Raw genomic sequence first — 57,671 nt, 5'->3', positions numbered from 1 at the left:
AATTCGGAAGCTGGCCGAACACGCTGTTTCGATTCGCCGTCGAATTATTAGCGTCATAGAAGGGTTGAGCGTTACCGAATATGAAGACGCATATACAGACGCAGACGGTCATCCGTTTCAATTCGAAACGTATTTGAAGGATTTCATCTGGCATGACCGTCATCATATGGATCAAATCAAGCGACTGATCCATTTCAAGCTCGAGGAGATGAGCCTTAACGGCTGGCCGGCGCTTCAGACGACGGTATACGATGGCTGGCTTATACGCACGGCTGACGGATATACGAAGCGGTCGAATTCGGTCCAGCCGTTATATGGGCATACGCTTCCGCTTGAGTTGAAAATCCGTCATTGTGAGACGCTATACAATGAGCTGAAGTCGCCGACTGTTTTTAAAATAACGCCATTCGCCAAACCCGTTGAACTGGACGGTGCGTTAGCCGATATGGGCTATGAATTGATTGACCGCACATGCGTGAAGACGGTCGCTCTTGAAGATGTTGATCTTCCGTCAGGTCCGGATTCGGACATTTCCCTCGAGCCTGTGCTCTCTGAGCTGTGGCTGGATGCGGTAGCCGTATTCAATCGCTTAACGGAGGGGCAGAAATCCGCGACTAGAAACATGCTGACGTCTTCATCGATTAAGAAATGTTATGGACTGCTCTACGATAACGGCATTCCAGTCGCCTGCGGTTTCGCAACGCTTGAGCAAGGCTGGGTCGGCTTGTATGACATCGTTACGGATTCGCAGTTCCGCAACAAAGGTTACGGCGAGAAGCTTATTCGGCAATTGCTCGGTTGGGCTAAGAAGGAAGGCGCAACGCACGGTTATTTGCTTGTCGTCAAAGCGAATGAACCTGCCAACCGATTATATGACAAGATCGGCTACATACAAGCTTATGAGTATTGGTACAGAGTGAAGGCTTGTCCGTCATAGGTTCTGCAGTCCACTCGCATATTTAACAACTTAGAGCTTTATTCAACAGGAGAGAAGGACTTAATCGTGAAAAGTTTTCAATCAGGACAATCTTTGCCGAATGCGCACGGGGTATCGTCTTCCACCATTAACGGCACCTCGTTATTAATCGCAGGCATACTAATCATGGCCCTTAATTTGCGCGCTCCAATTACGGCTGTCGGCCCGATCGTATCGAATATTCAGCAAACTTTCGGTTTGTCCAGCACGATGACCGGTTTGCTGACAACGCTGCCGCTGTTTGCTTTTGCCCTGATATCTCCGCTCGCGCCGCGTTTGGCTAGCCGGATTGGCATAAAAAACAGCCTTTTTCTATCTATGCTGTTGCTGTTCGGGGCTGTCCTCATCCGTTCGCTCCCAAGCTTGGCAGCGCTTCTTTCCGGAACGATGCTGCTCGGCATGGCGATTGCGATTGCCAATGTACTGTTGCCTAGTCTGATCAAGCGAGATTTCCCAGGCTCGGTAGGCGTGATGACAGGGCTGTATTCCGTCGTCATGAATCTTGGCGCCGGCCTCGCATCAGGCTTCAGCATTCCAATGGCCGAAAGTCTTGAGCTCGGCTGGGAAGGCATGCTCGCTTCGTGGTCGCTGCTCGCGCTTATTGCCGCAGCTGCATGGCTGCCTCAAGTACGCGGACGGCTCAACAAGCTGAAACATTTCTTCCAAAGCGAAGGTAGCGGCAGGAAATCAGCAAGCGTCAACAAGACTGGCAACAAGCTGACACGATCGGCGCTGGCTTGGCAAGTTACTCTGTTCATGGGGCTGCAATCATTCACGTTTTACGTTAATATTTCATGGCTTCCGGAGATATTGCATGATCGCGGCATGAGCCATAGCGGAGCAGGCTGGATGCTGTTCATGCTCCAGATCGTCAGCCTTCCAGCGACGTTCATTGTTCCTATTCTCGCAGCGAAGAGGCGCAGTCAGCGGCCGCTCGCCTTATCCTCGGCTATTCTGCTAATCATCTCCTATGTGGGGTTGTTAGCCGGACCCTCATCCTGGATTCCGCTATGGATTATGCTCTTAGGTATCTCTGGTGGCGCAGGCTTCAGCCTGGCGGTCATGTTCTTCGCACTGCGAACGTCCAATGCGGAGCAATCGGCACAGCTATCGGGCATGGCGCAATCGATTGGCTATTTGCTGGCAGCGACCGGGCCGTTGCTATTCGGCTTGCTGCATGACGCGACGCATGGATGGTCGTCATCGTTATGGATGATATTGGCCGTTACGATCTTGTTCGGGGTTGCTGGGTGGTATGCGGCTGCCGACAAAACCGTAAACTCGCAATAATTGGGATATTTCGGCAACTTTATTTAAAGCGAATCCGTTTAGTAGATTGCAGTCTAACTTTACAATGCGGAGGGATAAGCTATGCTCTACCTATTCGGATGCGCCTTTATCGTGATAGGATTTGCGTTCGCAGCCAAAGCGGCATCTGTCAACTCGCCTTGGTCGAAGACGTTGTTTCTTGCGGTTCTCTTAAGCCTAATCGCGAATGTTGCCTTGGTTTCCACAATTGCCGCCAACTCGAATCCAGCAGCAAACGAAGGCTTTAGTGTTCCAAATCGGATTGCTTATTGGATTATTGGCGAGGATGGATGGAGTATGGGGCTGTTCCAACGATTATTTGATCAGTCAATGTGGTGTACCTTGTGGCTTGCGCTTATACTCGCTGTTGTTTCGATAAGTGAGGCATTCGGTCGCAAGATGAGGAGAGCTGGCAGCGCATGATCGGAAAAAGTTATGTGTACGCGTTGGCCGCGGCATTTATGTCCTTGACCATTGGCGCTTGTTATATCGGCGATCTGTTTTTCGACTACAGCTTTCTTGGCATGGAAATGGGATCGGAGCGGGAGACCGTGCACCTATGGGGCTTTGTATCGATCGGACTTGGCGCTGTATTGCTCTCAATTGTTATGGTAACCATGGACAGCAATCGGCAAATGTTGAAGCAATGGATGGTTATCACTCTTTTCTTGCTGTGCTTTATTCAGCTTGCTCCGCTTTTCTTGTGGACGTTCGTCGTTCTTATAGGCGAATGGAATGCGGTATGGGTACTGCTAATCCATTTATTATTGTTGGTTATCCTTATCGGAAGCGTTAGGTATATGAGACGGACGCTTGTCGGATCTTGACACAGAGCATAACGATCTTTATAATCGAAAATAACTATTTTCATCCATAGAAGCGTTGAAGAGGAGCAGTAATTTCGCAAAGCAAGGCCTAGAGAGCCGGTGTAAGGGTGTAAGCCGGACCTGCTGCGGAACGAATCTCGCCTTGGAGCTGTGCGTTATCCATACGCGCCGTCTGGCCTGCGATAAAGGCGACAAGTGAGCACAGGCAAAGCATGCCCGTCGCTAACTAGGGTGGTACCACGGGAGCTCAACTCTCGTCCCTAGCGTAATACGCTAGGGGCGGGAGTTTTTTTATTGCAATCTAAGCCTAGCCTTGGATTGAGCGCTTAATCGTGAGTAAGTTTAACTTTGTAGGAGGAATAGATGATGAGTCAGGAGCAGCAATTTCACGGCTACAACCMGCTTGTTGTAGAGCCGAAGTGGCAGCAATATTGGGATAAGAACAAGACGTTCCAAACGAAGGAAGAGCAAGGCAAACCTAAATTTTACGCACTCGACATGTTCCCGTATCCATCTGGAGCAGGCTTGCATGTAGGCCATCCGGAAGGTTATACCGCAACAGATATCGTATCCCGCTACAAGCGCATGCAGGGCTATAATGTCCTTCATCCGATGGGCTGGGACGCTTTCGGCTTGCCGGCCGAGCAGCACGCGCTCGATACAGGCCAGCATCCAAGAGACATTACGTTCAAAAATATCGACAACTTCCGCCGTCAAATCAAATCGCTAGGTTTCTCCTACGATTGGGATCGCGAGTTCAGCACGACGGACCCGGATTATTATAAATGGACGCAGTGGATTTTCATCCAATTGTACAACCGCGGACTTGCTTATGTAGCAGAGGTTCCGGTTAACTGGTGTCCGGCGCTTGGCACCGTTCTTGCTAATGAGGAAGTCATCGACGGCCTAAGCGAACGCGGCGGCCATCCGGTTATTCGCAAGCCGATGCGTCAATGGATTCTGAGAATTACCGAGTACGCGGAGCGTTTGCTTGAAGATCTGGAAGAGCTGGATTGGACGGAAAGCATTAAAGATATGCAGCGCAACTGGATCGGCAAGTCGACGGGCGCGGAAGTGACGTTCGCAATTGACGGCCATAACGATTCGCTAGTTGTGTTCACAACCCGTCCCGACACGCTGTTCGGCGCTACGTATTGCGTGCTTGCACCTGAGCATGAGCTGGTAGCTTCCATTACGACAGCCGATCAGAAGGCTGCTGTTGAAGCTTATCAAGACGCTGCTGCTCGCAAGAGCGATTTGGAACGTACAGATTTGGCGAAGGACAAGACAGGCGTATTCACTGGCGCTTATGCGATCAACCCGGTGAATGGAGCTAAGACGCCGATCTGGATTGCCGATTACGTGCTTGCAGGCTACGGCACGGGAGCAATTATGGCCGTACCTGGTCATGACGTACGCGACTGGGAGTTTGCGAAGCAGTTCGGGTTGCCGATTATCGAGGTTGTTGAAGGCGGAGACGTAACGAAAGAAGCTTTTGCTGGAGACGGCCCGCATGTTAACTCCGATTTCATTAACGGTCTGAACAATGAAGAGGCAATTGCCGCAATGATTAAGCATTTGCAAGAGACTGGCAAGGGCCAAGGAAAAGTGACTTATCGCTTGCGCGACTGGCTGTTCAGCCGTCAACGCTACTGGGGCGAGCCGATTCCGATTCTCCACTTGGAGGATGGAACGATGAAGCCTGTCCCTGAGGATCAGCTGCCGCTGCTGCTGCCTGATGTCGATGCGATCAAGCCGTCCGGAACGGGCGAATCACCGCTGGCGAACGTCACTGAATGGGTCAATACAATCGATCCGGAGACGGGGATGAATGCTCGCCGCGAGACGAACACGATGCCGCAATGGGCAGGCAGCTGCTGGTATTACTTGCGCTTCATCGATCCGAAGAACGAGAATGAGATTTGTTCCAAGGAGAAGCAAAAGGAATGGCTGCCGGTCGATCTTTATATCGGCGGCGCGGAGCATGCGGTGCTTCACTTGCTGTATGCGCGCTTCTGGCATAAAGTGCTGTACGATATTGGCGTTGTCGATACGAAGGAGCCGTTCCACAAGCTCGTTAACCAAGGGATGATTCTTGGTACGAACAACGAGAAGATGTCCAAATCACGCGGCAATGTCATCAACCCGGACGACATCGTAGGCGAGTTCGGCGCAGATACGCTTCGCATGTACGAAATGTTCATGGGTCCGCTTGAAGCGACGAAGCCGTGGAATACGAACGGGGTTGAAGGCACTTACCGTTTCTTGAGCCGCGTATGGCGCTTGTTCATTAACGAGGACGGCAGCTTGAGCGCGAAAATAACGGATGGCGATACTAGCGATGCGTTCAAGCGCACATGGCATCGTTCGATTAAGAAGGTAACCGAGGATTACGAAAACCTTCGTTTCAATACGGTCATTAGCCAGTTGATGATCTTCGTTAACGAAGCCTACAAGACGGAAGTGCTTCCGCGTGAGGCGATGGCGCAGTTCTTGCAAATGCTGTCCCCGATCGCTCCGCATATTACGGAAGAGTTGTGGGAAAAGCTTGGACGAGCGGAGACGATTACGTATTCCGAGTGGCCGAAGTACGAGGAAGCTTGGACGGTCGATCAAGAGGTAGAGATTGTCGTTCAAGTGAACGGCAAGATCGTAGAACGCGTCTCGATCGCTGCCGATACAGAAACGGACGAGATGGAACGCCTGGCGAAGGAGCTCGAGAAGGTTCAAGAGCTTATCGCGGGCAAAACCGTTCGCAAAGTGGTTGCCGTAAAAGGCAAGCTTGTTAACATCGTAGCCAACTAATACGAATACAGCCGCAAAACTTCGAAGAGGTGAGCGGGCTTTAGCTGAAGCACAGCTATTGCCCGTTCACCTCTTCGCTCATAAATGAGGCAGAAACCTTGATTAAATCGTCCTTATACTTATTATGCGTCGTACGAATAAGCTGATTGAACATGCCGCCTGTCTCACGCTTCAAGTATTCCAGTGCTTGCGCCGTTATTCCGCCTGGTACGGCGACCTTCTCCTGCACGTCGGCAGGCGTTAATCCGCCCTCCGTCAGCAGCAATCCGGTTCCGAGCATCATCGCGCTTGCGACCTTGCGCGCTTCTTCGCGCGCGATCCCTGTTTCTTCGACTGCAGCTTCGATGAATTGCTCCAGCAGAAACGTAAAGAAGGCTGGACCGCAGCTCGATAAATCGGACACGATTCGCGTATGGGATTCTTGAATGCGAAGCGGTTCGCTAATGTAGGCGAGGAGTTGTTCAAGCTTCGTTTTATCCGCCTCGTTCATTCGTTTGCCATAGATGCATAACGTGGCGCCGCTCGATACTTGGTTCGTAATGCTTGGAATGACTTTTGCGATTTTGCAGTCCAGTTCGTCTTCGAGCTGGGCGATCAGCACGGGACTCGTGATGGACACGATGATTTGACTGGGATGGACGATGTGCTTCAAATCGTCGACCGCTTTCTTGAACTCATGAGGCTTGATGCACAAAAAAACAATTTCGCTGCCGCAAGCAACCGCAGCATTCGTCGTCTCTGCTGTCATGCCGGAGTAACGGTCAGCCAAAGCTTGCGCCTTTGCAAAGGTGCGGTTGCTAATAACAATTTGTGCAGGCGAAAGCGCGCCCGATGCGATAAAAGCCTCAATCAGCAGGCTTCCCATCGTTCCCGTCCCGATAAATCCGACATTCATGCGGAGCCCCCCTAAGCATAAGCCGCGTTTTGCGTACTCTCTTACCATATTCTGCATGACTTGTTCCATATGCACGCAATTAAGATAACAGACACTTCTAGCTAATATATGAAAATAAAGAGGAGCTGTTGCGTAATGCAAAAAAAGTATGCTCGTGTGGAGATGAAGTTATGGCTGCCGGCGGCGGTTTGTCTAGCAGCGGCAGCGGTTTTGCTCGTCGCAGCATTCACTCAGCCTAAGCAGGATAACCGTGAACAATGGACTGCATTGAATGACGAGGTGGAGCTTGCTTTGAAGGAGCTGGAGCCGGATGCTTCAACGCGCGGTGAGGAGGCGGCTGGTTCAAAGAACGAGGCAGGCGATGCTCATGAGGGTGAGGAGAGGCGCGCTGTGAACGACGAAGCAGGGAAGACGGGTAGCGCAGCTGATGCTGATGATGCTCAAGCGGACAGCGAGCTAATGATTGAAGATGACCAGACGGGCAAGCTTGATATTAACCGAGCGACCGCAGAAGAACTGGATGCGTTGAAAGGAATCGGCCCCGCTAAGGCGCAGGCTATTGTCGATGATAGGGAGAAGAATGGTCCTTTTGCCACGGTAAATGATCTGCTCAGAGTGCGAGGAATAGGCGAAAAGCTGCTTGCGGGCATGAAAGAGGGCATTGTGGCTCGTCCATGATTGTGAGATAATGGAAGGAATCGGTTGCAGCAGGAGTCTGAAGCTGACGAGGCAGGTATCCTGCTTTGACCGCAGTGCCATTATCATTTACTTTTATAGGAGGCGTTCAATTAAGATGTCTGAACAACGCAAGCTCTCACTTGATACGGTAGCCGTCCACGGAGGCCAACAAATCGATCCAACGACAATGTCGCGCGCAGTACCGATCTACCAAACGACGTCGTACGGATTTAGAGATACAGATCACGCAGCAAGCTTATTCTCTTTGCAGGAATTCGGCAACATTTATACGCGCCTAATGAACCCGACATCGGACGTATTCGAGAAGCGCGTAGCTGAGCTCGAAGGCGCACCGGCAGCGCTTGCGGTCGCATCCGGCCAGTCTGCTATTACTTATGCACTGCTGAACATTGCAGGCGCCGGTGACGAGATCGTCTCTGCGACAAGCCTGTATGGCGGTACATACAACCTGTTCTCCACGACGCTTCCGAAGCTTGGCATTACAGTCAAATTCGTAGATCCTTCGAATCCGGAGAACTTCCGCGCTGCGATTACAGAGCGCACGAAAGCCGTATATGCGGAGACGATCGGCAATCCGAAGGGCGATATTATCGACCTGGAAGCTGTTGCGGCGATCGCGCATGAGAACGGCATTCCGTTMATCGTGGACAATACGTTCCCAAGTCCTTACCTATGCCGTCCGATTGAACATGGAGTCGATATCGTTGTCCATTCCGCTACGAAGTTCATTGGCGGTCACGGCACATCGATAGGCGGCGTTATCGTCGACGGAGGCAAGTTCGATTGGAAGGCAAGCGGTAAGTTCCCTGGCCTTACCGAACCGGACCCAAGCTATCACGGCGTTGTATATACGGATGCGGTTGGTCCGATAGCTTATATTATTAAAGCTCGCGTACAGCTGCTTCGCGATATGGGCGCGGCTTTATCGCCGTTCAACTCGTTCCTGCTGCTGCAAGGACTTGAGACGCTGCATTTGCGTATGGAGCGCCATAGCTCGAATGCTCAGCAGGTGGCCGAGTTCCTGGAAGCTCATGAGTCGGTTGAATGGGTGAACTACCCGGGCCTTCCAAGCCATCCATCCTATGAGCTGGCGCAGAAGTATTTGCCGAAGGGCAAAGGCGCTATTCTTACATTCGGAATTAAAGGCGGCGTAGAAGCCGGCAAGAAAGTGATCAATTCCGTTAAGCTGTTCTCTCATCTCGCTAACGTCGGCGATTCGAAGTCGCTTATCATTCATCCGGCGAGTACGACGCACCAGCAGCTGTCGGCCGATGAGCAGGATGCGGCAGGCGTTGCGCCAGGCATGATTCGCTTGTCGATCGGAACGGAAGGCATCGACGATATTTTGGCAGACCTGAGTCAGGCGCTTACGCTTAGCCAACAGGGTGCATAAGACGAAATCATAACATAACGGCACATAGTCAAGCTTACAGCATGAAGGATAGAAGCAGCATGAGCAAGAGAGAGGAAGAAGCTGAACAATGTTGAAGGAAACACAAGAGACTGCCCGTAAAGATTGGGATACGTATTTCATGGATATCGCCTACATGGTGTCAACGCGATCGCGCTGTCCAAGAAGACATGTCGGAGCCGTGCTCGTACAGGGCAAGAAGCTGCTCGGGACTGCTTATAACGGCGCGCCAATGGGCGTACACGATTGCCTGGAAGAGGGCTGTATGATCGCGGAAGAGATCGAGATGAAGCTCGTGGACGGCAAGGAGCAGGTTGTGAAGAAGCAGCGCTGCATTCGGACCATACATGCCGAGCAAAATCTCCTCCTGTTCACCGATCGCGCAGACCGCGAAGGGTCGGTCGTCTACGTGACGGATCAGCCGTGCTGGACGTGCGCGAATATGCTTGCCAATAGCGGTATCGTAGAGATCGTATATCATCGCAGCTATCCGAAGGACAGCGAGAAAGTCGCTGCGCTAATGGAACAGAAGGGAATTGTGTTTCGCAGCTTGGATCAGTTCGATCCGCCGGCTCAAGCTCAGATGGAAATTACATTGTAGTAAATCGTATTTCAATATTAAAGTGGCAGAGGAAGAACCTCCGCTTGCATCTTTTTTGATGCCGGCGGTGGTTCTTTTTGTTGTTTTGTTGCGATGTTGCAGGTAGAAAAGGGGGAGCGGGATGAACAGAAGGCCGCTTATTTGGTTTGTGCTATGTTATGTGTGCGGAAGCGCGGCTGCGGCGGGACTTAACGCGCAAGGCGTCGTATATGCCGGCGGGGCGGCCTTGTTCGGGGCCGCCGCCTGCGTGATGTTAGGGAAGGCGTCGCCGAGACTGGCGATCGCCTGCTTGCTCGCGGCGGGGCTTGCGGCAGGGGAGCGTCTATGGGCGGATGCCCATAACGTGACCGGGCTGCCGGAGCTGCTGGCCGCCGCCGAGGCGGAAGGGTCGCGAGCCGGATACGAGGCGGAGGCGGAGGGGGTTATCGTGTCGGTCGTAGAGGTCGACGGCGACCGGGTCAGCTTCCGCGTCAGGACGGAACGTCTGCGCGTGAAGGGGGATGCGAAGCCGCGAGCTGTACGCGAGCGGCTGATCGTTCAGGTGCGGCTGGCGGAGCAGCCGGAGCAAGCTGTTGCCGCGGGCTGGAAGCGCGGCGACAAGGTCGTGATTAGCGGCGAGCTAGCGCAGCCGGCCGCAGCAACGAATAGCGGCGGCTTCGATTACCGCCGCTATCTTCGCAGCCAGCGCATCCACTGGCTGCTCAAGGTCAAGGGCGCCGCCTACGTCAAAGCGTCGGCGGGCCCAGCCTGGACCGCGGCCGCTATGCTCGGCCGCATCGATGCCGTGCGCGACAGCCTCGGCGCACGGATGAACGCCATGTACCCGTCCGATCAGTCCGGGTACATGAAGGGTCTCGTCCTCGGCATCCGCGAGGACCTCGACCCGCAGCAGTTCCAGCAATTCTCGCGTCTTGGTTTGACGCATATATTGGCAATTTCAGGACTGCACGTCGCGGTGTTCCTCTACGCGCTTGGAGGACTGCTGCGGCTCGCAAGGCTGACGCGCGAGCGAACGCTTCTGCTGCTTATGATTGCCGTACCGCTATATGTCCTGCTCTCCGGCGCATCGCCATCCGTCGTGCGAGCCGGACTTATGGCGATACTCGGCCTGCTTGCAGCGCGGCTGGGCAAACTTAAGGACGGGCTGCATCTGCTGGCGGCAGCTGCTTTGGTTATGCTCATCTACGATCCCTATTTCCTCGAGAATGTAAGCTTCCAGTTGTCTTTCATTGTCACGATCGGGCTAATACTCGGCGTCAATCCAGTGCGCAAGGCAATGCCTGAGTGGCGCAGGGGCAAGGCGCTGCTTGACCTTGCGGCAGTGACGCTCGTCGCGCAGCTTGTATCGTTTCCGATATCGATCTATTACTTTAACCAATTTCATCTATTGTCGCTTCCGGCCAATTTTATTCTCGTCCCGTTTATTAGCTTTGTCGTCATGCCGATAGGTGCTGGAGCGCTCATTATCAGCCTGTTATGGGAGGGCGGCGGTAAGACGCTCTCTTATGTATCCCATTATGCCAACGACTGGACGTTCGCTCTTGTCGAGAAGTTAGCTGCGGTCGATAGTCTTCGAACGATCTGGGCGAGCCCGCCCTTATGGTGGGTTGTTGCTTGGCTGGCAGCACTGTGCTTGACGTTTCATTGGCTTAATCAGCGCGTTCGTCCTCAGCTTAATGAAAACAATCMTATAGATCAGATAACAGATCGTTTGGTTGTACCCACGATTCCGCTTCCTGTTGGCACTTCGAACGATGTCGTGCTTCCCGACCCGTTAATCGAGTTACGACAACGCCTTAACCTGTCAACGATAAGGGAGGAGCACTCAGTGGGTGAAGTACTTCGCAAAGTGTACAAGCCTCTTGTAATGATAATGATTATAGGAACACTCTTATTTTTGGCATACGATCCCGATCGATGGGATAACAAGGCGAAGATCAGCGTCATCGATGTCGGACAAGGGGATGCCATCCATATTAGAACGCCAGAAGGCAAGCATATGCTTATCGACGGGGGCGGTACTTTATCTTTCGTGAAGCCAGGCGAAGAATGGCGTGCGAGAAGCGATCCTTTCGAGGTAGGACGCAAGCTTCTAGTACCGCTTTTAATGAAGCGAGGCGCGCAGGAGATTGACGTTCTTGTGATTACTCATCTTGACAGCGATCATATAAGGGGACTGCAGGCAGTGATTGAATCGATTCCCGTCAAAAGTATTTGGTGGAATGGATCGGTCAAGCAAGCTGAKGACGCAGAGAAGCTTATCCAGACTGCGCTTGACAAGTCTATCCCCATGTACGGAGTTTATGCGGGGATGGAGATGAATGTTGATGACAGTACGGATGTTCAAGTGTTATGGCCGCCGCAACAATCGAATGACGTTATTGAAGTACAGCAGGAGCAGAATGAGCTAAGCGTCGTCTTGTCCCTTCGAATCTACGGGCAATTATTCGTTATGTCCGGCGATATCAATGCGTCTACGGAGCACGCGATTATCGACCTGATGCGCCAAACCAACCATGCCATTGACCCAATCGACCGTGCAGCTGTATTAAAGATCGCTCATCATGGCAGCAGGTTCTCGACAAGCGATGAATGGCTTCATTATTGGCGGCCAATGGGTGCGGCAGCTTCGGTTGGAGCAACGAACAGCTACGGTCACCCTCATCCGGACGTTCTTGCCAAACTTGCTGCGGCTGGAGCTCGGCTATGGCGAACCGACCTGGACGGAGAGATCCAATTCTCCATATCGGAGAAAGGACTATTTGTTGGAAATTAGAGTTGATGATGACTCAAAAGCATAGCTGCTAAAAGTCATTATATTAGCCCCGCTCATCGAGCAGAGGGCTTATTGACGTTTGTAAATGCAAGCGGATCATCGCATTTCTATATACGKGCAACTGAATATTTGGTATCCTTTAATGTGGAGTTGTCTGTCATGAAACTTTTCTAATAATTCTTAGTATATAAATTAGCGTATACAGCTGCGATCGAACTCTGACTGTGTGGGCTTAACTGCCGCAGTGTATTGGCGATTAGAAGCTAATTAAAGGCGAACTTCATATTTCTTAATATTTCTTAAGAATTCTTAAAAAAAATTGCAACTTTTAATGCAACCGCCTCGTCAGAGAGGTTGCAAGAGAGGGGGATCCTTCGTGGTGGAGCCGGACCTCATACGAGCCGCTCAGTCGGGAGATCGCGACGCTTTAATAACTCTATTGCGTGAGATTGAAACCCATGTTTATCGGACAGCCTATTATATATTGAATAACGAGCAGGACGCTATGGATGCGGCCCAGGAGGCGCTTATACGCATCTATACGAAGATCAGCTCTTATGAAGAGAAGGCTCAATTCAAGACATGGATTCAACGAATCGTGACCAACATATGTATCGATAAATTTCGAAGGAATAAGCCGACGGTATCGATTGACGAGCATGAGATGGTTTTTCGCGAGAAGCAGAATGTAGAGGACGAGGTTATGTCCGCGTATGCGGTACAAGACATTCGGTCCGCGATCGAGAAGCTTCCCGAGCATCATCGGGCTGTCGTCGTGCTTCGTTATTTGCAGGATTTCTCGTACAACGAAATTGCCGATTCACTCGATTTGCCGCTCAATACGGTGAAGTCTTATTTGTTTAGAGCTAGACAGCAACTGCAAACTTTACTCCATGATTATCAGAAAGGTGGTGTCCGGGGATGAATTGTCAAGAGGTGATGGATTTAATGCACAGGCAGCTAGATGGCGATCTCGACGAGAGCGAGTACAGCGTCTTGATAGATCATACTAGACATTGTCCGGACTGTGCAGCAATGTATGATAGACTTCAGTTGCTGTCCGCCGAACTTACTAGTTTGCCTAAGGTTGTTCCGAGCTATAGCTTAGTCGATGCGATATTGCCGGAGCTACAGCGTTTGGATCTGGAAGAGCGAAGCGATTCGATGCATGTCGTTCATAAGGATGAAGTTGAACAGGAGCAGGGTAAGCTTGCAGCTCGCCGGTTGGCACGCAACCGACGTCTTCCATCGCTTCGGTATGTGGGCGGGATCATAGCGGCAGGCGTCGTCGCCGGCTTGTTCATTATTGGCTATAACGCAGGAATCGGCCCGGGCTTTGACAACGACAGTGCGAATTCGATGACTGCTCAAGAATCGGCTTCCAATGACACGATGGACATTGTTCAGCGAAGCGACGTATATAGCTTGAAATCGGACCAAAAAATAGAGCAGGACGCGTCTGCCGCCGAAGAGGACATCGAATCGTCAGGTGATTCAGATGGCGGTGCTCAGCCTAGTGTTCGCACGCAAGGAAATGAAGGATCACCTGCAGCAGGAGCTCCAGACCAGTTAGACGAAGCAACGAGCTCGGGAGAAGTCGGCAAACAACCGATACCTGAATCCGAACCGGAGATGGAGACGTCTAATACCTTGGAAAGCGGAGCGTTAAGCGGCGATGGAATGAGCAATAAGTCCGGAACCGACACCTTTACGTCTACGCCGGGCACTCAAGGGATTATGAGCGAAGTGCCGGTTGCGATTACTGCCATTTCACCTAATGGAGAATGGCAAGCGGTCGCGGAAGGCTTTAAGGTGAAGATATTTAAGGCTGCGGATCAATCGCTTCTGTTCGAGACGGACCGAAAGAACGGCAAGCTTGCCGGGCTCGTCTGGTCAGACGACAATACCGTGCTGAACTATGAAGTACAGTTGGAACAAGGCGCTAGTGAGAAATACGTTATAGACGTAAAGGCGGGAAGCGACACGAAGGCGCAACATTAATTTGCGGGTATTCGCACACTATCCTGAAGCTTTGCGTATAGTATAAGCAACGAGCAACCATTGCAAGCTGGCGAGAGCGTGACGAACGTATGACCAACCGTAGGGCGGTACCATGGACCTGCCTGCGGCTGTTTATATAGATGTTCGGCAAGCTGGGTCGGGCTGACTGTTAACGGAGTAGGGCATCCGGATAATAGTCAGAACCGGGTCATGTTGAGGGATAAGCGTTGTTTGTTTCATGAATCAGCTCTTATCTTTGGACAAAGGGATGTAGCCTTCTGAAGGCACATCCCTTTGTTGCCGTCTATTCTAAGTCATCGTGTGCGAAGCTGAGATTAAGGACATCATTGGGAAGGCGGTGAATACGATTGGATCCGAAGGAAGCATTAAAGGAAATTAAGGGAGGCCGTTTCAGACCGATCTATGTATTGTACGGTAAGGATCGTTACCGCGTTCAGCATTTTATTGATACGTTATCGGACAAGCTGTTTACGTCCGATGAGAGGGAGCTCGGCATCGTTAAATTCGATACCGCCGAGACATCGATCGAGGAAGCCGTATTGGAAGCGGAGACGCTGCCATTCTTTGTACCGCGCAAGCTCGTGTTAATTCGAGATATGAATGTGTTTGCCGCTGGCGGCAAAGAAGGCGGCAAGATCGAGCATAAGCCCGAGAAGTTGTTGCAGTACATAGAAAATCCTTCCGAAACGTCGGTTATTGTGGTAAGCGTGCATGCGGAGAAGCTGGATGAACGCCGTAAGCTGGTGAAGACACTTAAGGATCGCCATTCGCTAATCGCTTTTCCAGAGCTGGACGCGGCGCAATTGAAGCAATGGATGATCAAGCGTGCAGCAGAACAGCAGAGAACTCTCGAGTCAGAAGCAGCCGATCTTCTCTTCATGCGGACAGGCGCCAATATGCAGCAGCTGGCGCAAGAGGTAGACAAGCTTTGTCTGCATGCTGGAGCAGGGGGAACGATTACGGCTGAAGAAGCGTCGATGCTTACTGCCGCAACGGCCGAAGAGGATGTATTCGCGCTTATCGAAGCTATCGCTGAGCTGCGTATCGACCGTGCGCTCCGTATGTATCGCGAGCTGCTCATCAGGCGGGAAGAGCCGATTAAGATTGCTGCGCTCATCGCAAGGCAGTTGCGTATCATGCTGCAGATTAAGGAGCTTGAGCAGCATCAGTATTCGCCGCAGCAGATGGCGGGGCAGCTCGGCCTTCATCCTTATGCGGTGAAGCTGTCAGCGGAGAAGAGCCGCAAGTTCCAAACAGCAAGACTTGGGCAGCTGCTCGCGTCGTTAGCCGACCTGGATTACAAAATGAAGACAGGCGCCATTGACAAGACATTAGGACTTGAATTGTACTTGCTATCATTAGGACTTGAGCAGAGAGCGTAGCCGCGATATTGCGGCAGCGCTGCTGCTCTTTTTTAACTCAAACTGGAATTCCCACTATCCATATAACACAAAAAACGGCTTCACCGTTCGCTAAGCGATCGATGAAGCCGTTTCAACTTGGCTGTTATTAAGCTTGTGCCGACAAGGCATTCAGCTTTTTAGCAAGGCGCGATTTTTTGCGGGAAGCCGCATTTTTATGAATCAGGCCTTTCGTAGCTGCTTTGTCCAATTTTTTGGTAGCAGCGATCAATGCAGCTTTAGCTGCGTTAACGTCAGTGCCAGCAATTGCTTGGTCAGCAGATTTAACGGCCGAACGAAGTGCGGATTTTTGGGATGCGTTCAAAGCACGGCGTTTTTCGCTTGTTTTGACGCGTTTAATTGCGGATTTAATGTTTGGCATGGAATTCACCTCCTAAACTGTTCACAACGGTAAATATCTAGATAACACAACTTAAAATATATTATCATGCAGGTTGCCAAAAAGCAATAGTAACCAATGCGAGGTCTAGACGTCAATAGGATGCAGCCAAAGAAATCAAAGTATGAAAATGATCTCCTTGCAAACAATAACGAAAGTACATACGTACGCAAGAAGGGAGCACCGAACAATGAGTGAGCTTGATCTGCAGCAATATAATATTCGAACCGACTTGGCGCTGGAAGCGAAAGAACTGGCGGAAACGCCGGGCGGCGGTCCGATACCCGGCATTGTCTCCGAGGTGACGGAGGATAAAGGCATTACGATTACGCAGCTGCATGTGCAGAATGAGCTGGGCTCGCAGGCTATCGGCAAAATGCAAGGCCAATACGTAACAATCGAGGTACCGGAGCTGCGCAATCAGGATACGGAGCTTCAAGACCGGGTGGCAACGGCGTTCGCCAAACATTTCGAGAAGTTTCTAGAGCGGCTCGGCATTAACAAAATGGCCAAAGTATTGATCGTCGGCTTGGGCAACTGGAATGTTACTCCCGACGCGCTTGGACCGCTAGTCGTCGAGAACGTTATGGTTACTCGGCATTACTTTGAATTAATGCCCGATCAAGTCGCGCCGGGCTATCGTCCCGTTAGCGCGATCGCGCCAGGCGTACTCGGCATTACAGGCATCGAGTCAAGCGAGATCGTACAAGGGATCGTGGAGCGCTCGAAGCCTGATCTTGTTATTGCAATCGACGCTTTGGCGTCTAAAGCGATTGAACGGGTGAATACGACGATTCAAATTGCGGACACAGGCATTCATCCCGGCTCGGGTATAGGCAATAAGCGCAAAGGATTGACGAAAGAAATATTGGGCGTGCCTGTCATCGCGATCGGCGTGCCGACCGTCGTGTACGCTTCGACCATTGTCAACAATACGCTCGAGATGATGAGATCCCATATCGAGAAGCAGAAGGGCGATTCGAATCATATTTTCGGAGTCATGAACCAGTTGCCCGAACAAGAGCGGCTTCAGCTTGTAAAGGAAGTTCTGAGTCCGCTTGGCCATGATCTGCTCGTTACCCCGAAGGAGATAGACCAGTTTATTGAGGATATTGCCAACATTATCGCTAGCGGACTTAACGCTTCGCTTCATGATGCGGTGGATACCGATAATGTGGCTGCCTATACGCATTAAAAATCACATGTGACGTCCCGGTCTTTGGCTGGGACGTTCTTTTTTGCATTCCTACCTTTTCACATAAAACGATCCTCTCCCAATCCAAATCTATGAGATTGTAACCAACAAACTGCTCTCTAGTGGTTCTATGAACTCGGCGGCGATCATAGATTAATAGTAGCTAACGGACATTTAAGGCGGGAGGAATACAAGTGATGAAACGAACGATGATGCTGCTGGATTTCGGGAAAGAAAGCAGGCGGATACGAAATTTGCTGGTGACGGGGCGCACGTTTGCGCTTCTTTCATTTAGCTCGACCTTATTTTTTATTTTGATAGGATTAGCGGGCATGGCTCATCAGCAATCGACGGCCGATCCGGTCAATTCAATGAAAGGCTTCGCTGCATCGGTATCTAGCGGCTTCTTTGGGGACATGCTAGAGATGGAGATGCCTGCATTCCAGAGCAGCGGCGAATCGGGTTCACTTTCCAGCAAGCAAATCAGCAAATTTCTCATTCGTGCGTTAACCGATATTAATCCGAATGATCCGAAAAGTCTTCTTGCGGGGGAATTGCCGGGTATGAGCGCGAACGACGCATTCCTAATTCGGCAGGGCATTGGAACGGACACCGCAATTGGACCGGAAGACAATACGCCAATCATATCCGAGCCTAATACGGGCACAGGTATTGGTTCTGAAGGCTCTGAGGGCTCTGAAGGCTCTGAAGGCTCTGAAGGCGCAACCGATCCTGGAGCTGCACCAACAACGCCGGCGACCGATGCTCCATCGCAAGGTGATGGAGACGAACCGTCAGAGCCAACGACAGGTGGCGAGGACGTTGTCTTCATCTATCATTCGCATAATCGCGAATCCTGGTTCCCTGAATTGACGGAGAAGATGAAGGATCCGAACTCCACGACGACTAACATCACTTTGGTCGGCAAAAGACTCGCGGATAAATTGGAGGAAGAAGGCGTCGGCGCGCTGCACAGCAAGACTGACTACCCGACCGCGATTAAGGATTACCGCTGGGAGCTGTCCTACAAATATTCGATGAAGACCGTGAAGGAAGCGATTGCGAGCAGCAAGAAGCTTAAGTTTTTTTTCGATCTGCATCGCGATTCGCAGAAGCGTAAATATACGACGATTGATATTAAGGGCAAAAGTTATGCTCAGGTGTATTTTATAATCGGCCACAAAAATCCGAACTGGAAAGAAAACGAAGAGTTCGCTACGCAAATCCATGAAGAGCTGGAGAAAAAGTATCCTGGCATATCGCGCGGCATTTGGGGCAAGACAGCTGCTACAGGTAATGGGGAATATAATCAATCGCTCGCTTCGGACAGCGTGCTAATCGAGATCGGCGGTGTAGATAACACGCTTGAGGAATCTTACCGTACGGCAGATGCGCTTGCGGAAGTCATTGGCGAGATCTACTGGGAAGATGCGAAGGTAACAGCTCCTAATACAAAGAAGCCATTATGAACGAGTGGAAGGGAAGAATGAGCGATGAAGAAGGGTGCGCTTAAGTGGACGCTGCTGGGAGGCGCGATTGTGTTTATTGTCTTATACGGAATCGAGATGTCTTCATCCGGCATTGAGCGCATTAACGGTTCCTTCGAGGAAACGGAATCGGGCAGCGGCTACTATGACGAATACGAAAGTGACGGAACTGAGGAAAATATAGAGCAGCAGGATGAGAACTTGGTCTATGCGCGTAAGATTGAGCAATTGGAGCGGGAGCTTGAGGAGACGAAGCGTCTGCTGACCAAAGCTGGCAAAGCAGATGCCGGAGCAGACGAGAATGCGGTTGTCGATGAGAACGAGCGGCTGCCTGGTATTCCGCTTCAAGAGAACGAGCCCGCCGTCGACAAGCTGGCGGAATCCGCTTCAGGAATGCTGCAGTCTGTATCGAGCGGAGGCATCCGTTTCGTCGTCTCGATCTTCGACGGATTGACGAAGTAAGAATGAACATTGCCCACATGCCCCTTAAGCTGATATACTAGAAAGAATGAGTAGAATTATTGGAAATTGTGGGGGTTAGGCATGACAGACGTTCGTGACCGACAAAAGAAAATTAGAAATTTTTCTATTATTGCGCATATAGACCATGGCAAATCAACTTTAGCCGACCGGATACTGGAGTATACCGGCGCACTTACTTCCCGCGAGATGCAATCGCAGGTTCTTGATCAGATGGATCTGGAGCGGGAACGCGGCATTACCATTAAACTTCAAGCTGTTAGATTAGGATACCGCGCCGACGACGGCGAAGAGTACATTCTGAACTTGATCGATACGCCGGGACACGTCGACTTTACATACGAGGTATCTCGAAGCATGGCGGCCTGCGAAGGAGCACTGCTTGTTGTTGACGCGGCGCAGGGTATCGAGGCGCAGACGCTTGCCAACGTTTACTTGGCATTGGACAACAGCCTGGAGATCTTGCCTGTCATTAATAAGATCGATTTGCCTAGCGCCGAGCCTGAACGAGTGAAGCAGGAAATCGAGGATGTTATCGGCCTTGATGCAAGCGAAGCCGTTCTTGCATCAGCGAAAGCGGGTATCGGCATAAAGGAAATATTGGAGCAGGTCGTAGCCAAAGTTCCTGCACCGACCGGAGATCCGGATGAGCCGCTTAAGGCACTTATATTCGACTCACACTACGATCCCTACAAAGGCGTAATCGTATATGTGCGCGTCATGGACGGAAGCATCAAAGCCGGCAAGAAAATTCGCTTCATGGCAACAGGAGCGGAATTCGAAGTCATTGAGGTCGGCGCCTTCAAGCCGCGGATGACGATTGTCGACGAGCTGGCCGTAGGCGACGTAGGCTTCGTTGTAGCAGGCATCAAAAACGTGAAGGATACGCGTGTCGGCGATACGGTGACGGAAGCGAAGCGTCCGGCTCCAGAGCCGCTGCCAGGTTACCGTCGTATTAATCCGATGGTATTCTGCGGCTTGTATCCGATCGAGACGCAAGATTACAATGATTTGCGCGAAGCGCTTGAGAAGCTTGAGCTGAACGACGCATCGCTCAGATACGAGCCGGAATCTTCGACAGCACTTGGCTTCGGCTTCCGCTGCGGATTCTTGGGACTGCTGCATATGGAGATTATTCAGGAGCGTATCGAGCGCGAGTTCAATATTCCGCTTATTACGACGGCGCCAAGCGTTATTTACAAAGTAACGTTGACGAACGGCGATACAATGGATATCGATAACCCGTCGAACTATCCTGAAGCGGGCAAGCTTGATTATGTTGAAGAGCCCTTCGTTAAAGCGGGCATTATCGTGCCTAACGACTATGTCGGAGCGATCATGGAGCTTTGTCAAAATAAACGCGGCGAGTTCGTTAACATGGAATACTTGGATACGAACCGCGTTACGCTTACGTACCAAATCCCGTTGTCCGAGATTGTATATGATTTCTTCGATCAATTGAAGTCGAATACGAAGGGTTACGCTTCGTTCGATTATGAAGTATCCGGCTATCGCCGCTCGAATCTCGTGAAGATGGACATCATGCTGAACGGCGAGCAGGTTGACGCCTTGTCGGTCATCGTTCACCGCGATCGCGCATACAACCGTGGACGTCTCATTTGCGAGAAAATGAAAGAGCTTATCCCGCGTCAAATGTTCGAGGTGCCGATCCAGGCATCGATCGGAACGAAGGTCATTGCCCGCGAGACGGTTAAGGCTATGCGCAAGAACGTTCTTGCCAAGTGTTACGGCGGCGACATCAGCCGTAAGCGTAAGCTGCTTGAGAAGCAAAAGGAAGGCAAGAAGCGGATGAAGCAGGTCGGCAGCGTAGAGGTGCCGCAGGAAGCGTTCATGGCTGTTCTTAAGATCGACGAGAATTAAGCTTAAGCGACTAAAGTAGCGAAGCGAGGGAGAGCGCGGCTCTCCTTCTTTTTATTGAGATATTATTTTTTTAGCGCACGACGGAAGGAGGACTAACGATGAATGTTACAAGTGTCATACAATCGCCAAGAGCGTTATATATTCACATTCCCTTTTGTACGAACAAATGTCATTATTGCGACTTTACTTCCTATGTATTGAAGGGTCAGCCCGTCGATCAATATTTGATTGCGCTAGAGCAGGAGATGAAGCGGACGACCGAGCTGCTGCCGCCCGTGGAGATCGATACCGTCTTCGTAGGCGGGGGTACGCCGACCGTACTGACACCGCCGCAGATGAAAGTGTTTCTTGATGCGGTTAAGTCTCATTTTCCACTCGCTCCGAACGTTGAATTCACGATGGAAGCGAATCCCGGAACTACGGATATCGAGAAGCTACAGGCGATGCGAGATGGCGGAGTCAATCGAATCAGCTTTGGTGTTCAGTCGTTCGATAATGGCTTGCTGGAGCGAATCGGTCGTATCCATAGTGTAGATGATGTATACCGGAGCTTGGAGAATGCACGCAAGGTCGGCTTCACCAATATGTCGATCGACCTTATGTTCGGCTTGCCGGGTCAGACGATCGAGCATTTGACGAGCAGCGTCGAGAGCGCGCTTGCGCTCGATTTGAAGCACTATTCGATATACAGCTTGAAGGTTGAGGAGAATACGCTGTTCCACAAGCTGTATGAGCGCAATGAGCTACCTTTGCCAACTGAGGATGAAGAATTTAATATGTTCATTCGGTTAATGGATTTGCTGAAGGCCGGCGGCTACGAGCATTATGAGATCAGCAACTTTGCAAAACCGGGATATGAAAGCCGTCACAACTCTACGTATTGGCGCAATGAGCCGTATTACGGCCTCGGTGCAGGCGCGCATGGCTACGCCAATCGTCAGCGTCATGTGAATTTGAAAGGAATTACGCCTTACATTGATGCTGCCTCCGAGAAGCTGCCGCGGCTGGACTCTTTCGAGGTGAGCGAGCAAGAAGCAATGGAGGATTTCATGATGGTAGGCTTGCGGCTGCTCTCAGGCGTTCGCTCTTCGAATTTCTCCAAGCAGTTTGGCGGCGGCCTATCACTGGAACAGAAGTTTGGTCCGACGATAGACAAGCTTATAAGAGACGGCTTGCTCGAGAAGCTGGAATTATCGGACGATACCGTATATAAGCTTACTTCACAAGGTGTTTTGCTCGGAAATGAAGTGTTCGGAGCTTTCCTCGAGGGCTAATGATCGGCACTATTTTTACTATTGTGTTAAAATACATTGTGTTGTATATTTATTCATATTGTTTTTATCATCAGTGGTGAGCGGAGGCGAAGGCAGCGATGCAGGCATTAGAGGTTCTATGCAGAAAAGCGACGTCCGATGATATCGAGACGTTGTTTCAATTAATTAAGGGTTATGCCGAGAAAGGCATTATGCTGCCTCGTACACGAGAAGCTCTGCAACATATAATAGATACTTTCGTCGTTGCCGAGGTTGACGGTGTTGTCGTTGGCTGCGGCTCCTTAAGCAGGCTTGGCGACGACTTGGTGGAAATTCGCTCGCTCGGGATGACGGATGGTTACAGAGGGCTTGGCATCGGCAACAAGCTTGTCGAGAGCTTGATCGAGCAGGCCAAGGCGCTGAACGTTACTAAAGTGATGGCCCTCACGTACGCGGACAACTTCTTCAAGCGCAACGGCTTCACGATCGTGGAGAAAGAGATTTTTCCGGAGAAGGTGTGGAAGGACTGCGTCAACTGCCCGAAGCAGCATGCATGCGATGAAATCGCCGTGCTCAGAACGGTTTAATGAAGCTAAAGACGCTTGTTATCAACTGCAATCACGTTTAATAGGAGAAACCACGGTATCATTGGGATGCTTAACATACTAATGATACCGTGTTTTTTTTGTTGTTTGTAAAAATTGTGATGTTCAATATAGAGGTTACCCCCTTGTTTCGAGAAAAAATATTTACTCAACTGTATTTGAAATATGCAACAATTTATAGTGTTCAAATTAGATAGCGAGAATGAGATCTAGGGAGTACTGCATCAATCCAATTCAAAAACATATTTATGGAGATGTAAAAATGAAAAAATTTATAATCGGCTTTCTTTGCGGAGCAGCATTGTTTGGATCGACTACCTCTTTTGCAGCAGATACGTACAAAAAGATTCAAGTTTTTCTTAGAGACGATATTAAAGTGAATACAAATGGGACACAGGTTAAGTTAGCAAAACAAGCAATAACTTATGAAGGAAGCACCTACTTATCTGTTCGAGATTTAGCATCCGTTTTTGGCAAGGAGATTGCTTGGGATTCCTCGGCTAAGACAGTTGAGATTCATGATTATAATTCTGAGACAGAGCCTTCTCAAGGATCAAGTAATCAACAGCCTGAAATTTTGAACGATTATTTACCGACTTCTTCGACACCTGCAATTAGAGTTAATGGAGTCGTATATCTTCCGCTTAGAGAAGGCGGAGAAAAATATGATATTTCTATAAATTATGATGCTCAAACAAAGTCGGTTGGTTTTGTAGGTACGGATTTCAAGTTAATCATTTCTGAAAATCTTGACTTGAAAAAATCACAAGATTCATTTGTATATAACGGTATTAGCTATATGAAAGAAAAATTGTTTGCCGAATTAAGCGAAGAGATTGCTGCAAATAAACCAGTAAAAAGCCAAATTGGATACTTAGAATTCAATAAACCATTCATATCCAACGATAACGGGATGACTGTTTTAATGAAAGAAATTGTAGTATCGGATAAAGGAGACTACAAAGAATATACGTTTACATACGTGCAATCGAATAATACGAAGAAAGAAATAGATGAAGCGACTTTTAAAATATACTTTGAAAATGGCGAATCGGAAGCGCAGTACGGGTTTTTCGGAAAATTAATGCCAAATGAAACATTGGAGAGAACGTATACCTTTAAAGCTACGAATGATAAATTGGGTTATTGCTTGGAATATGGCGTAGACACGTTCTTTAGTGAAGAACCAGCAGCGGAAGCATTAAAATGGAAGGTTGCTACAGAAAACTAAATGGAATTAAACAAGAACATGCATGTAGATGGAAAGTTAGCCAAAAGAACGGTCTGATCTTATTTCAGCTTTATTACAAACAAAAAATACCGAACCGACTTGACAATMGTTAAGCTGGTTTGGTATTTTTGTATTAATGATTAGCACTCGAATCGATTGAGTGCTAACGATGACGGTGATCAACAATTACGTAGGGGGAATTCGAATGCTGACGGATCGACAACGGATGATATTGCATGCAATAGTGGATGATTATATTCGCTCGGCTGAACCGGTTGGTTCACGCAGCATCTCGAAGCGAGGCGACGTAGCTTTCAGTCCGGCCACCATTCGCAACGAAATGGCCGATTTGGAGGAGCTTGGCTTTCTTGAACAACCGCATACGTCTGCCGGACGCGTGCCTTCTACAAAGGGATACCGTTATTATGTCGACCATTTGGTGAAGCTAGGCGAGGTTAATGAGCATGACCTAGGTATGGTTCGCTCGTTCGTTACGGATAAGATGAGCCAGATGGAGGAAGTGATCCAGCATGCTGCCGGCATTCTGTCCAATCTGACGAACTATACGTCGATCTTGCTCGGACCGGAGCTGTTCTCTAATTCCTTGAAGCATTTCGGCTTAGTACCACTTGACGATACGTCGGCTGTAGCCATCATTGTTACGAATACAGGCCATGTCGAGAATCGGACGATTTCGCTGCCGCAAGGTTTTAAGATGGACGATATGCAGAAGGTCGTTAACATTTTGAACGAGAAGCTGACAGGCGTCCCGTTGATCCGCTTAAAGTCGAAGCTCTATTCCGAGGTTGGCCAAGAGCTGGAGCGGCATGTCGATCATTTCGAGCAGGTGCTTCAAGTGCTTGACCATGCGCTGCAAAGCGACGATGAGCATCGCATTTTCTTAAGCGGCACGACGAACATGCTGACACAGCCGGAGTTCAAGGATGTCGACAAGGTGAAAACGATTTTGGATTTGCTTGATGAGACACCGGCAATAATGAAAATGTTTTCCGCTTTGCCATCAGGTATACAAGTACGTATTGGAACAGAAAATGACCACAAGGCGATAAGTGACTGCAGCTTGATTACGGCAACCTATGCCGTCGACGGCCAGTCGCTTGGAACGATCGGCATTTTAGGTCCTACCCGGATGGAATACGGCAAAGTAATCAGTTTGCTTGATCTAATATCCAAGGATATGGCGCTCTTAATGAGCCGCTGGTATAAGTAACGACTTTTAAGGAGGTGACAAGGTGACTAACGAACAACATAACGAAGCAGCAGAAGCAGTAGAAGAGCAAATATCCGAAGAGCAGCAGCAAGCTGCCGAGGAGACCTTCGCAGAGGACGTAGCAACAGATTCCCGTTATGCTGAGCTCGAGAAGCAAGCTGAAGAAGCACAACAACGATACTTACGCGCGCAAGCGGACTTTGATAATTTCCGCCGCCGTACGACGAAGGAGAAGGAAGAGCTCGCGCAATACGCTTCCATGAAGCTGATTACGCAATTGCTTCCAGTGGTTGATAACTTCGATCGCGCTATGGCTGCAGCTTCCGCAAACGGCGATTTTGAATCGCTCGCCAAAGGCGTGGAGATGATCTTCCGACAATTAGAGCAGACACTTACGGGTGAAGGGCTGAAGGCGATGAATGTCGTCGGCGAACCTTTTAATCCGGAATTCCATCAGGCTATTATGCAGGTAGAGTCCGATGAGCATGAAGAAGGCATTATTGTCGAGGAAGTGCAAAAGGGCTACATGCTGAAAGATAAAGTATTGCGTCCAGCGATGGTTAAAGTAAGCGGTTAGTTGCTTACGAAGTAAGTTTTGCTCCACTACGTTACACAAAACTTTTTAGGAGGAAATAAAACGATGAGTAAAGTAATCGGTATCGACCTTGGTACGACGAACTCTTGCGTAGCAGTTATGGAAGGCGGCGAAGCCGTCGTTATTCCAAATCCAGAAGGCAACCGCACTACGCCTTCCGTAGTAGGCTTCAAGAAAGACGGCGAACGTATTGTCGGTGAAACGGCAAAACGCCAAGCGATCACAAATCCTGATCGTACGATCAGCTCGATCAAACGCCATATCGGCACGAACCATAAAGAGCAAGTAGACGGCAAAGATTTCACGCCGCAAGAAATTTCCGCTATTATTTTGCAAAAGCTGAAGTCCGATGCAGAAGCTTACCTCGGTCAAACGGTAACGCAAGCCGTTATTACGGTTCCAGCTTATTTCAATGACAGTCAGCGTCAAGCAACGAAGGATGCAGGCAAGATCGCAGGTCTTGAAGTGCTTCGTATCGTCAACGAGCCGACAGCGGCTGCGCTTGCATACGGCCTTGAGAAAACGGAAGACCAAACGATTCTTGTATATGACCTTGGCGGCGGTACATTCGACGTATCGATTCTTGAGCTGGGCGACGGCTTCTTCGAGGTTAAAGCGACTAGCGGCGACAACAAGCTCGGCGGCGACGACTTCGACCAAGTGGTCATCGATCACCTTGTTGCTGAATTCAAGAAAGAGCAAGGCATCGACCTTTCTAAGGACAAAGCTGCCGTTCAACGTCTAAAAGACGCGGCTGAGAAAGCGAAAAAAGAATTGTCCGGCGTCCTGACTTCTTCGATCTCTCTTCCGTTCATTACAATGGTTGACGGCGTTCCTCAGCATTTGGAGATGAGCCTGACACGTGCGAAATTCGAAGAGCTGTCCGCAGCGCTCGTAGAGCGTACGCTTGGACCGACTCGTCAAGCGCTTAGCGATGCTGGCATGTCCCCGAGCGACATCGACAAAGTTGTACTTGTAGGCGGCTCGACGCGTATTCCAGCCGTTCAAGATGCGGTTAAGAAGCTAATCGGCAAAGACCCTCACAAAGGCGTTAACCCGGATGAGGTTGTAGCCCTCGGTGCTGCCGTTCAAGCAGGCGTATTGACTGGCGACGTGAAAGACGTTGTATTGCTCGACGTTACTCCGCTATCGCTCGGTATCGAAACAGCTGGCGGCGTGTTCACGAAAATGATCGAACGCAACACGACGATCCCAACAAGCAAATCGCAAGTTTACTCGACCTATGCTGACAATCAGCCAGGCGTAGAAATACACGTATTGCAAGGTGAGCGTTCCATGGCGAACGGCAACAAAACGCTTGGTCGCTTCACGCTGAACGATATTCCTCTTGCTCCGCGCGGCGTACCGCAAATCGAAGTTACTTTCGATATTGACGCGAACGGTATCGTTAACGTATCCGCTCTGGACAAAGGAACAGGCAAGAGCCAAAAAATTACGATCACTTCGTCGAGCGGTTTGAGCGACGCTGAGATCGAGCAAATGATGAAGGATGCTGAGCTTAACGCAGAGGAAGACCGTAAGCGTCGCGAGCTTGTTGAAGCGAAGAACAGCGCTGATCAGCTCATCTACTCCGTCGACAAAACGATCAAAGACCTTGGCGACAAAGTAGATGCTTCCGAAATCGAGAAAGCAAATGCAGCGAAAGAAAAATTGACTGCTGCGCTTGCTACTGACGATATCGAACAAATCAATGCTGCGGCTGCCGAGTTGACTGAAATCGTTCAACAGCTTTCCGTGAAGCTCTATGAGCAAGCACAAGCTGAACAAGGCGCTGAAGGCGGAGAGCCAGAAGCAGGCGCTGGAGCTTCGAAAGGCAAAGATAACGTTGTCGATGCCGATTATGAAGTTGTAGACGACCAGAAGTAATAGGCGTTTAGCAGGAGCGTGAGGTCAAGGGCAGGCGTAGCCTGTCTTTGACCTCCTTTCGTGAATTCTAAGCATTATAAGTTTTCTACTTATAAAATGCTTAGAATTCTTCGCGAAACGGTTGCTGAAAGCCGCCATAGGGAAGGCATTGGCCGTTTACGCTTGCGAAAGCCAATAATGATGGGCCATTTTGCAGATGAAATCATAGCATATAGCGGAGGTGAGAACAGATGGCAGATAAACGCGATTATTATGAAGTGTTAGGCGTTGGCAAAGATGCCTCCGCAGACGATATTAAGAAATCATACCGTCAGCTTGCTCGCAAGTTTCATCCCGACGTCAATAAGGAAGCGGACGCGGAGTCGAAATTCAAGGAAGTTAAGGAAGCTTATGACGTCCTAAGCGACGATGGCAAACGTTCTACTTACGACCGTTATGGTCATGTTGATCCGAATCAAGGCATGGGCGGCGGCGGAAATGGCGACTTCGGCGGCTTCGGAGACATTTTCGATATGTTCTTCGGCGGCGGCGGAGGCGGCAGACGCGATCCGAACGCACCGCAGCGCGGCAATGACTTGCAGTATACAATGACCGTCGAGTTCAAGGAAGCGGTATTCGGTAAAGAAACGGAAATTACGATTCCTCGCACCGAGACATGCGACACTTGTCATGGTTCTGGCGCGAAGGTTGGCACGAAGCCTGAAACGTGTACGATCTGTAAAGGCAGCGGCCAGCAAGAGGTTGTTCAGAATACGCCGTTCGGCCGTATGGTCAATCGTCGTGCTTGTACGAATTGCAGCGGCACGGGACGCGTTATCAAAGACAAATGCGGAACATGTCACGGCGCTGGCAAAGTGAAGCGTCAACGCAAAATCAACGTTCGTATCCCGGCGGGCGTGGACGAAGGTGCACAAATCAGACTTTCAGGCGAAGGCGAAGGCGGCTTGCGCGGAGGTCCAGCAGGCGATTTGTACATCGTTATCCGTGTCAAAGCGCATGAATTCTTCGAACGCGACGGCGACGACATCTATTGCGAAGTTCCGCTTACGTTCGCTCAAGCAGCGCTTGGCGACGAGATCGAGATCCCGACGCTTACAGAGAAGATTAAGCTGAAGGTGCCCGCGGGAACGCAGACGGGGACGTACTTCCGCTTAAAAGGAAAAGGCGTACCAAAGCTTCGCGGCTACGGCCAAGGCGATCAGCATGTGAAGGTAACGGTCGTTACTCCAACGAGTCTGACCGAAGAGCAAAAAGATTTGCTTCGCCAATTGGGCGGCCCGGGCTCCGAGTCTGCCGGCGATCAAGAACATCATGAATCGATATTCGAGCGCATGAAGAAGGCGTTCCGCGGTGAATAACCCGGAACGTCTTTTTTTTTAATATCAAAGATATTGAGATTGGATTTGATACAGCCAAAAATGGCCATGTGACAATCAAGTTTCAGTTTGAATGGAAAAAGTACAGGCAAATAGGAGTTTGTGGCGGGAATGAGCTGTTTCTGGCGGATTAGGTTGGAGATTATCCAGTCAAATGCAGATTTGTTGTAAAAAAGACCCATTTGACTGTACGTAATCCATGCTAACGATTAAAGATATGAAATTAGGAGCTGTATAGAAAGTGAATTCAGCGAGCACTCTATTCAGGTAATGCAGTTATACGCATACGCGAAGAAGTAAACTAAAGGAGACGATACAGATGACAGATAATCAAAAGAATGAGCTCGAGAAAGTGAATTTTGCTCAATTGCCGATCGGGAAAAACGAGGACGTAGAGTTTTCCGAAGAACTGGCGGACGAGGCGGATCGCCAAGCTGCCCAGCGCGCAGCTGAAGCGGATCAACGCGCTCAGGAGCAGTAAGATGAACCAGGTCGAGATCAAAGCGACCTTCAGCGGCGAGAGCGCCGCGCAGGAGGCGCTGCACAAGCTGCAAGCGCTTCGGGTAGTCGATGTCGGCGGGCTGTATGAACAGGGCTTGCTGACCGCTACCGTTGATGCGGCCATTGCAGACAAAGCGCTGCGTCTTATCGAACAGATCGGCGGTCAAGCAGACACGTCGATTTTGTAACAGATAGACAAGAAAAGGGAGCTATCTCTTAAGGTTATTCCTTGAGATAGCTCCTTTTCTGTTTGTAAGCATGATGCTTATTATTGGGTAGAGGCAGGATCGTGCTGCGGCGTTCGCAGCGACCTGACAAGACTTTCGCGAAGTTCAGCGAAGCGAGGATGCTTGCGTTCGCTTGCGAACGGTTCTATGCGGCTGTTAAGGGGATTGGCGATATCCGAATGGATGCGGCCCGGTGATCCCTGCATCGTAATGATGCGAGTGCCTAGCAGCAGTGCTTCATCCACGTCATGGGTTATGAACAAAATGGTTTTGCCCGTCTGTATCCATAGCTTGCGCAGCAATTGCTGGAGCGCTTCTCTCGTGAGCGCATCGAGCGAAGCGAAAGGTTCATCCAGCAGCAGAATGCGCGGCTGCGGGGCTAGTGCTCTCGCAATGGCGACTCGCTGCTTCATGCCGCCTGACAATTGATAGGGAAGCAACGAGGCATAATTCGAAAGCCCAACCTGTTCGAGGACATTGTCTGCTACTTGCTTGCGCTTCGCTTTTGGCAGACCGGACATTTTTAGTCCGAATTCCGTATTTCGCTGAACCGACAACCAGGGAAACAGGTTAGCGTGTTGGAACACGACGCCGACCTCGGGATGCGGCTTGCCATGAGGCCGCTCAAACACGCTTACCGTACCAGCGGAAGGCTGCTCATAACCGGCGATAACCTTAAGCAGAGAGGTCTTGCCGCAGCCTGAAGGACCGAGCACGCATACGAATTCTCCCTCTTCAATCGTAAGATCGATACGGCGCAGAACCTCTGATTGAGCTGTTTTGCCCGGATAGATCAGGCTGATATTCTCCAGCTTAACAGCTTCCGCAGCCGCGATGTCTCCTGCTGGCTGTATGAATGGGTGAGCAGCTTCCGTCATCGCTTTTCCTCTCCTTATCGCTTAATTCCTTCGTTCCAAATTCCTTTTTGATACTCATCTGCTTCCGGGGCAGCAGGAATAGTCTGCTGCTCAACGAGAAATTGTCCAGTCTGCTGCAGTACTTGTGCGAATCCGCTAATGCTGTTGTCTGTACCTAAATACTTCGCATCCTGCTGTTCTGCCGATGTCAGCCATACGAGCTCATGCAGCTGCGGCAGCGTGTCGGCTTCGGATTGGCTGAGCAGCGGCGCTACCGCTTTGGCTGCTTCTTCAGGCTTGGAGCGGTATAATTCGACAGACTCATCGAGCAGCGAGACGTAATCTTTCACGAACTGCGGATATTGCTCCGCGAAGCTGCGGCTCACAATGCCTACGTCGGCCGTAATGATGCCTTGCTCCGATAACTGCTTGGCAGAGATAAGTATTTTGCCGTCATCAGCAATGAGCTTGGCGAGTGAAGGCTGCCAGACAAACGCTCCATCGATATCTTTACGCTGCCAAGCTGCAACGATATCCGGCGGCTGAAGGTCGAGAATCGAAACCGTCGATGGATCGACGCCTTCTTTCTTTAATGCAGACAGTAAGCTGAAGTGAGTGGTCGAACCGAATGGGACGGCAATCTTCTTGCCGCTTAAATCTTTGACGCTGTTAATATTGGAGCTGTTGCGCACTGCAAGCGCTTCGTTATCACCGATAATATCGTGCAGGAAGTATACTTGATACGGCAGATCGCTGGCAAGACCAATAGCTACAGGAACAGAACCGGCAAGACCGAGATCAATGCCGCCTGCTGCGAATGCAGTATTCACGTCACGACCGGAATCGAATTGAACCCAGGTTACTTTGACACCGGGAAACTTTTTCTCGGCTAAGCCCAGCGCTTTCGTGAGCAGCTCCGCATTCGGAATGACTTGGAAACCAATGCGGACCTCCTTAGGCAGCTGCTCAGCTTGCGCAGGCACTTCAGTGCTTTCACTTGGCTTAACGGTTTCTTCAGCCTTTGTCTCCGGCTTACTGGTCTGACTCTCTGTATTATTGCCGTTGTTCGAGCTGCATCCCGATAAGATGCCGACAAGCGCAATCAACATAATAATTGCAATAGAAACGGTTTTGGTTCTTACAGTCTTCATTAGACTCCACTCCTTAACAATATGTTTTATTTACTCTTTGCCGCTCCAAGGAACAAGCTTCCTCTCGAGCAGGCGGACCGCTGAATCGATAACTATGGCGATTAATCCCATTAGAATAATGCCTGCAAAAATAATATCGCTCCTAAGAAATTTGCTCGCGTCCAGCACCATCCAGCCGATGCCGGACATCGCGGCTACCATCTCAGCTGCAACAAGCGTCGTGTAGCTAACGCCGATCGCTGTTCTTATACCGGTGAAAATCTCGGGCAGCGAGGAAGGCAACAGCACATGCAGATACAGCTTGCTTCGGGTCGCGCCGAGCGTCTTGGCGACGCGAATGCGGTCAATCGACACCTTCCTGACACCGGCAACGACAGCAATGTAGAGCGGGGCGAAGGCAGCTAGGTACAGTAGGGCGATCTTGGATGAATCGCCGATTCCGAGCCACAGAACAAGCATGGTGTAGTAGGCGAGCGGAGGCAGCGGTCTGTAGAACTCAATGAAAGGATCGAGCAAAGCTCTGACAGTCGCCGAAGCTCCGCTAATGAGACCTAGCGGAATCGCGGTTATAACCGCGAGCGCGAAAGCACTCCCCAGGCGGAATAGGCTGTCGGCGACGTGCAGTCCGAGGGAATGGCCTTTATATCCGGATTGCCAGATTTGCGCGAATGCTAGCCATACTTTTTGCGGTGACGGGATGAATAACGGGTTGACCCAGTTGAGTGCTGTTACAGCTGTCCACACGATAATTACGAAAGCTACAGACAGTGCGGAATACAGTAAGTGACGATAATTAGCGTTTGACATGGCAGTCTCCTAACGTTTAGCGGCCGTGCTTCGGATCGTAGTGGTAAGCGATCATCTCACCGCCGCGTGACGCCGCCGTTTGGCTATCAGCTTGCTGTGATCGCAGTTTCGGAAAGAGAAGCTCGGCAACCCGGTAGGCTTCCTCTAAGTGCGGATAGCCGGACATAATGAAAGTCTCGATACCTAGTGCAGCGTATTCCTTCATTCGAGCAGCAACCAAGTCGGGATCACCGACTAGAGCTGTACCGGCTCCGCCTCTGACTAGTCCGATACCTGCCCATAGGTTAGGCGATATTTCGAGATTGCTTTGGCTCCCGCTATGAAGCTCGGTCATTCTGCGCTGGCCATGGGAGTCCATGCGCGCATAGATTTGCTGGGCTTTGGCAATCGTACCTTCATCCAGGCGGCTGATGAGACGGTTTGCTTCCGCCCAAGCCTCCGCTTCAGACTCTCTGACGATGACATGCAGCCGAATGCCGAACTTGATTTCCTTCCCCGCCCGAGCGGCAATGTCTCTCATTCGATCGATTTTTTCCTTCACCTGAGCTGGGGGCTCTCCCCAAGTTAAGTAGTAATCCGCATGTCGGGAAGCGACATCCATTGCGGCGGGCRATGAGCCGCCGAAGTATACAGGCGGGTAAGGACGCTGGAGAGAAGGGAGCATATTGATCGCGTTCTTCACTCTAAGATGGTTTCCGTCGAAGGTGACAGACTCGTTGCTAAGCACTCTGCGCCACACATCCATGAACTCGTCGGTAAGCTCATAACGTTCGTCATGGTCCAGAAACAAGCCGTCTGCTTCAAGCTCATCGGGATCACCGCCGGCAACGACATTGACGAGCAGACGTCCCTCTGAATTGCGGTCGAAGCTGGAGGCCATGCGAGCAGCTAGCGTAGGAGACATAAGGCCCGGACGGACAGCGATGAGAAATTTGAGATTTTTCGTTACGGGAATTAACGAAGCGGCGGTCACCCATGGATCTTCGCAAGAACGCCCGGTAGGGAGCAGTACCCCATCATAACCAAGATCGTCGGCTGCAGCGGCAATCTGGCGATAGTAGGCAGGCGTTGTTGACCTTGCTCCGAAATCTGAACCAATATATCGGCCGTCACCGTATGTCGGTATAAACCAAAATAGCTTCATAGCGCTCATCCTCTTCCTTTTAGTTGACTAATTAATCTCATCGGATAAGTTGGTATAATGGAAATAAAAAAAGCATAAAGACTCTTCTTTGCGAAGTTGTCCTTATGCGTCTCCAGCGGTCTGGTAGACTTGCGATGAATAATTATTCACTATGTACACATGATAGCAGCAATTTCCAAAATGAGTCAATCTTTTTTTCAAATATAAGAAAGTATAAAATTTGCTGCTTATTTCACCTTGGATAAAGATGTTATTTGAGCAGCAATGCAATCATTTTATCCGGAGTAAGCGTGGCGATTTCTTGAATACCCGGAATACTGTGCAAAATAAGGCCCTCCATCATCGACACATAAATAAGAGCAAGCTCGAAGCTGTCTCCGTTCTTGAAAATGCCAGCCGTTTGGCCTTCGGCAATAATCGCGGCCATTGGCCGCAAGTTGTCAATGAAGCGTTCGCTGACCGCCAGCGTTACTTCATGAGGTACGGCTTCCGATGTGCGTGCGTATTGAAGGATAGCGGTAATCGCCCAGCCGTTGCGGTAGACGAGCCAGTTCTCGGTATACCAATAGAGCTTATCGTATGGTGATGCGTTTAATTGCAGCGCCTCCTCGACGAACACCCGATATTCGCGCTGTCCGTTTTCGACCAAGGCTTTAAAGATTTGATCCTTTGAGAGGAAATATTTATATACATTTCCAACGCTAATTCCAGCCTGTGAGGCAATGTCCGCGATCTTCGTTGCAGGCAAGCCGCGCCGCGCAATAACGTGCATCGCTGCCTCAAGAATCTGGCTTTGCCTCTCGTCGCGAAGCCTTTGATCTTTCTCGATATTTCTAGGTGACATGGTGCTGCAGCCCTCCTGAACGTTGTATCAAAAAAGCAATCAGCAAGATTGCTTCCAGCATTTAGTAAGCATTGTAGCATAATTATCGCTAAAGTTCGCTATAACACTTTTGTGCAAAAGCCGCTCGTGGTGTACAATAGATGTTAGGTTTTTATTGTATTGGAGGACGTTATCTATGAAATGGCATGAACTAACGATCGCGACAACAGAAGAAGCGACGGAAATGATCTCGAATTTTTTGCATGAAATGGGCGCTGGCGGCGTATCCATTGAAGAATCAGGCACGCTGAACAAGCCGCGCGACACTTCGCTTGGACAATGGTATGAGCTGCCGCTTAACGATATACCGGAAGGCAAGGCCGTGATTAAAGGGTATTTTGCGGAAGAAACGAATGTTGAAGAACTGATTGCAGCGATTAAGCCGCGCGTTGAGCAGCTTAGAGAATTTGATATAGATCCGGGTAATGTGGAGTACACGTCTGCGGAAGTGGACGATGATGACTGGGCAACGGCATGGAAGCAATACTTTAAGCCGCTCCGCATATCGGATAAGCTCACGATCAAGCCGACTTGGGAAGATTATGAGGCTGGTCCAGACGAGCGGATCATAGAGCTTGACCCTGGAATGGCCTTCGGAACGGGTACTCACCCGACTACTGCTTTATGCTTGCAGACACTCGAGTCTGTCGTGCGCGGCGGGGAAGAGATGATCGATGTCGGCACAGGTTCTGGCATTCTTGCAATTGGCGCTTGCCGACTTGGCGTGAAGAGCGTACTGGCGCTGGATCTTGATCCGATTGCCGTATCAAGCGCCACGGAAAATGTGCGGTTGAACGATCTGTCTGAGCAGGTGGAAGTTCGTCTGAGCGACCTGCTAGGCGTTCTGCGCGAAGATCAGGCGGATTCGGCGGGCATCGAGCACGGACTGCGCGTTACCGTTCCAGTAGATTTGGTTGTGGCGAACATTCTCGCGGAGATTATACTGCTGTTCATCGACGATGTGTTTGAAGCGCTTAAGCCAGGCGGTACATATATTGCGTCGGGCATCTGGAAAAACAAGGAGACTGACGTTGAGGACGGCTTGATCCGTTCCGGCTTCGAGATCATAGAGAAAAGACGCGATGAGGATTGGATTGCATTCGTTGCTAGAAAACCTCAAAGGAGTGAATAAGCCTGGAAAACTTTTTGTGGTATCCGCTGGAGGACCTGTCGTTCATCGCGCTCGTCCTCATCATCGCGTTCACTGTGCATGAGTTCGCTCATGCCTACAGCGCCTACAAGTTCGGCGACGATACAGCCTATCTGGCGGGCAGGGTTACGCTTAACCCGCGCGTTCACTTGGATGTGCTGGGAACGATCCTACTGCTGATCGCAGGTTTCGGCTGGGCGAAGCCTGTACCCGTAAGGGCAAGCCGCTTCAAGCATCCGAGATTGATGGGCATTGTGGTATCGGCCGTAGGGCCGCTGAGCAACTTGCTTGTCGGGGCGCTTGGCGTTGTCCTCCTATATGTATTGAACGAGACCGGACTTCTGCATGCAGGATCAATTGGCGTTTACAGTGCGCTAGTTCATTTCTTTTATTATCTGATCACCATTAACCTGTTGTTATTCGTCTTTAATTTAATTCCGCTGCCGCCGCTGGACGGATACCGCATATTAGCTGATCTATTGCCGCTCCGCATCCGTTTCAAGATGGAGCAGAACGTGCAGTGGGGCATGTTTATTTTTCTGCTGATCGTGTTTATTCCGCCGCTTAGGGCGGTAACGCTTGATCCGATATTGAATTTGTCCTCGGAGATATTTTTTATGCTTATTAATTGGTGCGAAAGCCTATTTACGCCGTTTGACTGGCAACGGTTTATCATGGATTTTACGAAGTGAAACATGCTATGATGAAGGATGGTTAGAGACTCACGATGCAGCGATACTTTGTAGCAGCAGATCAATTTACCGAGACGCAGGTGCGTTTGACGGGCGAGGATGCCCATCATGCGGCGCGCGTTATGCGGATGAAGCCGGGCGATAAGTTCATCGTAAGCGATGGCGCGGCTCGTACGGCGATTGCGGAAGTGACGGATGCGTCCGCTACGCTCGTCGAAGCCGATATTGTAGAGCGGCTGTCCATGGACAGCGAGCCTCTCTGGTCGGTCACGATTGCCCAAAGCTTGCCGAAGGGCGATAAGATGGAGCTTGTTATCCAAAAGGGAACGGAGATTGGCGCTTACGCGTTCGCGCCATTCCAGTCCGAGCGGATGATCGTGCAGTATGACGGCAAGAAGGAAGCGAAGCGGCTCGAACGCTGGAGCAAGATCGCCAAGGAAGCGGCGGAGCAGTCTCATCGCAACCGCGTGCCGGTCATTGAGCAAGTGCAGAGCTGGCGCGAGCTGATGCAAGGGATCAAGAACTATGATCTTGTTCTGTTCTGCTACGAGCGCGAAGGGGATGCTGCGCATGGCAAAGGCATCCGAACGGCGGTTCAAGAGTGGATATTGCGCAGCGAACGATCCGGGAAACAAACTTCGCCTGCCAACATCATGCTTATTGTCGGTCCTGAGGGCGGCTTCACCGACCGCGAGGCTGCTGAGGCGGAAACGACAGGAGCCGTGCTTGTCGGGCTCGGCAAACGAATACTTAGAACGGAAACAGCAGGTATCGTCGGATTAACCTGCTTACTATATGAATCCGGAGAAATGGGAGGAGCGTGACCACTATGCCAACGGTCGCATTTTACACCTTAGGCTGCAAAGTTAACTTCTACGATACGGAAGCGATTTGGCAGTTATTCAAAAACGAAGGCTACGAGCAGGTCGATTTCGAATCGACGGCTGACGTTTATCTTATTAACACATGTACGGTTACGAACACGGGCGACAAGAAAAGCCGCCAAATCATTCGCCGTGCGGTACGCCGCAACCCGGATGCCGTTATCGCGGTAACGGGCTGCTACGCGCAGACATCGCCTGCCGAGATTATGGCGATTGAAGGCGTCGATCTTGTAATCGGCACACAGGACCGCGACAAAATCATGTCGTTCGTCGATCAGATTCAAGACGATCGCAAGCCGGTCAACGCCGTTCGCAACATTATGAAGACGCGTGACTTCGAAGAGCTTGACGTGCCGGACTTCTCGGACCGTACACGCGCTTTCCTGAAGATTCAAGAAGGCTGCAATAACTTCTGTACGTTCTGCATCATTCCATGGTCGCGCGGCTTGTCGCGCAGCCGCGATTCGCATAGCGTCATCGAGCAAGCGAAGCAGCTGGTTGCTGCCGGCTACAAGGAAATCGTCTTAACGGGCATTCATACCGGCGGCTACGGCGACGATATGGAGAACTATAATCTTACAAGCTTGCTGTGGGATTTGGACAAGGTAGAAGGGCTGGAGCGTATTCGGATCAGCTCGATTGAAGCTAGCCAGATCGACGACGCCATGATCGACGTCCTCAATCGTTCGAGCAAAATGTGCCGCCATCTTCATATTCCGCTGCAAGCGGGCGAGGATTCGGTGCTTAAGCGGATGCGCCGCAAATATACGACGGAGCAATTCGCGGCGAAAATTAAGCGTCTGCATGAAGCGATGCCGGGTGTTGCGATTACGACGGACGTTATTGTCGGATTCCCTGGAGAGACCGAGGAAATGTTCGAGAGCGGCTACCGTTTCATGGAGGAGCTTGGCTTTGCCGAAATGCACGTATTCCCTTATTCCAAGCGGACAGGAACCCCTGCCGCGCGTATGGAAGATCAAGTGGATGAAGAAGTTAAGAATGAGCGCGTGCATAAGCTGATTGATCTGTCCGAGCGTATGCAGCTTCAATATGCAAAAACGTTCGTGGGCGAAGTGTTGGACGTGATACCAGAACGAGATTACAAAGGCGCGCCTGGCACCGGGCTCATCATGGGCTACACGGACAATTACATTCAAGTCGTGTTCGAAGGCTCGGAATCGCTGGTCGGCAAGCTCTGCCGCGTTAAGATTACGGAAGCGGGCGTTAACGAATGCCGCGCAACACTCGTAAGAGTGCTTGACGACGAACAGGCGATTATGCGCGAGTCTGACGTTCATAGCTTCGTGCTGGAGCGTCCTGAAGCCATTCGTGCTTAGTTTCGGATAACGGCTTTATATGGGATTCCTTTTCTTTTCATTGCTACTGGAAAAGAGGAAGGAATCCTTTGCTGCAATTATAACCAACTATGGCTTGTCTGCAATCGATCCTGATGATGAGCAATTGCTGGCAGCAGGCAAGTGATCCATGCTGGATATACTAATCATTAAACGTAGCAAGGGGGAAGCGGAGATGAAGGAAATATCTGCTGGAGGCGTCGTCTATCGTCGAACTGCGGAAGGAAAGCTTCAAATTCAGCTTATTCAGGACCGATACGGCAAAGTATCGCTGCCCAAAGGCAAGATGGAGACGGGCGAGACGGTTGAGCAGACGGCGCTTCGCGAGATTGTTGAGGAGACGGGAATGGAAGGCGTCATTATTGCTCCGATCGATCAAATCAAATATCAGTACGAGCATGAGAAGTTTGGATTAGTGGACAAAGAAGTTCATTATTATTTGGTCGAGGCTGTCGGAGGCTCGCTGCAGGCGCAGGTCGAAGAAATTCGCGGCGTCGATTGGTTCGAACCGAAGGAAGCGTGGAGACGCCAGAAGCAATCCGGCTATGACAACAATCATCGGATTGTCGCTGGCGCATTCCAACTTCTTGGGTTGTCGACTGATTAACGGTTTCTGGCTGAGGTTCTTACTTCTGCGGATCGAGTCCGCGCACGGCGGGCAAGTAGCAGAAAGGAAGCGCCAGCAGGGAACTTAGAATGTTGAACACGGTTTGGGCGCGCGCGATCTGTCCCGCAGGTGATTCAGACAGCCACTCTGACAGATTGGAGAGCTCTGGAAGGAAAGGCAAGAACAGCAATGCGCCCCCGGCATTCAGCAGGACATGGGACAGCGCTACATACTGGCCTGCCTTCGAGCCGCCAATCGACGCAAGCATGGCGGTGAAGCAGGTGCCGATATTGGCGCCGAGCACAACGGTGATTCCGATCTCCAGCGGCATTGCGCCAATCGCAGTGAAGCCCATTACTAAGCCAATCACGGCTGCGCTGCTGTGAACGGCAGCAGTCAAAAGCGCACCCGCTGCAATTCCCCACCACAGGCTGTCGTCCGCTTTTCCAATAAACCAATTGAACATATCGCTTTGCTGCACGGCAGGTCCAATGGATTGCATCATCGCCATGCCAGTCAAGAGCAGGCCGAAGCCGCATAGAACAACTGACGCAGAACGGATCGGATTGAGTTTCGGAGCCAAATGTCGAAGCCACGGGAGCAGCCTGACCTCCCCGGTCAGAGCAGTTAGCAGCCAAACTCCGATGGACACGATCATGATCGGAATAGCGAGTTTGTTCAAATTTAATCCGATAAGTTCCGTTGTCAGACAGGTGCCGATGTTCGTTCCTAATATGATGCCAAGCGTTCTTGGAAAGGTGAGCAGGCCTGCGTTGACGAGACCGATCGAAATGACGGTTACAGCGGTGCTGCTTTGGAGAAAAGCAGTCGTTGCCGTGCCGATGGCGAGTCCGTGGACGGGCGTCGCGGTCGAACGCCGCAGCATCATTGTCAGATAAGGTCCCGCAAGTTGATGAAGGGCAAGCTCCATAAGCTTCATCCCGCACATAAATATGGAGAAGCCAAGCAGCATGGGGATAAGGATGGATTGAAGCATAGCGAATCTCCTTTTATGAATAATTGAGTGCCATCAAAGGTGCCGACAAGCCGTTAGCGGCTGCAACTATACATATGCTGGAAGTAAGACAAGCATGACAAGCTATGAGCAGAGAGGGCGTTAAGAAAAATGGGTAATGCAAAACTTTTTCTACTGAAATCGCGCAAAAAGAGGTTGGAGCAAGGCCATCCGTGGATTTACGCAAGTGAAATCGATCGCTTGGAGGGTGAGGCGAAAGCAGGGGATCTGGTCGATGTCGTGAACCATCAAGGGCGGTATTTGGCGTCGGGCTATTGGAATCCTAAATCGCAGATTACCGTTAGGATTGTATCTTATTCGCCGATGGAGGAAATGGACGGCTCATACTTCCGCAGCCGATTCGAGCAATGCAAGGAGCATCGCGCTCGGTTCGTGACCGATTCCGATTGCAGACTCGTCTATGGCGAAGCTGATTACCTGCCGGGACTCGTTGTCGATCGATTTGGAGGCGTACTCGTCATTCAAGTGCTGACGCTTGGAATGGACGCACGCAGAGAAACCATTGTAGAACAACTGGTTGCCGTGTTCCAGCCCAAAGGTATTTATGAACGCAGCGATGTGGGCGTACGCGTGCTAGAGGGGCTTGAGGAGCGGACAGGCGTCTTGTACGGTGATTGCCCAGCTATCGTGGAAATTGTAGAAAACGGACTCAAAGTCGAGGTAGATATTGTCGAAGGTCAGAAGACGGGGTATTTCTTCGACCAACGAGAGAATCGCGCTTCCATTGCACCCCTCATGAAAGGCTGGGGTGCCCGCAGCGGCATTCATTTGCAGTCTGATCCGTCCTTGAAGAATGAGGGTTCTGATGGCGGACAAGACCGTCTTGTTCCGGTTAATGCGAACGGCAAAGTTGTGACATTTCCCTATTGGGACGGTGCCACGGTACTGGAATGTTTTGCCCACACGGGCAGCTTCACGCTTCACGCATGCAAGTACGGAGCGAAGAAGGTCACTTGCCTGGATATTTCGGAGCATGCGATCGATACCGCGCGTCGTAATGCGGAGCGCAACGGTTTCACCGATCGGGTCGAGTTCGTCGTTGCGGATGCGTTCGATTATTTGCGCTCGCAGGTGAAGGGGCTGGATGAACGCAAGCAACGCGGCAGCGGAGGCGTTGACACGTCGAAGCCGCTTGCGAGTGCAGGACGATCATGGGATGTCGTCATTCTCGATCCGCCGGCCTTCGCGAAGACGAAGAGCGCGGTGCCTGGGGCAATACGCGGTTATAAGGATATTAACCTGCAAGGGATGAAGCTCGTTAACGAAGGCGGATATCTTGTAACGGCTAGCTGCTCTTATCATATGAAGCCGGAGCTGTTCTTGGAGACGATCCAAGATGCCGCTGCCGATGCTGGCAAGCTGCTGCGATTAATCGAGTGGCGCGCTGCAGGCAAGGATCATCCCCAGCTTCTCGGTGTAAGCGAAGGACATTACTTGAAGTTCGCCGTATTCGAGGTTAGAAGCAAGTAAGCTAGAAAGTACGAAAGTAAACAAGGTGTGGGAGAAGGGGAGAATGGGTTATGTCGCTGCGCTATGTCATCGGTCGATCGGGAGCAGGCAAGACGACCTGCTGCCTTAATGAAATTCGCGACAGGCTTAAGGAGAAGCCTGACGGCGGACCTCTTATAATGCTTGTGCCGGAACAGGCAACATTCCAAACCGAATACGCACTCCTCCAGGATAGCGATTTGAACGGTACGATCAGGGCGCAAGCGCTGAGCTTTCGCCGACTTGCTTTCCGCGTTATGCAGGAGACCGGCGGGACGTCTCTTGTGCCGATTAATGATACGGGCAAGCATATGCTTCTATACAAGATCGTTCATAAGTTTGGTTCGCAGCTTAAGCTGTTTCAGAGCGGCGCTGAGCAGCCCGGCTTTATTGATCGGCTTGCCGAGCTGCTGACGGAGTGGAAACGTTATGGCGTCGACTCCGAGCAATTAAAGCGCAATATGAGTGAGCCTTCAAGCGAGCACTCGGAACTGCTTAAGCGCAAGCTGCATGATCTCCAACTGGTGTATGGGCAGATGGAGCAAGAGCTTGCCGGCAAATATATCGACGCAGAGGATTATTTGTATTATTTGCGTCAAGGGTTCGCCGATGCGCCGTCGATGCGCGGTGCTGAGATATGGATCGACGGCTTCTACGGCTTCACGCCAACGGAATATGAAGCGCTGGGGGCGCTGCTCGCATCCGGTGCGAGCATAACGATATCGCTAACTTTGGATCGTCCCTATGCTAACGGAGAGCAACCTCATGAGCTTGAACTGTTCCATCCGACGGCAGAGACTTATAACAAGCTGATGGAACTCGCGGTTGCTAACGATGTAGAAGTGCTGCCTCCTGTGCTGCTCGGAGATACGAAGCTGGGCCGATTCAGCGGCAGCCCGATGCTGGCTCATATCGAGAAGCATTACGGCGATCGCGTACCGATGTTACTGCAAGGTAAGACGTTACTGCAAGCCGAGCACGAACATTGCGGCTTGTCTTTGCATGCGGCCGTGAACAGGCGGGCAGAGGTAGAAGCAGTAGCTAGAGATATGGTTAGAAGAGCAAGAACAGAGCAGCTGAGATGGCGCGATATGGCTGTTATGGTTCGTAATGCGGAAGATTATTCGGATTATATCGGACTTATTTTTGCCGATTACGGCATTCCCTTCTTCGTAGATCAGAAGCAGAAGGCGCTTCATCATCCGCTCGTTGAGTTCATTCGCTCTGCCTTGGAAACGGTGCTGTTCGGCTGGCGTTATGATGCCGTATTTCGGTGCATTAAGACGGAAATGCTGTTCCCTATTGAGGACAGCCTTCCGAGAGAATGGTTCGACTTATTGGAGAATTATGCGCTCGCGGCCGGCATTGACGGGTGGAAGTGGCTTGACCGGAAGCGCTGGCAGCCTCTCGTTCAGCAGTCGCTGGATGACGATTCCGATATGGAGACAAAGATTAGCGAGAAGCAGCAGCGCGAATTCGACATCGTCTTCGCAGCCAGAGAAGCGGTTGTGCCTCCGCTTCGCCGTTTCGGCGAGGCGTTAGCCAAAGCGGATAACGTGCAAGCGATGTGCGAGGCGCTGTACCGATTGCTTGACCATATCGATGCCGCTGATAAGTTGGAACGTTGGAGCAGGCAAGATACGGAAGCCGGCAATGTCCAGCGGGCCAGAAGCCACCGACAGCTTTGGGACGGCGTCATGCTGCTGCTCGATCAGCTTGTCGAGCTTGCCGGAGGGCAACAGGTTACACCGGAGCTGTTCGCTGGCATGGTAGAAGCGGGATTGGACAGCTTGAAGCTGGCTTCTGTTCCGCCTGCGCTCGATCAGGTGCTGATAGGCAGCATGGATCGGACACGATCCGGACATGTAGGGGTTTGTTATGTATTAGGCGCTAACGATGGCGTTGTGCCGATGCGTGTGAAGGAAGACGGTATTTTGACCGAGGCGGAGCGGGAACAGCTTGCCGAGGATGGCACCCCGATGGCGCCTGGCGTCAGACGCCGATTACTGGACGAGCGCTTCATGATCTACAACGCTTTAACGACGCCAAGCCGGCACCTGTGGCTTAGCTGGGCGCAGGCGGACGAGGAGGGCAAGAGCTTGCTCCCTTCGGAGATTGTGCGGCATATGAGGCAGCTGTTTCCCGGCATACCTATTGACGCTTCGGCGGCGCAGCCGTCAGCAGCCTTGTCCGACGAGGAGCAGCGCCGATTCATTGCACATCCGCAACGGGCCTTATCTTATTTGATTGCTGCGCTTCGGGATTACCGGCAGGAAGGCCGTATTGCTCCGTTTTGGTGGGACATCTACAACTGGTTCGCGGTTCGGCCGGAATGGCAGCATAAGCTTGAAGGGCTCGTCTCGTCGCTAGGCTATATTAATCAGGAGTTATATATTCGTCAGGAAACCGCAAGAGAGTTGTATGGCGAACGGCTTAAGGTAAGCGTCTCGCGAATGGAACGTTTCGTCGCTTGTCCGTTCCAACACTTCGCCATTCACGGTTTGAAGCTGCGCGAGAGACGGATGTACAGACTCGCAGCGCCCGATGTGGGACAACTGTTCCATGCCGCGCTTAGCCGGATGGCTAGCGGACTCGGAGGCAAATGGGGAGCGATGCCGCCTGCGGAAATTAAGGCAGCGGCAGATCAGACTGTCGATGAGCTGATTCCGAAGCTTCAATCGCAGATATTGCTTAGCAGCGGACGCTTCCAGTATATAGCGCGGAAGCTGAAGGAAATCGTAGGACAAGCGGCAGCCATGCTAGGTGAGCATGCAAGAAGAGCGCAGTTCCAGCCAGTAGGCACGGAAATTGATTTTGGACCAGATGGCACTCTGCCTTCACTTATCATTCCGCTGCCTGCCGGCGGCGAGATTGAGATCATTGGAAGGATTGACCGCGTCGATGCTGCTCAGACGGATGACGGCTTGCTGCTGCGCGTTCTTGACTACAAATCCAGCGCAACACACTTGAAGCTGGAGGAAGTCATTCACGGCTTGTCTCTGCAAATGCTGACGTATCTCGACGTGCTCGTTACCCATTCCTCGGTATGGCTTGGACAGGAAGCTTCCCCGGCAGGCGTACTTTATTTCCATGTGCATAATCCGGTGCTGACACTGCCTAACGGAATTGGAAAAGCTGAAGCAAGCGGACAGCTGCTTAAGCGGTTCAAAATGCGAGGTCTCGTCACCGCGCATGCGGAGACGGTCAGACTGATGGATGACGAGCTGGAAACCGGTTACTCGGAGCTTCTTCCTGTAGCGCTTAAGCGTGACGGAAGCTTCTACAGCAGCTCGTCGGTCGTAACGAATGATCAATGGGACAAGCTTCGCCGATCCGTTCGCGGTGAGATTGCCCGTATCGGAGAGTCGATTCAGGGAGGCAAAGTATCGATTGAGCCCTATCGGATGGGGGCGAAATCCCCTTGCCAATATTGCGATTATAAAGCGGTATGCCAATTTGACACGCTGTTCGAAGGCAATGAATACAGAAAGCTGAACAAGCCAGGCAAGGATGAAATATGGCAGCAGCTCGAGAAGGAGTGACGGCACCGATGACAGCAACTGTACAACAACCAAAACCTGCGAACAGCACTTGGACGGACGATCAGTGGGATGCGATCGTGACGAGCGGCTCTAACGTGCTTGTCGCCGCTGCTGCCGGCTCGGGCAAGACTGCCGTCCTTGTTGAGAGGATTATTCGCAAAATATCGGCTAATAGCGACGTTGACCGATTGCTCGTGGCTACCTTCACGAAGGCCGCAGCGGCAGAGATGAAGGATCGTATCCGCATTGCGCTTGAGAAAGAGTTGGAGCGTAAGCCGGATTCGGAGCATTTGCGCAAGCAGCTTGCCCTCATGAACCGCGCTTCGATTACGACATTGCACTCTTTCTGTCTAGATGTCATCCGCCGCTATTATCCATTAATCGGTCTAGATCCGGGTTTTCGAATTGCGAATGAAACGGAAAGCGAGCTCATGCGTCTCGACGTTCTAGACCAGCTGTTCGAGCGCAAATACGAGTCGCCGGGCGATAACGGTGCTTTTCTGAAGCTTGCCGACAAATTCGGCGGCGAGCGCGGAGATGAGCCGCTCTACCGCCTTGTGCAGCAGCTGTATGATTTTGCGCAAAGCCATCCTTGGCCTTCCTATTGGCTGAGTCAGACTGCCGCGGCATTTGAGCTTAACGATACCGCTGAGCTCGGCGAGAGCGAATGGGTGAAGAGATTGTCGGGCCATGTACTTCTAACGTTGGAAGGGGCGGCTTCGCTGCTGCTGCAGGCGATGGATTTAACGCGTCAGCCAGGAGGTCCTTCGCCATATGCGGCTACCTTCGAAGAAGATTTTCAGCTCGTAGAGCAATTGATTGCAAGCGTGAAGGCGCAGGGCTGGGAGAACTGGTCTGAGCCGTTCCAGACGGCACAGTTCGGCAAGCTGAAGGCGATGCGCGGCGACGAATATAACAAGGACCTCCAAGAGCAGGCGAAGGCGCTTCGCGATCAAGCGAAGAAGCTTATAGCCGGGCTGGCAGCCGAATTATTCGGACGGGACGCCGAACAGTTTCTCGGGGAGTTGCAGGAGCTGGCGCCGTTAATGGCGACGCTGGCAGAACTGGTTATTGCATTTGGTGAAGGTTATGAAGCGGCCAAGAGAGCGAAAGGGCTGCTGGATTTCGGCGATTTGGAGCATTATTGCCTGCGGATACTTCGTGATCCGAGCTCGACGCCGGGCGAGCTGAAGCCTTCGATTGCCGCGATCGAGTTCCAGCAGCAATTCGACGAAATATTGCTGGATGAGTATCAAGATACGAACATGGTGCAGGAAGCGATCGTTTCGCTGATTGAACGAGCAKGGAGCGGCAATCGGTTCATGGTTGGCGACGTGAAGCAGAGCATCTATCGATTCCGTCTTGCCGATCCTACCTTGTTCTTGCGGAAATACAAATCTTACGCGACAAGGAAGGAGCTTGAGGCTGCCGGTATTGCGAATGCGGAGCAAGGGCTGCGCATTGACCTCGCTCGTAACTTCCGCAGCCGATCCGAAGTCGTGGACGGCGTTAATGACGTATTCCGTTCCATCATGCGAGAGAACGTGGCCGAGATGGATTATGACCGCCGGGCTGAGCTCGTATGCGGAGCATCTTATCCGCCGCCTCCATTGCAATCATCGAATGCTTTCCAAATTCAATTCGCCGTGTTGGACAAAGGCAAAGGCGGAGATCAGGAGGACAGCGAGGACGAAACCGGAGAAAGCGTCTACTCATCGGCAGCAGAGGATGAATCTGATGATGAAGCGGCCGGCGGAGCGGTTGCCATAGATAACACGCAAGAGCTTAAGACGGCTCAGCTTGAAGCGAGATGGATTGCCGAACAGATTCGTTCTATGCTGGATAACGGCTTTAACGTCTACGACGGCAAAAACCGCGTGAACAGGCCGATGCAGTGGCGCGACATCGTTATCCTGCTTCGGGCGACACAGCAGTGGGCTCCGATCATCATTGAGGAGCTGCAAGCGGCAGGCATTCCCGCTTATGCGGAGCTTAGCAGCGGCTACTTCGATGCAACGGAGGTGGAGACGATGCTCTCCATGCTGCGGGTCATCGACAATCCGTATCAGGATATTCCGCTGGCCGCCGCGCTTCGATCACCGCTCTTCTCGCTTCAGGCGGAGGAGCTAGCGAACATCCGCATTCCATCTCCTGGCTCCACTTATTACGACGCGGTTCTTCGGGCGGCTGTTGACGGCCGTCTGGACGAAGAAACGAGACGCAAGCTGAATGGCTTTCTTATTCGTCTTGATAGATGGCGCAATGAAGCGAGACAAGGTTCGCTTGCGGATTTGTTATGGGATATTTATCGGGAGACCGGCTACTTTGATTTTGTCGGCGGCTTGCCGGGAGGCGTTCAGCGCCAAGCTAACTTGCGAGCGCTTCATGACCGCGCGCGCCAGTATGAGGCGACTTCATTCCGAGGTCTGTTTCGTTTCCTCCGCTTCATCGAACGAATGAAGGACAGCGGCGGCGACTTAGGTACGGCAAGAGCGCTGGGCGAACAGGAAGATGTCGTAAGAATTATGTCCATTCATAAGAGTAAAGGACTTGAATTCCCGATTGTATTCGTTGCTGGGCTTGGGAAGATGTTCAATCAGCAAGATATTCGCAGCTCCTTCCTCATGCACAAGCAGCTTGGCTTCGGCCCTCGTGTCGTCGATACGGAGCTGCGCATCAGCTATCCGTCATTATCCAATCTGTCCATTAGACGTACGATGCGCATGGAGATGCTAGCGGAGGAAATGCGTATTCTATACGTCGCCTTAACGCGTCCGAAGGAGAAAATGTTTCTTGTCGGCACCGTTTCAGACGCCGAAGCCAAGCTTAAGCGCTGGCTGACCTCAATAGATGCGGAAGGACAGTTATCCGATTTCCGAATCGCTTCGGCTCGTTCGTTCATGGATTGGTTAGGTCCGCTTGCAGCAAGCCAGATGCAGTTATCGTTATCGGATGCCGAGGATGAACGCAGCGCGTCCGTACTGGAATGGAGGAGCGGCATCGTGCCGGCGTCGATGCTCGGCATGGAAGCGGCAGCCGCTGCCGAACAACATGAGCTTGGTGCCGAGAAGGAAGAACGGCTGCAAGCTGTAGCCTCGCTCGCCCTGCTTGAGGACGCGGCAGTCGATGAGCAGCTTCGCAGCCGCTTGGAGTGGGAGTATCCGCACCAAGAAGCGTCAAGAATTGCTGCGAAAACATCGGTGACCGAGATGAAACGTCTATATGCGGAAATGCCTGAAGAAGCGGCCGCCGAACATCATACATGGGAAGAAGGACAACCGCAAACGGGATCAGACAGCCGATCATCATCGCAGGTTAGTCCGACTTCTGAGACCGCCAGCGGCAGCTATACGTTCAGGCTTCGCAGGCCCGCCTTCATGGAGGAAATCGCCTTAACTGCAGCCGAGAAAGGATCGGCGAACCATCTGCTTATGCAGCATGTGTCGCTCACGGCGCCAGCAGATCGGGAGCAGTTGCAGAACACGCTCGATTCGATGATAGATAAGCGGTTATTGTCAGTAAAGCATGCAGAAGCAATTGATTTGGATGCTGTAGCAGCATTCTTTAAGAGTAAGCTTGGTGAAAGGCTTCGCGGCGCGCAGTGGGTTAGACGAGAGGTTCCGTTCAGCTGTATGTTCCCGGCGAATCGCGTCTATCCAGGATCTGGAGATACGCTTGCGGCCGAGCCGATATTGATTCAAGGCGTTATCGACTGTTTATTCGAAGATGAGAACGGTGTTGTCCTGCTTGATTACAAGACTGACCGCATCTACATGAAGGACTGGGATCTTGCTGCCGAGCGTCATCGTTTCCAGCTTGAGCTGTATGCTGAAGCGATTGAGGCGGTATTGGGAAGACATATTGACGAAAGCTATGTGTTTTTCTTCGATGGCGGCACATCGGTTAGGATTAGGGGTTAGAGGTTCGAGGTTAACAGTGAAAAGGAGTGCTGAAGCAATGGAGAAGCAGAACGCGGGCAAACGTCCGATCGCATTGCCCATTACGCTTGTCCTGCTCGTATTCAGCTTGATCGGCAACGTGTTTTTATATTCACAATATTTGCAGAACAAGCAGCAGAACAATTACGAGTTTGGACAAACAGTTGTTGAGAAGCTGACGGAATCACGTTTATACGCGCAAGAAATGATCAAAGTGATTGATGGGCTAGCGCAGAGCTCCACTCAAGCAGACCGTTACGAACTTGCCTATCAGATCGGCCGGGCAGCTGCGGTTGGCTATGCGGTCAGCGAGCTGATGACCGAAGCGGGAGGGCTGTCTGAGTCTGATGCCGCAAGCGGAGCAGAGGAAGCGGAAGCGTATATCAACGCTGCGGCTGCCAAGCTGACGGGAATTGCCCATCAGGAAGGAAGGCTAAGCGATAATGATCAAGAGCAGCTTGCTGCGCTTAAGGCTGATTTCGAGGAGATGGAGCAAGCGCTTGGCGGCTTCAATTACGCGATCGGCGAGAATCGGGCAGCGTCGATTCGGCTTGCAAGCGGACTTGAATGGCTGGATATCGCGAAGAAAATGGAGCAAGTAATCAAGCAGCAATAAATCAAAATCGACACCTCCTTTGCACCGTTTTCACGTTGGATTGGACGAAGACTCTATTTTTCGTTATGATAGTAGAGTAAATACGGTCGCAAAGGGGTGAATTCAAATGGATTGTCTTTTTTGCAAAATCGTTGAAGGAACAGTTCCGTCGACGAAAGTGTATGAAAGCGACTCAGTTCTTGCATTCCGTGATATCGCACCTGCAGCGCCCGTACATATCATAATCATTCCGAAGAAGCATATTGCGACGATGAATGACGTTACCGAAGAAGACGATGCCGTGATAGCTGAAATATTCAAGGCTGCCCGCTTCATTGCGAAGGAGCTAGGAATAGCAGAGTCTGGCTATCGGTTAATTAACAACGTAAACGCAGACGGCGGTCAGACCTTTTTTCATCTTCATGTCCATCTGTTAGGCGGCAAGAATGTTGGCCCATTATTGGCAGATAACCAAAGTTGACTTTCGCTTTTGGTTTGACATATAATGAAATTTGATAAACCGTGTTATAAGCTCTGGACGGTCTGTTTCGGAGGGAGGGAAAACTGGTGTCTGAAACTAAAGTTCGTAAAAACGAAACTATTGATGCTGCGCTTCGCCGCTTTAAACGTTCCATCGCTAAAGATGGTGTTTTAGCTGAGGTGAAGAAACGCAAGCATTATGAAAAGCCAAGCGTGAAGCGCAAGAAGAAGTCCGAGGCTGCGCGTAAGAGAAAGTTTTAGGAGGATCCTTCCACAATGAACCTGAGCGAAAGATTGAACGACGATATGAAGCAAGCGATGAAGGATAAGGACAAGTTTAAGTTGTCCACAATTCGTATGATGCGTGCGGCAATGAAAAACTTGGAGATCGATCTTAAGCGCCCTTTGGAAGATACCGAAGTGCTTGATATATTAAGTCGTGAGATCAAACAACGTAAAGATTCCCTCCAAGAATTTAAGAAGGCCGGCCGTGACGATCTCGTTACGGATCTTGCAGCGGAAATTGAAATTATTAGTCAATACCTTCCCGAGCAGCTGACTGAAGAAGAGATTAAAGCGATTGTAACGCAGACCATCCAGGAACTCGGTGCTTCTTCCAAAGCCGACATGGGGAAAGTTATGGGCGCTCTTTTGCCAAAAACAAAAGGACGTGCTGACGGTAAACTAGTAAATCAGTTTGTACAGCAATTTCTGCAATAACGATATGTTCGGACTGCAAACACCCCTTAACCGGGGTGTTTTTTGCTATGTGCGCGTATCAAGGTGAAACGGCTGTCACCTTCCACTTTCCTATATTTTTAATTGAAACAATTTCGTCACAATTTCGTAGTAGGGAATACKACAATGAAAAGGGGGTAGCCTTATCTTGTACAATTCGAAGTGGCGCAACAAGGCGGTCCGCGTTTCAATATTAACGCTGCTGCTGACTGTACTGATAGCCGGCATGTTGCCGTGGTTGACGGAAACAGCGCAAGCGGATACGACGTCTCCTATCGGGCCTGCTGTCTACATCGTACCGGTCAAGCAGACGGTGGAGTCAGGACTTCAATCTTTTCTAGAAAGGGCTTACAAGGAAGCGGAGGAAGCAAATGCCGAGCATATTATCCTCGTAGTTAACACTTTAGGCGGTAAAGTCGTTAATGCGGAGCAGATCGGGCATATGATTCGGTCCAGCGATATTCCGACAACCGCTTTCGTAGAAGGGAAAGCTGTATCGGCCGGGACCTATATCGCACTGAATGCGGAGCATATCGTGATGCAGCCAGGCAGCACGATTGGCGCAGCGGCAGTCGTGAACGGTTCAGGCGAGCTGATCGACAATCCGAAGACGGTATCGTTCTGGGTGAAGGAAATGATGGAATCGGCCCAGCTGAATGGACGGGATGGCGATATTGCAGCGGCAATGGTCGATCCGAATGTCGAGTTGAAGCTGACTGACAAGATCGGCAGAGATAAGCTCAAAGGAAATATTCTTACGTTGTCGGCAAGCGAAGCGGCAGTGGTTGGTTATTCCGATTACACGGCAAGCTCTGTGAACGACGTCGTTGAGTGGTTGCAGTTGGATGGAAGAACACTCGTAGAAGTGAACCCTTCTTTGGCTGAAAATGTCGCAAGATGGTTAGTTAATCCGATTGTGATGACTATTCTGCTTCTGCTTGGCATTGCGGGCATCGTTATCGAGTTGCTCATGCCTGGTTTCGGGGTACCGGGGATAGTCGGCTTGCTAGGTTTTGGACTTTACTTCTTCGGCCATTATGTAGCAGGCTTCGCCGGGATCGAATCCGTCGTGCTGTTCATAGTCGGCATCGCGCTGCTCGTTATTGAAATTTTCGTGCCGAGCTTCGGTATTCTTGGCCTGTTAGGAACGGCAGCTCTAATTACAGGCGTAGTCATTGCGGCTTCCGATCCAATGACCGCTTTCATCTCCATCGTCGTCGCACTTGTGGCGGCTGTACTCGTTATTGCTTTTGTGGTGAAAAGGTATAAGACCAAAGGCATTTGGAATAAGTTTATTTTGCGCGACAAGCTGACAACGGAAGACGGTTATGTATCGGCTGATGCGAAGGACTCTTTGCTGGGACTAGAGGGCATTACAGTAACGCCGCTGCGCCCGTCCGGCACGATCGTGATCGGCGATAATCGCGTCGACGTCGTGACAGCTGGAGAATTCATTCCTGCTGACCGCAAAGTTAAAGTTGTAAAAGCAGAGGGCACATGGGTTGTTGTTAAAGAATGGATAGAGTAAGCTGTCTCTAACTGCTCAAATTCGAATTGGAGGTTGAATACATGACACTTGATCCTGTTGTATCGTTCTTGATTATTGCAGTTGTCGTTATCGTCTTGTTATCTGTTTTTCTAAGCTTCTTCCCGATTATGCTGTGGATATCCGCACTAGCTTCAGGCGTGCGAATCGGCATTATTACGCTCGTCGCAATGCGTCTGCGGCGCGTTGTTCCGAGCCGGATCGTCAATCCGCTCATTAAGGCGACGAAAGCAGGGCTGGGCCTTAATATTAATCAGTTAGAGAGTCACTTCCTCGCGGGAGGCAATGTAGACCGCGTCGTGAACGCTCTAATCGCAGCGCAGCGTGCCAATATTCCGCTAATATTCGAACGGGCGGCAGCCATTGACCTTGCGGGCCGCGATGTGCTCCAAGCGGTTCAAATGAGCGTTAATCCGCGCGTCATTGAGACGCCTATCGTTGCAGCCGTAGCGAAGGACGGTATTGAAGTGAAGGTTAAAGCCAGAGTGACCGTTCGGGCCAACATTGATCGACTTGTCGGCGGTGCGGGTGAGGAAACGATTATCGCCCGTGTCGGCGAAGGTATCGTAACGACGGTAGGTTCGGCGAATTCCCATAAGGACGTCTTGGAAAATCCGGATATGATCTCGCGCACGGTGCTTGGCAAAGGACTTGATGCGGGTACGGCGTTCGAAATTTTATCCATCGATATCGCGGACGTAGACGTAGGCAAAAACATCGGCGCTCATTTGCAAACCGAGCAAGCTGAGGCCGACAAGAAGATCGCCCAAGCGAAGGCGGAAGAGCGGCGTGCAATGGCGGTTGCGCAGGAGCAGGAGAACAAAGCGAAGGTCGTCGAAATGGAGGCGCGTGTCGTCGAGTCCGAATCGCAGGTTCCTTTGGCAATGGCGGAGGCGCTGCGCAGCGGCAAGATCGGCGTTATGGACTACATGAATCTAAAAAATATTGAGGCCGATACGCAAATGCGCAGTTCGATCAGCAAGACAGACGGGCCGGCAGACGGTAAGGACGGCCGTTAAGAGATGCAACTATTCCAGTTCCTGCTCGATAACATCGTTGCGATAGTCGTTATATTAGGCTTCGTAGCAACATTTATGGGCAAGGCGAAGGAGAAGCGTAAGCCGAGGCAAACGGCCAGCTTCGGCGGACAGCCGGCATCTAACCATGCCGAGGAGCTCCAGGAAGAGCGCAGGCGTCAGATCGAGGAACAGCACGCATCGATAGAGAGAGAGCGTCAGAGGGCCCGTGAGGCTGATTTGGAGCAGGGACGACGTTTGGCTGAGCGCAAGGCGCGAGAAGAGGCTAGGCGGGCGTCAGAGGCTTCTAGAGCGTCTCATGCCAATATGGCGCATCGCTCAACCCAGATAAGCGGCAATGCAAAGCAGGAATTGCGAGCGGAGGACATCAGACGGGCGGTAATTTGGTCGGAAATATTAGGCCCGCCGCGTGCGAAGCGTTCCTTCCGTAAGTAGTCCGGTTAATGCCATATGATTATTCGAGAACGGCTAAGTGAGGCGAGAATGCCTTACTTACCGTTCTTTTTGTTGTGTCTTAAAGGCTTCATATTTCCAGTCCGCCGAGCATATTTTTAAAAGATCATCGTGTAATCGAAGCGGGTTTGGCCTTTTATAACAACAGGGCTGGCGGGATAGATCATATCGAGGGGGCATGGAACGAACAATGAGTCGCTTGAAAAAGAGATTTCGCAAACTAACAGCCGATCTGCTTGATATGCCTCAGGACGTCGTCTACGACCTTCCCCGCTTGACAATGATCGGGGATCGCCAACTATATATCGAGAATCATCGGGGAGTCGTCCATTTTTCAACGGATCGTCTGCGTCTCGCTCTCACGAAGGGAGAGCTGGAGGTAACGGGCAGCGATCTGGTTATACGGACGATCTGGACAGAGGAAGTGTTCATCGAAGGTCAAATAGCCAATATCCAGTTAATTCCGTGACTTAGGACATGGAAGACGAACGAGGAGGGGAAAGTAGTGAAATTGCAGAGCACACCGTGGATGAAAGGAATCGTGACGGTTCATATCCGAGGGGGCAAGCCTGAACAGCTTGTCAATAAAGCGTTGACGGGGGGACTCGAACTGTCTTCCATACGTTGGACGAGCGGGGGCTTGCTTCAATTTGAGGTATCCGTGAGCGACTATTTCAAACTTCGTGCGTATTTAAAAGAGACAGGCTGCCGCGCGCATGTGGTTCGGCGGAAAGGATTGCCGTTCTGGCTTGTAAAAGCGGAGAAGCGATTGCTGTTCACATCGGGTATTGTTTTGTTTCTGGCTATTATTTTCTTATTGTCCTCGCTCGTCTGGAGTGTCGAAGTGAAAGGCAACGTGAAGCTTACGGAAGAGCAGATTCGCGCAGTTGCCAAGCAAGAGGGGCTGTATCCGCTGCAGTGGTCGTTCAAACTTGCTGATGCCGACGTATTGTCCAAGCGTCTCGTTACGAAGCTGCCGGGGACGTCGTGGATCGGCGTAGAGAAGAAAGGGACTAAGGTCGTCATCCAAGTCGTAGAATCGACGTCGCCCGACCTGCCAGAGCTGCAGAGCCCGCGTCACTTGGTCGCATCTGCCGATGCGGTCGTTACGCAGATTATTGCCGAGAGAGGCAGACCTGTCGTGAAGAAAAATGCGTTCGTCAAAAAGGGACAAACACTCATCTCGGGAACGATCGGCAACGAGATGCACTCTCAGACCGTCGTCGCCAAAGGCGTAGTCAGAGGGCTCGTCTGGTACCAATTCGACATTGCCGCTCCTCTTACACAGAAGGCGAAGGTGTATACGGGGGAGAAAAAAACGAAGTGGCATCTTGTGCTTGGTTCGCGTGCTCTGCAAGTCAGCGGGTTCGGCGGGCATGACTACGAGCAATCGGAAACGATTCGTGTGGAGGAGAAGACGGCGTGGCGTCATTGGACGCTTCCGATTGGGCGTTTGAAGGAAACGGTCATGGAAACGGAAATCCAGGAAAGAGAGCTCACTGAAGCTGACGCGCGAGGAATCGGATTGATGGAAGCGAAGGCTGCGGTCATTGATAAAGCGGGAGCCGATGCCGTCATTGTGGACGAAAAGGTTTTGCATGAAAAGACAGACAATGGTAAAGTTTATATGAAAGTTGTTTTTGAAGTCGAGCAATCTATCGTAACCGAAATGCCATTAGTTCAATTACAGGGAGATTGAGAATTGTTGCAAATGGAGACGAAGTCAGTAAAGATCCCGCTCGGTAACGCGGCGGAAGGGTTAGCCGTATTCGGCCCTCAAGATAAGTATTTGCGTATGGTGCAGCAACAGGTTGAATCGTCTATTTCTTCACGGGAAGCAGAAATTGTCATAACCGGCCCATCTGCGGAGGTTGACTCCTTAGAACAATTGTACCAGGTGCTGTTGCAGCTCGTTCGCGGCGGATATACACCGTCGGAGCGCGACGTATCCTATGCGCTGGATTTGGCAAGATCGATGCAGGCAGAAGAGCTGCTCGATCTGTTCAAAGCGGAAATTACGACCACGTTTAAAGGCAGGCCGATCCGAGTTAAGACGATCGGTCAGCGCCATTATGTCAAGTTGATTCGCAAACGGGATATTGTGTTCGGCATAGGTCCAGCCGGCACGGGTAAGACGTATCTAGCCGTTGTGCTTGCGGTAGCAGCACTTAAGGAAGGCTCGGTGAAGCGCATCGTGCTTACACGTCCAGCTGTTGAAGCGGGCGAGAACCTTGGTTTCCTGCCAGGCGACTTGCAGGAGAAAGTGGATCCTTATTTGCGTCCGCTATACGATGCGCTCCATGATGTGCTTGGTCCTGACCAGACGGCGAAAGCGCTTGAGCGCGGCTCTATCGAAATTGCGCCGCTTGCCTATATGCGCGGACGTACGCTTGACGATTCTTTTATTATTTTGGATGAAGCCCAGAATACGACGCCGGAGCAGATGAAGATGTTTCTCACCAGGCTCGGCTTTGGGTCGAAGATGGTTATTACAGGCGATGTAACGCAGATCGATTTGCCTAGGGGCAAAAACTCCGGTCTGATCGAAGCGCGTCGAATCTTGCAAGGCATCGAAGAGATCGGCTTCATGATCTTCTCCGAACAAGATGTCGTGCGCCATACCTTAGTTCAGAAAATCATTGTTGCCTACAATACAGATGCTGAGAACAGAACCTAGAAAGGACTGTGCTGCATGAACCAAACTCAAGCGGATAAACAGCCAAGCAGCTCGCAGTCGCTCGGATCGGCTCGCTGGAAGCAGAGCACGGCCGTGCAGTGGGTGCTGCTGTGTTTGTTCGTCCTGCTGTTCTATTTCAGCTTGGCGCCGTATTTGGTTCCGGAAACCTATGATATACAAGAAGGCGCCGTAAGCGAGAAAGATATTAAAGCGCCGTTCCAGATTAAGGACGAGAAAGCGACGCGGCAAGCGGAGGAAGACGCGGCAGAGCGAATCGATACGATCTACTCGATCGTTCCGCTTCGCAATGAAGCGCTTGCCGAACAAATTCTTGTTCGGATTGAGCAATTGAATGCGGATGACCAGGTATCGACGCAAAACAAGATCGAAATATATCGCAACGAAATACCGGGCCGTTATTCTGCCTATATTGACAATTTCATTAAGACGAATAAAGGCAAGGGCACGTATAATGATGGGCTGTTAGAGGAAATGTCACTTGTTGCTAAGGATCAGCAATATACGATTCCAGAAGAAGCGTT

Annotated in this window: 52 protein-coding genes and 1 other annotated feature (2 of these 53 running past the window's edge); of the genes, 44 read left to right on the top strand and 8 right to left on the bottom strand. The window is 51.1% G+C overall.

Translation table 11 applies throughout. The features are described 5' to 3' along the window. From AC1DF0_RS15385 to leuS, 5 genes are all read left to right on the top strand, one after another. Positions 1–937, top strand: the 3' portion of a protein-coding gene (locus AC1DF0_RS15385; RefSeq protein WP_477574527.1) for a GNAT family N-acetyltransferase. It extends 281 nt beyond the left edge of the window; the window shows 937 of its 1,218 coding nt (coding positions 282–1,218); its start codon lies off the left edge, out of view; it ends in the stop codon at positions 935–937. Positions 938–1,102: 165 nt separating this feature from the next. Beyond that, entirely contained in the window at positions 1,103–2,266 is a 1,164-nt protein-coding gene (locus tag AC1DF0_RS15380; protein ID WP_442051796.1) for a CynX/NimT family MFS transporter, read from the top strand. 81 nt (positions 2,267–2,347) lie between these two features. Continuing rightward, complete coding sequence (locus tag AC1DF0_RS15375; protein WP_442051771.1) at positions 2,348–2,707, top strand: hypothetical protein; 360 nt, start codon at positions 2,348–2,350, stop codon at positions 2,705–2,707. After that, positions 2,704–3,111: a hypothetical protein gene (locus AC1DF0_RS15370; protein ID WP_442051770.1), complete on the top strand. Its 408-nt coding sequence runs from the start codon at positions 2,704–2,706 to the stop codon at positions 3,109–3,111. Before AC1DF0_RS15375 ends, AC1DF0_RS15370 begins: the two co-directional genes overlap by 4 nt. 46 nt (positions 3,112–3,157) lie before the next feature. Beyond that, positions 3,158–3,376: a binding site (T-box leader), on the top strand. A 101-nt stretch (positions 3,377–3,477) separates the two neighbouring features. After that, on the top strand, positions 3,478–5,916 hold the full coding sequence (leuS, locus tag AC1DF0_RS15365) for a leucine--tRNA ligase (protein WP_477574762.1): 2,439 nt from the start codon (positions 3,478–3,480) through the stop codon (positions 5,914–5,916). Positions 5,917–5,971: 55 nt separating this feature from the next. On the opposite strand, the gene comER is transcribed toward leuS, so the two are convergent. Then, a complete protein-coding gene (gene comER / locus AC1DF0_RS15360) occupies positions 5,972–6,811 on the bottom strand; it encodes a late competence protein ComER (RefSeq protein WP_442051769.1) in 840 nt (279 codons plus the stop codon). 135 nt (positions 6,812–6,946) lie between these two features. Between comER and AC1DF0_RS15355 the strand changes: the two genes are divergently transcribed. The 7 genes from AC1DF0_RS15355 (at position 6,947) to holA (ending at position 15,702) form a co-directional block, all read left to right on the top strand. Next, positions 6,947–7,489 (top strand): ComEA family DNA-binding protein, encoded by a 543-nt coding sequence (locus AC1DF0_RS15355; protein WP_477574526.1) that lies wholly within the window; start codon positions 6,947–6,949, stop codon positions 7,487–7,489. A gap of 115 nt (positions 7,490–7,604) precedes the next feature. After that, on the top strand, positions 7,605–8,903 hold the full coding sequence (locus tag AC1DF0_RS15350; protein WP_477574525.1) for a homocysteine synthase: 1,299 nt from the start codon (positions 7,605–7,607) through the stop codon (positions 8,901–8,903). Between the two features lie 88 nt (positions 8,904–8,991). Beyond that, positions 8,992–9,522, top strand: coding sequence for a deoxycytidylate deaminase (locus AC1DF0_RS15345; protein WP_337101556.1), 531 nt, complete (start codon positions 8,992–8,994; stop codon positions 9,520–9,522). A gap of 121 nt (positions 9,523–9,643) precedes the next feature. Next, the gene (locus AC1DF0_RS15340; RefSeq protein WP_477574524.1) at positions 9,644–12,298 is read left to right on the top strand and encodes a ComEC/Rec2 family competence protein; all 2,655 of its coding nucleotides are present in this window, start codon (positions 9,644–9,646) and stop codon (positions 12,296–12,298) included. A 376-nt stretch (positions 12,299–12,674) separates the two neighbouring features. Beyond that, on the top strand, positions 12,675–13,223 hold the full coding sequence (locus AC1DF0_RS15335; protein ID WP_475821417.1) for a sigma-70 family RNA polymerase sigma factor: 549 nt from the start codon (positions 12,675–12,677) through the stop codon (positions 13,221–13,223). Then, entirely contained in the window at positions 13,220–14,299 is a 1,080-nt protein-coding gene (locus AC1DF0_RS15330; protein ID WP_477574523.1) for an anti-sigma factor family protein, read from the top strand. The genes AC1DF0_RS15335 and AC1DF0_RS15330 overlap by 4 nt, the downstream gene beginning before the upstream one ends. Before the next feature lie 368 nt (positions 14,300–14,667). Beyond that, positions 14,668–15,702 carry a DNA polymerase III subunit delta gene (gene holA / locus AC1DF0_RS15325; protein ID WP_477574522.1) on the top strand — a complete coding sequence of 345 codons (1,035 nt, stop codon included), beginning with the start codon at positions 14,668–14,670 and terminating at the stop codon, positions 15,700–15,702. Positions 15,703–15,829: 127 nt separating this feature from the next. Here the strand turns inward: holA and rpsT are convergent, their stop codons facing one another. After that, a complete protein-coding gene (gene rpsT, locus AC1DF0_RS15320; RefSeq protein ID WP_337101560.1) occupies positions 15,830–16,102 on the bottom strand; it encodes a 30S ribosomal protein S20 in 273 nt (90 codons plus the stop codon). A gap of 208 nt (positions 16,103–16,310) precedes the next feature. On the opposite strand from rpsT, the gene gpr reads away from it, so the two are divergent. From gpr to AC1DF0_RS15255, 13 genes are all read left to right on the top strand, one after another. After that, entirely contained in the window at positions 16,311–17,315 is a 1,005-nt protein-coding gene (gene gpr, locus AC1DF0_RS15315) for a GPR endopeptidase (RefSeq protein WP_477574521.1), read from the top strand. 197 nt (positions 17,316–17,512) lie between these two features. Next, the gene (spoIIP, locus tag AC1DF0_RS15310; protein WP_477574761.1) at positions 17,513–18,784 is read left to right on the top strand and encodes a stage II sporulation protein P; all 1,272 of its coding nucleotides are present in this window, start codon (positions 17,513–17,515) and stop codon (positions 18,782–18,784) included. Between the two features lie 24 nt (positions 18,785–18,808). Next, entirely contained in the window at positions 18,809–19,264 is a 456-nt protein-coding gene (locus AC1DF0_RS15305) for a hypothetical protein (protein ID WP_442051761.1), read from the top strand. Between the two features lie 81 nt (positions 19,265–19,345). Beyond that, on the top strand, positions 19,346–21,163 hold the full coding sequence (gene lepA / locus AC1DF0_RS15300; RefSeq protein WP_442051760.1) for a translation elongation factor 4: 1,818 nt from the start codon (positions 19,346–19,348) through the stop codon (positions 21,161–21,163). Between the two features lie 98 nt (positions 21,164–21,261). After that, positions 21,262–22,437 (top strand): radical SAM family heme chaperone HemW, encoded by a 1,176-nt coding sequence (gene hemW / locus AC1DF0_RS15295; protein ID WP_442051759.1) that lies wholly within the window; start codon positions 21,262–21,264, stop codon positions 22,435–22,437. Positions 22,438–22,535: 98 nt separating this feature from the next. After that, positions 22,536–23,003 carry an N-acetyltransferase gene (locus AC1DF0_RS15290; protein ID WP_337101566.1) on the top strand — a complete coding sequence of 156 codons (468 nt, stop codon included), beginning with the start codon at positions 22,536–22,538 and terminating at the stop codon, positions 23,001–23,003. A gap of 280 nt (positions 23,004–23,283) precedes the next feature. Next, positions 23,284–24,252: a stalk domain-containing protein gene (locus AC1DF0_RS15285; RefSeq protein ID WP_477574520.1), complete on the top strand. Its 969-nt coding sequence runs from the start codon at positions 23,284–23,286 to the stop codon at positions 24,250–24,252. Positions 24,253–24,457: 205 nt separating this feature from the next. Continuing rightward, positions 24,458–25,483, top strand: coding sequence for a heat-inducible transcriptional repressor HrcA (gene hrcA / locus AC1DF0_RS15280; RefSeq protein ID WP_337101567.1), 1,026 nt, complete (start codon positions 24,458–24,460; stop codon positions 25,481–25,483). 22 nt (positions 25,484–25,505) lie between these two features. Beyond that, positions 25,506–26,060 carry a nucleotide exchange factor GrpE gene (gene grpE, locus AC1DF0_RS15275; RefSeq protein WP_442051684.1) on the top strand — a complete coding sequence of 185 codons (555 nt, stop codon included), beginning with the start codon at positions 25,506–25,508 and terminating at the stop codon, positions 26,058–26,060. A gap of 63 nt (positions 26,061–26,123) precedes the next feature. Next, positions 26,124–27,965 carry a molecular chaperone DnaK gene (dnaK, locus tag AC1DF0_RS15270; RefSeq protein WP_477574519.1) on the top strand — a complete coding sequence of 614 codons (1,842 nt, stop codon included), beginning with the start codon at positions 26,124–26,126 and terminating at the stop codon, positions 27,963–27,965. Positions 27,966–28,195: 230 nt separating this feature from the next. Beyond that, positions 28,196–29,323 (top strand): molecular chaperone DnaJ, encoded by a 1,128-nt coding sequence (gene dnaJ / locus AC1DF0_RS15265; protein ID WP_475821427.1) that lies wholly within the window; start codon positions 28,196–28,198, stop codon positions 29,321–29,323. A 337-nt stretch (positions 29,324–29,660) separates the two neighbouring features. Then, the gene (locus AC1DF0_RS15260; protein WP_442051687.1) at positions 29,661–29,822 is read left to right on the top strand and encodes a YfhD family protein; all 162 of its coding nucleotides are present in this window, start codon (positions 29,661–29,663) and stop codon (positions 29,820–29,822) included. A gap of 1 nt (position 29,823) precedes the next feature. Continuing rightward, positions 29,824–30,030, top strand: coding sequence for a hypothetical protein (locus tag AC1DF0_RS15255; protein WP_442051688.1), 207 nt, complete (start codon positions 29,824–29,826; stop codon positions 30,028–30,030). Positions 30,031–30,110: 80 nt separating this feature from the next. On the opposite strand, the gene AC1DF0_RS15250 is transcribed toward AC1DF0_RS15255, so the two are convergent. From AC1DF0_RS15250 to AC1DF0_RS15230, 5 genes are all read right to left on the bottom strand, one after another. Continuing rightward, positions 30,111–30,947, bottom strand: coding sequence for an ABC transporter ATP-binding protein (locus AC1DF0_RS15250; RefSeq protein ID WP_477574518.1), 837 nt, complete (start codon positions 30,945–30,947; stop codon positions 30,111–30,113). Between the two features lie 14 nt (positions 30,948–30,961). Continuing rightward, the gene (locus tag AC1DF0_RS15245) at positions 30,962–32,077 is read right to left on the bottom strand and encodes a taurine ABC transporter substrate-binding protein (RefSeq protein ID WP_477574517.1); all 1,116 of its coding nucleotides are present in this window, start codon (positions 32,075–32,077) and stop codon (positions 30,962–30,964) included. A gap of 30 nt (positions 32,078–32,107) precedes the next feature. Next, entirely contained in the window at positions 32,108–32,884 is a 777-nt protein-coding gene (locus tag AC1DF0_RS15240) for an ABC transporter permease subunit (protein ID WP_442051691.1), read from the bottom strand. A gap of 16 nt (positions 32,885–32,900) precedes the next feature. Next, a complete protein-coding gene (ssuD, locus tag AC1DF0_RS15235; protein ID WP_477574516.1) occupies positions 32,901–34,028 on the bottom strand; it encodes an FMNH2-dependent alkanesulfonate monooxygenase in 1,128 nt (375 codons plus the stop codon). Between the two features lie 250 nt (positions 34,029–34,278). Next, positions 34,279–34,872, bottom strand: coding sequence for a TetR/AcrR family transcriptional regulator (locus AC1DF0_RS15230; protein WP_442051693.1), 594 nt, complete (start codon positions 34,870–34,872; stop codon positions 34,279–34,281). 175 nt (positions 34,873–35,047) lie between these two features. On the opposite strand from AC1DF0_RS15230, the gene prmA reads away from it, so the two are divergent. The 5 genes from prmA to AC1DF0_RS15205 all read left to right on the top strand — a co-directional run bounded on the left by prmA (position 35,048) and on the right by AC1DF0_RS15205 (position 39,599). Then, positions 35,048–36,043, top strand: coding sequence for a 50S ribosomal protein L11 methyltransferase (gene prmA / locus AC1DF0_RS15225; RefSeq protein ID WP_477574515.1), 996 nt, complete (start codon positions 35,048–35,050; stop codon positions 36,041–36,043). A 14-nt stretch (positions 36,044–36,057) separates the two neighbouring features. Next, a complete protein-coding gene (locus tag AC1DF0_RS15220) occupies positions 36,058–36,753 on the top strand; it encodes a site-2 protease family protein (RefSeq protein WP_477574514.1) in 696 nt (231 codons plus the stop codon). 35 nt (positions 36,754–36,788) lie between these two features. Next, positions 36,789–37,577 (top strand): 16S rRNA (uracil(1498)-N(3))-methyltransferase, encoded by a 789-nt coding sequence (locus AC1DF0_RS15215; protein ID WP_477574513.1) that lies wholly within the window; start codon positions 36,789–36,791, stop codon positions 37,575–37,577. A 5-nt stretch (positions 37,578–37,582) separates the two neighbouring features. Next, positions 37,583–38,974: a tRNA (N(6)-L-threonylcarbamoyladenosine(37)-C(2))-methylthiotransferase MtaB gene (mtaB, locus tag AC1DF0_RS15210; RefSeq protein ID WP_477574512.1), complete on the top strand. Its 1,392-nt coding sequence runs from the start codon at positions 37,583–37,585 to the stop codon at positions 38,972–38,974. A gap of 193 nt (positions 38,975–39,167) precedes the next feature. Further along, entirely contained in the window at positions 39,168–39,599 is a 432-nt protein-coding gene (locus AC1DF0_RS15205) for an NUDIX hydrolase (protein ID WP_442051699.1), read from the top strand. Between the two features lie 19 nt (positions 39,600–39,618). Here AC1DF0_RS15205 and AC1DF0_RS15200 read toward each other — a convergent pair whose 3' ends face one another. Further along, positions 39,619–40,596, bottom strand: coding sequence for a Na/Pi cotransporter family protein (locus tag AC1DF0_RS15200; RefSeq protein WP_442051700.1), 978 nt, complete (start codon positions 40,594–40,596; stop codon positions 39,619–39,621). 129 nt (positions 40,597–40,725) lie between these two features. On the opposite strand from AC1DF0_RS15200, the gene AC1DF0_RS15195 reads away from it, so the two are divergent. From AC1DF0_RS15195 to AC1DF0_RS15130, 14 genes are all read left to right on the top strand, one after another. Beyond that, a complete protein-coding gene (locus tag AC1DF0_RS15195) occupies positions 40,726–42,105 on the top strand; it encodes a class I SAM-dependent rRNA methyltransferase (RefSeq protein WP_477574511.1) in 1,380 nt (459 codons plus the stop codon). Between the two features lie 50 nt (positions 42,106–42,155). Further along, positions 42,156–45,665, top strand: coding sequence for a helicase-exonuclease AddAB subunit AddB (addB, locus tag AC1DF0_RS15190; RefSeq protein WP_477574510.1), 3,510 nt, complete (start codon positions 42,156–42,158; stop codon positions 45,663–45,665). Between the two features lie 8 nt (positions 45,666–45,673). After that, positions 45,674–49,585, top strand: coding sequence for a helicase-exonuclease AddAB subunit AddA (gene addA / locus AC1DF0_RS15185; RefSeq protein ID WP_477574509.1), 3,912 nt, complete (start codon positions 45,674–45,676; stop codon positions 49,583–49,585). 37 nt (positions 49,586–49,622) lie between these two features. Continuing rightward, positions 49,623–50,219, top strand: a complete 597-nt coding sequence (locus AC1DF0_RS15180) for a hypothetical protein (RefSeq protein ID WP_442051704.1) — start codon at positions 49,623–49,625, stop codon at positions 50,217–50,219. 106 nt (positions 50,220–50,325) lie between these two features. Continuing rightward, positions 50,326–50,679 carry a histidine triad nucleotide-binding protein gene (locus tag AC1DF0_RS15175; RefSeq protein ID WP_477574508.1) on the top strand — a complete coding sequence of 118 codons (354 nt, stop codon included), beginning with the start codon at positions 50,326–50,328 and terminating at the stop codon, positions 50,677–50,679. Positions 50,680–50,765: 86 nt separating this feature from the next. Next, positions 50,766–50,939, top strand: a complete 174-nt coding sequence (gene rpsU, locus AC1DF0_RS15170) for a 30S ribosomal protein S21 (protein ID WP_005547957.1) — start codon at positions 50,766–50,768, stop codon at positions 50,937–50,939. A gap of 15 nt (positions 50,940–50,954) precedes the next feature. Beyond that, a complete protein-coding gene (locus tag AC1DF0_RS15165; RefSeq protein WP_307201876.1) occupies positions 50,955–51,398 on the top strand; it encodes a GatB/YqeY domain-containing protein in 444 nt (147 codons plus the stop codon). Positions 51,399–51,564: 166 nt separating this feature from the next. Then, complete coding sequence (locus tag AC1DF0_RS15160; protein WP_477574507.1) at positions 51,565–52,944, top strand: NfeD family protein; 1,380 nt, start codon at positions 51,565–51,567, stop codon at positions 52,942–52,944. A gap of 41 nt (positions 52,945–52,985) precedes the next feature. Continuing rightward, positions 52,986–53,981 carry a flotillin-like protein FloA gene (gene floA, locus AC1DF0_RS15155; protein WP_477574506.1) on the top strand — a complete coding sequence of 332 codons (996 nt, stop codon included), beginning with the start codon at positions 52,986–52,988 and terminating at the stop codon, positions 53,979–53,981. Between the two features lie 3 nt (positions 53,982–53,984). Further along, a complete protein-coding gene (locus AC1DF0_RS15150) occupies positions 53,985–54,434 on the top strand; it encodes a hypothetical protein (protein WP_477574505.1) in 450 nt (149 codons plus the stop codon). A 208-nt stretch (positions 54,435–54,642) separates the two neighbouring features. After that, on the top strand, positions 54,643–54,921 hold the full coding sequence (gene yqfC / locus AC1DF0_RS15145) for a sporulation protein YqfC (protein WP_337101604.1): 279 nt from the start codon (positions 54,643–54,645) through the stop codon (positions 54,919–54,921). A 36-nt stretch (positions 54,922–54,957) separates the two neighbouring features. Continuing rightward, the gene (gene yqfD / locus AC1DF0_RS15140) at positions 54,958–56,151 is read left to right on the top strand and encodes a sporulation protein YqfD (RefSeq protein WP_477574504.1); all 1,194 of its coding nucleotides are present in this window, start codon (positions 54,958–54,960) and stop codon (positions 56,149–56,151) included. 12 nt (positions 56,152–56,163) lie between these two features. Continuing rightward, positions 56,164–57,129: a PhoH family protein gene (locus AC1DF0_RS15135; RefSeq protein WP_442051722.1), complete on the top strand. Its 966-nt coding sequence runs from the start codon at positions 56,164–56,166 to the stop codon at positions 57,127–57,129. A gap of 15 nt (positions 57,130–57,144) precedes the next feature. Beyond that, positions 57,145–57,671 carry the 5' portion of an HD family phosphohydrolase gene (locus AC1DF0_RS15130; protein WP_477574503.1) on the top strand. Its footprint extends 1,723 nt past the window's final position, so 527 of the gene's 2,250 nt are visible here — the first part of the coding sequence; it begins with the start codon at positions 57,145–57,147; the stop codon falls past the right edge of the window.

This window comes from Paenibacillus sp. 05T425 (genome assembly GCF_056396205.1).
The sequence above is the reverse complement of the archived record's forward strand: the minus strand, read 5'-3'. Positions and strand labels throughout refer to the sequence as shown.

What these genes read in the sequence shown, in the direction of transcription:
- AC1DF0_RS15380 (WP_442051796.1), top strand. Translation starts at nt 1,103, where the DNA reads ATGGCCCTTAATTTGCGCGCTCCAATTACGGCTGTCGGCCCGATCGTA.
- AC1DF0_RS15375 (WP_442051771.1), top strand. Translation starts at nt 2,348, where the DNA reads ATGCTCTACCTATTCGGATGCGCCTTTATCGTGATAGGATTTGCGTTC.
- AC1DF0_RS15370 (WP_442051770.1), top strand. Translation starts at nt 2,704, where the DNA reads ATGATCGGAAAAAGTTATGTGTACGCGTTGGCCGCGGCATTTATGTCC.
- comER (WP_442051769.1), bottom strand. Translation starts at nt 6,811, where the DNA reads ATGAATGTCGGATTTATCGGGACGGGAACGATGGGAAGCCTGCTGATT.
- AC1DF0_RS15355 (WP_477574526.1), top strand. Translation starts at nt 6,947, where the DNA reads ATGCAAAAAAAGTATGCTCGTGTGGAGATGAAGTTATGGCTGCCGGCG.
- AC1DF0_RS15345 (WP_337101556.1), top strand. Translation starts at nt 8,992, where the DNA reads ATGTTGAAGGAAACACAAGAGACTGCCCGTAAAGATTGGGATACGTAT.
- AC1DF0_RS15330 (WP_477574523.1), top strand. Translation starts at nt 13,220, where the DNA reads ATGAATTGTCAAGAGGTGATGGATTTAATGCACAGGCAGCTAGATGGC.
- rpsT (WP_337101560.1), bottom strand. Translation starts at nt 16,102, where the DNA reads ATGCCAAACATTAAATCCGCAATTAAACGCGTCAAAACAAGCGAAAAA.
- gpr (WP_477574521.1), top strand. Translation starts at nt 16,311, where the DNA reads ATGAGTGAGCTTGATCTGCAGCAATATAATATTCGAACCGACTTGGCG.
- spoIIP (WP_477574761.1), top strand. Translation starts at nt 17,513, where the DNA reads ATGAAACGAACGATGATGCTGCTGGATTTCGGGAAAGAAAGCAGGCGG.
- AC1DF0_RS15305 (WP_442051761.1), top strand. Translation starts at nt 18,809, where the DNA reads ATGAAGAAGGGTGCGCTTAAGTGGACGCTGCTGGGAGGCGCGATTGTG.
- lepA (WP_442051760.1), top strand. Translation starts at nt 19,346, where the DNA reads ATGACAGACGTTCGTGACCGACAAAAGAAAATTAGAAATTTTTCTATT.
- hemW (WP_442051759.1), top strand. Translation starts at nt 21,262, where the DNA reads ATGAATGTTACAAGTGTCATACAATCGCCAAGAGCGTTATATATTCAC.
- AC1DF0_RS15290 (WP_337101566.1), top strand. Translation starts at nt 22,536, where the DNA reads ATGCAGGCATTAGAGGTTCTATGCAGAAAAGCGACGTCCGATGATATC.
- AC1DF0_RS15285 (WP_477574520.1), top strand. Translation starts at nt 23,284, where the DNA reads ATGAAAAAATTTATAATCGGCTTTCTTTGCGGAGCAGCATTGTTTGGA.
- hrcA (WP_337101567.1), top strand. Translation starts at nt 24,458, where the DNA reads ATGCTGACGGATCGACAACGGATGATATTGCATGCAATAGTGGATGAT.
- dnaK (WP_477574519.1), top strand. Translation starts at nt 26,124, where the DNA reads ATGAGTAAAGTAATCGGTATCGACCTTGGTACGACGAACTCTTGCGTA.
- dnaJ (WP_475821427.1), top strand. Translation starts at nt 28,196, where the DNA reads ATGGCAGATAAACGCGATTATTATGAAGTGTTAGGCGTTGGCAAAGAT.
- AC1DF0_RS15260 (WP_442051687.1), top strand. Translation starts at nt 29,661, where the DNA reads ATGACAGATAATCAAAAGAATGAGCTCGAGAAAGTGAATTTTGCTCAA.
- AC1DF0_RS15255 (WP_442051688.1), top strand. Translation starts at nt 29,824, where the DNA reads ATGAACCAGGTCGAGATCAAAGCGACCTTCAGCGGCGAGAGCGCCGCG.
- AC1DF0_RS15250 (WP_477574518.1), bottom strand. Translation starts at nt 30,947, where the DNA reads ATGACGGAAGCTGCTCACCCATTCATACAGCCAGCAGGAGACATCGCG.
- AC1DF0_RS15245 (WP_477574517.1), bottom strand. Translation starts at nt 32,077, where the DNA reads ATGAAGACTGTAAGAACCAAAACCGTTTCTATTGCAATTATTATGTTG.
- AC1DF0_RS15240 (WP_442051691.1), bottom strand. Translation starts at nt 32,884, where the DNA reads ATGTCAAACGCTAATTATCGTCACTTACTGTATTCCGCACTGTCTGTA.
- AC1DF0_RS15230 (WP_442051693.1), bottom strand. Translation starts at nt 34,872, where the DNA reads ATGTCACCTAGAAATATCGAGAAAGATCAAAGGCTTCGCGACGAGAGG.
- prmA (WP_477574515.1), top strand. Translation starts at nt 35,048, where the DNA reads ATGAAATGGCATGAACTAACGATCGCGACAACAGAAGAAGCGACGGAA.
- AC1DF0_RS15215 (WP_477574513.1), top strand. Translation starts at nt 36,789, where the DNA reads ATGCAGCGATACTTTGTAGCAGCAGATCAATTTACCGAGACGCAGGTG.
- mtaB (WP_477574512.1), top strand. Translation starts at nt 37,583, where the DNA reads ATGCCAACGGTCGCATTTTACACCTTAGGCTGCAAAGTTAACTTCTAC.
- AC1DF0_RS15205 (WP_442051699.1), top strand. Translation starts at nt 39,168, where the DNA reads ATGAAGGAAATATCTGCTGGAGGCGTCGTCTATCGTCGAACTGCGGAA.
- AC1DF0_RS15200 (WP_442051700.1), bottom strand. Translation starts at nt 40,596, where the DNA reads ATGCTTCAATCCATCCTTATCCCCATGCTGCTTGGCTTCTCCATATTT.
- AC1DF0_RS15195 (WP_477574511.1), top strand. Translation starts at nt 40,726, where the DNA reads ATGGGTAATGCAAAACTTTTTCTACTGAAATCGCGCAAAAAGAGGTTG.
- addB (WP_477574510.1), top strand. Translation starts at nt 42,156, where the DNA reads ATGTCGCTGCGCTATGTCATCGGTCGATCGGGAGCAGGCAAGACGACC.
- AC1DF0_RS15180 (WP_442051704.1), top strand. Translation starts at nt 49,623, where the DNA reads ATGGAGAAGCAGAACGCGGGCAAACGTCCGATCGCATTGCCCATTACG.
- AC1DF0_RS15175 (WP_477574508.1), top strand. Translation starts at nt 50,326, where the DNA reads ATGGATTGTCTTTTTTGCAAAATCGTTGAAGGAACAGTTCCGTCGACG.
- AC1DF0_RS15165 (WP_307201876.1), top strand. Translation starts at nt 50,955, where the DNA reads ATGAACCTGAGCGAAAGATTGAACGACGATATGAAGCAAGCGATGAAG.
- floA (WP_477574506.1), top strand. Translation starts at nt 52,986, where the DNA reads ATGACACTTGATCCTGTTGTATCGTTCTTGATTATTGCAGTTGTCGTT.
- AC1DF0_RS15150 (WP_477574505.1), top strand. Translation starts at nt 53,985, where the DNA reads ATGCAACTATTCCAGTTCCTGCTCGATAACATCGTTGCGATAGTCGTT.
- yqfC (WP_337101604.1), top strand. Translation starts at nt 54,643, where the DNA reads ATGAGTCGCTTGAAAAAGAGATTTCGCAAACTAACAGCCGATCTGCTT.
- AC1DF0_RS15135 (WP_442051722.1), top strand. Translation starts at nt 56,164, where the DNA reads ATGGAGACGAAGTCAGTAAAGATCCCGCTCGGTAACGCGGCGGAAGGG.